Annotated in this window: 59 protein-coding genes, 2 tRNA genes and 1 other RNA gene (1 of these 62 running past the window's edge); 27 read left to right on the top strand and 35 right to left on the bottom strand. The window is 56.6% G+C overall.

The features are described 5' to 3' along the window. Window positions 1-80 carry the start of a hypothetical protein gene (locus A7Q00_RS00545; protein ID WP_081253442.1) on the bottom strand. It extends 223 nt beyond the left edge of the window, so only the first 80 of its 303 coding nucleotides appear in the window; the start codon lies at window positions 78-80; the stop codon falls past the left edge of the window. A gap of 109 nt (window positions 81-189) precedes the next feature. Further along, complete coding sequence (mraY, locus tag A7Q00_RS00540; RefSeq protein WP_064088707.1) at window positions 190-1,272, bottom strand: phospho-N-acetylmuramoyl-pentapeptide-transferase; 1,083 nt, start codon at window positions 1,270-1,272, stop codon at window positions 190-192. A 302-nt stretch (window positions 1,273-1,574) separates the two neighbouring features. On the opposite strand from mraY, the gene A7Q00_RS00535 reads away from it, so the two are divergent. Next, window positions 1,575-2,342: an alpha/beta fold hydrolase gene (locus A7Q00_RS00535; RefSeq protein ID WP_064088706.1), complete on the top strand. Its 768-nt coding sequence runs from the start codon at window positions 1,575-1,577 to the stop codon at window positions 2,340-2,342. A gap of 93 nt (window positions 2,343-2,435) precedes the next feature. Here A7Q00_RS00535 and A7Q00_RS00530 read toward each other — a convergent pair whose 3' ends face one another. The 8 genes from A7Q00_RS00530 to mraZ all read right to left on the bottom strand — a co-directional run bounded on the left by A7Q00_RS00530 (window position 2,436) and on the right by mraZ (window position 10,441). After that, a complete protein-coding gene (locus A7Q00_RS00530; RefSeq protein ID WP_064088705.1) occupies window positions 2,436-3,464 on the bottom strand; it encodes an MBL fold metallo-hydrolase in 1,029 nt (342 codons plus the stop codon). Then, window positions 3,454-4,836, bottom strand: coding sequence for a UDP-N-acetylmuramoyl-tripeptide--D-alanyl-D-alanine ligase (locus A7Q00_RS00525; protein ID WP_064088722.1), 1,383 nt, complete (start codon window positions 4,834-4,836; stop codon window positions 3,454-3,456). Before A7Q00_RS00525 ends, A7Q00_RS00530 begins: the two co-directional genes overlap by 11 nt. A 132-nt stretch (window positions 4,837-4,968) precedes the next feature. Beyond that, window positions 4,969-5,337: a DUF4259 domain-containing protein gene (locus A7Q00_RS00520; RefSeq protein ID WP_064088704.1), complete on the bottom strand. Its 369-nt coding sequence runs from the start codon at window positions 5,335-5,337 to the stop codon at window positions 4,969-4,971. Window positions 5,338-5,446: 109 nt separating this feature from the next. Next, window positions 5,447-6,928 carry a UDP-N-acetylmuramoyl-L-alanyl-D-glutamate--2,6-diaminopimelate ligase gene (locus tag A7Q00_RS00515; protein ID WP_064088703.1) on the bottom strand — a complete coding sequence of 494 codons (1,482 nt, stop codon included), beginning with the start codon at window positions 6,926-6,928 and terminating at the stop codon, window positions 5,447-5,449. Between the two features lie 20 nt (window positions 6,929-6,948). Beyond that, a complete protein-coding gene (locus tag A7Q00_RS00510; RefSeq protein ID WP_064088702.1) occupies window positions 6,949-8,685 on the bottom strand; it encodes a peptidoglycan D,D-transpeptidase FtsI family protein in 1,737 nt (578 codons plus the stop codon). 91 nt (window positions 8,686-8,776) lie between these two features. Beyond that, window positions 8,777-9,040, bottom strand: a complete 264-nt coding sequence (gene ftsL, locus A7Q00_RS00505) for a cell division protein FtsL (protein ID WP_064088701.1) — start codon at window positions 9,038-9,040, stop codon at window positions 8,777-8,779. After that, on the bottom strand, window positions 9,033-9,989 hold the full coding sequence (gene rsmH, locus A7Q00_RS00500) for a 16S rRNA (cytosine(1402)-N(4))-methyltransferase RsmH (protein ID WP_064088700.1): 957 nt from the start codon (window positions 9,987-9,989) through the stop codon (window positions 9,033-9,035). Before rsmH ends, ftsL begins: the two co-directional genes overlap by 8 nt. After that, the gene (gene mraZ / locus A7Q00_RS00495) at window positions 9,986-10,441 is read right to left on the bottom strand and encodes a division/cell wall cluster transcriptional repressor MraZ (protein WP_023887050.1); all 456 of its coding nucleotides are present in this window, start codon (window positions 10,439-10,441) and stop codon (window positions 9,986-9,988) included. The genes rsmH and mraZ overlap by 4 nt, the downstream gene beginning before the upstream one ends. Before the next feature lie 262 nt (window positions 10,442-10,703). Here mraZ and A7Q00_RS00490 point away from each other — a divergent pair, with 262 nt between their 5' ends. Further along, a complete protein-coding gene (locus A7Q00_RS00490; protein WP_064088699.1) occupies window positions 10,704-11,855 on the top strand; it encodes a class I SAM-dependent methyltransferase in 1,152 nt (383 codons plus the stop codon). 428 nt (window positions 11,856-12,283) lie between these two features. Here A7Q00_RS00490 and A7Q00_RS00485 read toward each other — a convergent pair whose 3' ends face one another. Beyond that, complete coding sequence (locus A7Q00_RS00485; protein ID WP_156503669.1) at window positions 12,284-12,724, bottom strand: hypothetical protein; 441 nt, start codon at window positions 12,722-12,724, stop codon at window positions 12,284-12,286. Window positions 12,725-12,915: 191 nt separating this feature from the next. Here A7Q00_RS00485 and A7Q00_RS14120 point away from each other — a divergent pair, with 191 nt between their 5' ends. Beyond that, window positions 12,916-13,038, top strand: coding sequence for a hypothetical protein (locus A7Q00_RS14120; RefSeq protein WP_281178996.1), 123 nt, complete (start codon window positions 12,916-12,918; stop codon window positions 13,036-13,038). Window positions 13,039-13,379: 341 nt separating this feature from the next. Here the strand turns inward: A7Q00_RS14120 and A7Q00_RS00475 are convergent, their stop codons facing one another. From A7Q00_RS00475 to mnmM, 3 genes are all read right to left on the bottom strand, one after another. Further along, a complete protein-coding gene (locus A7Q00_RS00475) occupies window positions 13,380-13,751 on the bottom strand; it encodes a SirB2 family protein (protein ID WP_064088696.1) in 372 nt (123 codons plus the stop codon). Between the two features lie 161 nt (window positions 13,752-13,912). Continuing rightward, entirely contained in the window at window positions 13,913-14,350 is a 438-nt protein-coding gene (locus A7Q00_RS00470) for a hypothetical protein (protein WP_064088695.1), read from the bottom strand. Window positions 14,351-14,355: 5 nt separating this feature from the next. Next, window positions 14,356-14,940, bottom strand: coding sequence for a tRNA 5-(aminomethyl)-2-thiouridylate-methyltransferase MnmM (mnmM, locus tag A7Q00_RS00465; protein WP_064088694.1), 585 nt, complete (start codon window positions 14,938-14,940; stop codon window positions 14,356-14,358). Between the two features lie 107 nt (window positions 14,941-15,047). On the opposite strand from mnmM, the gene gshA reads away from it, so the two are divergent. From gshA to A7Q00_RS00440, 5 genes are all read left to right on the top strand, one after another. Further along, a complete protein-coding gene (gene gshA, locus A7Q00_RS00460) occupies window positions 15,048-16,391 on the top strand; it encodes a glutamate--cysteine ligase (RefSeq protein WP_064088693.1) in 1,344 nt (447 codons plus the stop codon). Between the two features lie 267 nt (window positions 16,392-16,658). Further along, on the top strand, window positions 16,659-17,666 hold the full coding sequence (trpS, locus tag A7Q00_RS00455) for a tryptophan--tRNA ligase (protein WP_064088692.1): 1,008 nt from the start codon (window positions 16,659-16,661) through the stop codon (window positions 17,664-17,666). A 634-nt stretch (window positions 17,667-18,300) separates the two neighbouring features. Beyond that, complete coding sequence (locus tag A7Q00_RS00450; protein WP_064088691.1) at window positions 18,301-18,528, top strand: sulfurtransferase TusA family protein; 228 nt, start codon at window positions 18,301-18,303, stop codon at window positions 18,526-18,528. Between the two features lie 121 nt (window positions 18,529-18,649). Next, window positions 18,650-19,687: a dihydroorotase gene (pyrC, locus tag A7Q00_RS00445; protein ID WP_064088690.1), complete on the top strand. Its 1,038-nt coding sequence runs from the start codon at window positions 18,650-18,652 to the stop codon at window positions 19,685-19,687. 415 nt (window positions 19,688-20,102) lie between these two features. Then, window positions 20,103-20,501 (top strand): hypothetical protein, encoded by a 399-nt coding sequence (locus tag A7Q00_RS00440; RefSeq protein ID WP_064088689.1) that lies wholly within the window; start codon window positions 20,103-20,105, stop codon window positions 20,499-20,501. 175 nt (window positions 20,502-20,676) lie between these two features. Here A7Q00_RS00440 and xth read toward each other — a convergent pair whose 3' ends face one another. The 11 genes from xth to A7Q00_RS13170 all read right to left on the bottom strand — a co-directional run bounded on the left by xth (window position 20,677) and on the right by A7Q00_RS13170 (window position 28,815). Further along, window positions 20,677-21,444: an exodeoxyribonuclease III gene (gene xth, locus A7Q00_RS00435; protein ID WP_064088688.1), complete on the bottom strand. Its 768-nt coding sequence runs from the start codon at window positions 21,442-21,444 to the stop codon at window positions 20,677-20,679. 99 nt (window positions 21,445-21,543) lie between these two features. Beyond that, window positions 21,544-21,738, bottom strand: coding sequence for a Fe-S cluster assembly protein IscX (iscX, locus tag A7Q00_RS00430; RefSeq protein ID WP_003822048.1), 195 nt, complete (start codon window positions 21,736-21,738; stop codon window positions 21,544-21,546). A gap of 54 nt (window positions 21,739-21,792) precedes the next feature. After that, window positions 21,793-22,134, bottom strand: a complete 342-nt coding sequence (gene fdx / locus A7Q00_RS00425) for an ISC system 2Fe-2S type ferredoxin (RefSeq protein WP_064088687.1) — start codon at window positions 22,132-22,134, stop codon at window positions 21,793-21,795. Between the two features lie 103 nt (window positions 22,135-22,237). Then, on the bottom strand, window positions 22,238-23,293 hold the full coding sequence (gene mltB, locus A7Q00_RS00420; protein ID WP_156503668.1) for a lytic murein transglycosylase B: 1,056 nt from the start codon (window positions 23,291-23,293) through the stop codon (window positions 22,238-22,240). 114 nt (window positions 23,294-23,407) lie between these two features. After that, complete coding sequence (locus A7Q00_RS00415) at window positions 23,408-24,685, bottom strand: N-acetylmuramoyl-L-alanine amidase (RefSeq protein WP_064088685.1); 1,278 nt, start codon at window positions 24,683-24,685, stop codon at window positions 23,408-23,410. Beyond that, the gene (gene tsaE, locus A7Q00_RS00410; RefSeq protein ID WP_064088684.1) at window positions 24,655-25,137 is read right to left on the bottom strand and encodes a tRNA (adenosine(37)-N6)-threonylcarbamoyltransferase complex ATPase subunit type 1 TsaE; all 483 of its coding nucleotides are present in this window, start codon (window positions 25,135-25,137) and stop codon (window positions 24,655-24,657) included. Before tsaE ends, A7Q00_RS00415 begins: the two co-directional genes overlap by 31 nt. Window positions 25,138-25,584: 447 nt before the next feature. Continuing rightward, window positions 25,585-26,265, bottom strand: a complete 681-nt coding sequence (gene lolD, locus A7Q00_RS00405; protein ID WP_064088683.1) for a lipoprotein-releasing ABC transporter ATP-binding protein LolD — start codon at window positions 26,263-26,265, stop codon at window positions 25,585-25,587. After that, window positions 26,258-27,508 (bottom strand): lipoprotein-releasing ABC transporter permease subunit, encoded by a 1,251-nt coding sequence (locus A7Q00_RS00400; protein WP_064088682.1) that lies wholly within the window; start codon window positions 27,506-27,508, stop codon window positions 26,258-26,260. The genes lolD and A7Q00_RS00400 overlap by 8 nt, the downstream gene beginning before the upstream one ends. A gap of 368 nt (window positions 27,509-27,876) precedes the next feature. Further along, complete coding sequence (gene rpmG / locus A7Q00_RS00395) at window positions 27,877-28,032, bottom strand: 50S ribosomal protein L33 (RefSeq protein WP_003822324.1); 156 nt, start codon at window positions 28,030-28,032, stop codon at window positions 27,877-27,879. A gap of 25 nt (window positions 28,033-28,057) precedes the next feature. Next, a complete protein-coding gene (rpmB, locus tag A7Q00_RS00390) occupies window positions 28,058-28,291 on the bottom strand; it encodes a 50S ribosomal protein L28 (protein WP_035579964.1) in 234 nt (77 codons plus the stop codon). Window positions 28,292-28,494: 203 nt separating this feature from the next. After that, a complete protein-coding gene (locus A7Q00_RS13170; protein WP_156503667.1) occupies window positions 28,495-28,815 on the bottom strand; it encodes a hypothetical protein in 321 nt (106 codons plus the stop codon). 331 nt (window positions 28,816-29,146) lie between these two features. Here A7Q00_RS13170 and A7Q00_RS00385 point away from each other — a divergent pair, with 331 nt between their 5' ends. From A7Q00_RS00385 to A7Q00_RS00375, 3 genes are all read left to right on the top strand, one after another. Continuing rightward, window positions 29,147-29,692 (top strand): RNA 2'-phosphotransferase, encoded by a 546-nt coding sequence (locus A7Q00_RS00385; protein ID WP_064088681.1) that lies wholly within the window; start codon window positions 29,147-29,149, stop codon window positions 29,690-29,692. 279 nt (window positions 29,693-29,971) lie between these two features. Beyond that, window positions 29,972-30,721 carry a GNAT family N-acetyltransferase gene (locus A7Q00_RS00380; protein ID WP_064088721.1) on the top strand — a complete coding sequence of 250 codons (750 nt, stop codon included), beginning with the start codon at window positions 29,972-29,974 and terminating at the stop codon, window positions 30,719-30,721. A 21-nt stretch (window positions 30,722-30,742) separates the two neighbouring features. Next, a complete protein-coding gene (locus tag A7Q00_RS00375) occupies window positions 30,743-31,543 on the top strand; it encodes a lysophospholipid acyltransferase family protein (RefSeq protein ID WP_064088680.1) in 801 nt (266 codons plus the stop codon). Between the two features lie 265 nt (window positions 31,544-31,808). On the opposite strand, the gene dapE is transcribed toward A7Q00_RS00375, so the two are convergent. Next, window positions 31,809-32,945 (bottom strand): succinyl-diaminopimelate desuccinylase, encoded by a 1,137-nt coding sequence (dapE, locus tag A7Q00_RS00370; protein WP_064088679.1) that lies wholly within the window; start codon window positions 32,943-32,945, stop codon window positions 31,809-31,811. A 265-nt stretch (window positions 32,946-33,210) separates the two neighbouring features. On the opposite strand from dapE, the gene A7Q00_RS00365 reads away from it, so the two are divergent. Further along, window positions 33,211-33,287 (top strand) — tRNA-Arg (locus A7Q00_RS00365). A 10-nt stretch (window positions 33,288-33,297) separates the two neighbouring features. Continuing rightward, window positions 33,298-33,372 (top strand) — tRNA-Glu (locus A7Q00_RS00360). A 549-nt stretch (window positions 33,373-33,921) separates the two neighbouring features. Here A7Q00_RS00360 and dxs read toward each other — a convergent pair. Beyond that, complete coding sequence (gene dxs / locus A7Q00_RS00355) at window positions 33,922-35,802, bottom strand: 1-deoxy-D-xylulose-5-phosphate synthase (RefSeq protein ID WP_064088678.1); 1,881 nt, start codon at window positions 35,800-35,802, stop codon at window positions 33,922-33,924. Between the two features lie 131 nt (window positions 35,803-35,933). Here dxs and rsgA point away from each other — a divergent pair, with 131 nt between their 5' ends. Next, a complete protein-coding gene (gene rsgA, locus A7Q00_RS00350) occupies window positions 35,934-36,809 on the top strand; it encodes a ribosome small subunit-dependent GTPase A (protein ID WP_064088720.1) in 876 nt (291 codons plus the stop codon). Between the two features lie 176 nt (window positions 36,810-36,985). After that, the gene (locus A7Q00_RS00345) at window positions 36,986-37,180 is read left to right on the top strand and encodes a hypothetical protein (protein WP_064088677.1); all 195 of its coding nucleotides are present in this window, start codon (window positions 36,986-36,988) and stop codon (window positions 37,178-37,180) included. 81 nt (window positions 37,181-37,261) lie between these two features. Here the strand turns inward: A7Q00_RS00345 and ffs are convergent. The 4 genes from ffs to metX all read right to left on the bottom strand — a co-directional run bounded on the left by ffs (window position 37,262) and on the right by metX (window position 39,794). Continuing rightward, window positions 37,262-37,359: signal recognition particle sRNA small type (gene ffs / locus A7Q00_RS00340), an RNA gene on the bottom strand. Window positions 37,360-37,603: 244 nt separating this feature from the next. After that, on the bottom strand, window positions 37,604-37,882 hold the full coding sequence (locus A7Q00_RS00335; protein ID WP_003824246.1) for a hypothetical protein: 279 nt from the start codon (window positions 37,880-37,882) through the stop codon (window positions 37,604-37,606). A gap of 195 nt (window positions 37,883-38,077) precedes the next feature. Then, window positions 38,078-38,659 carry a methionine biosynthesis protein MetW gene (gene metW / locus A7Q00_RS00330; RefSeq protein ID WP_064088676.1) on the bottom strand — a complete coding sequence of 194 codons (582 nt, stop codon included), beginning with the start codon at window positions 38,657-38,659 and terminating at the stop codon, window positions 38,078-38,080. Beyond that, on the bottom strand, window positions 38,646-39,794 hold the full coding sequence (metX, locus tag A7Q00_RS00325; RefSeq protein WP_064088675.1) for a homoserine O-succinyltransferase MetX: 1,149 nt from the start codon (window positions 39,792-39,794) through the stop codon (window positions 38,646-38,648). Before metX ends, metW begins: the two co-directional genes overlap by 14 nt. Window positions 39,795-39,819: 25 nt before the next feature. Here metX and A7Q00_RS14115 point away from each other — a divergent pair, with 25 nt between their 5' ends. After that, on the top strand, window positions 39,820-39,948 hold the full coding sequence (locus A7Q00_RS14115; protein WP_281178995.1) for a hypothetical protein: 129 nt from the start codon (window positions 39,820-39,822) through the stop codon (window positions 39,946-39,948). Window positions 39,949-40,091: 143 nt separating this feature from the next. Here the strand turns inward: A7Q00_RS14115 and fba are convergent, their stop codons facing one another. Then, the gene (gene fba, locus A7Q00_RS00320) at window positions 40,092-41,159 is read right to left on the bottom strand and encodes a class II fructose-bisphosphate aldolase (protein WP_064088674.1); all 1,068 of its coding nucleotides are present in this window, start codon (window positions 41,157-41,159) and stop codon (window positions 40,092-40,094) included. Window positions 41,160-41,361: 202 nt separating this feature from the next. Here fba and A7Q00_RS00315 point away from each other — a divergent pair, with 202 nt between their 5' ends. Together A7Q00_RS00315 and A7Q00_RS00310 are read left to right on the top strand one after the other, a co-directional pair. Further along, window positions 41,362-42,012, top strand: a complete 651-nt coding sequence (locus A7Q00_RS00315; protein WP_064088673.1) for a pyrimidine 5'-nucleotidase — start codon at window positions 41,362-41,364, stop codon at window positions 42,010-42,012. Window positions 42,013-42,124: 112 nt separating this feature from the next. After that, on the top strand, window positions 42,125-43,555 hold the full coding sequence (locus tag A7Q00_RS00310; RefSeq protein ID WP_064088672.1) for an MFS transporter: 1,431 nt from the start codon (window positions 42,125-42,127) through the stop codon (window positions 43,553-43,555). A gap of 268 nt (window positions 43,556-43,823) precedes the next feature. Here the strand turns inward: A7Q00_RS00310 and A7Q00_RS00305 are convergent, their stop codons facing one another. From A7Q00_RS00305 to A7Q00_RS00295, 3 genes are all read right to left on the bottom strand, one after another. Continuing rightward, entirely contained in the window at window positions 43,824-44,258 is a 435-nt protein-coding gene (locus tag A7Q00_RS00305; RefSeq protein ID WP_064088719.1) for a hypothetical protein, read from the bottom strand. Window positions 44,259-44,350: 92 nt separating this feature from the next. After that, a complete protein-coding gene (locus tag A7Q00_RS00300; RefSeq protein WP_064088671.1) occupies window positions 44,351-45,028 on the bottom strand; it encodes a response regulator in 678 nt (225 codons plus the stop codon). Continuing rightward, window positions 45,025-46,923 carry a type IV pili methyl-accepting chemotaxis transducer N-terminal domain-containing protein gene (locus A7Q00_RS00295; protein WP_064088670.1) on the bottom strand — a complete coding sequence of 633 codons (1,899 nt, stop codon included), beginning with the start codon at window positions 46,921-46,923 and terminating at the stop codon, window positions 45,025-45,027. Before A7Q00_RS00295 ends, A7Q00_RS00300 begins: the two co-directional genes overlap by 4 nt. A gap of 322 nt (window positions 46,924-47,245) precedes the next feature. Between A7Q00_RS00295 and A7Q00_RS00290 the strand changes: the two genes are divergently transcribed. The 9 genes from A7Q00_RS00290 to A7Q00_RS00250 all read left to right on the top strand — a co-directional run bounded on the left by A7Q00_RS00290 (window position 47,246) and on the right by A7Q00_RS00250 (window position 55,088). Continuing rightward, window positions 47,246-48,496, top strand: coding sequence for an MFS transporter (locus A7Q00_RS00290; RefSeq protein WP_064088669.1), 1,251 nt, complete (start codon window positions 47,246-47,248; stop codon window positions 48,494-48,496). 122 nt (window positions 48,497-48,618) lie between these two features. After that, entirely contained in the window at window positions 48,619-49,998 is a 1,380-nt protein-coding gene (locus A7Q00_RS00285) for a NarK family nitrate/nitrite MFS transporter (protein ID WP_064088668.1), read from the top strand. 97 nt (window positions 49,999-50,095) lie between these two features. After that, on the top strand, window positions 50,096-51,322 hold the full coding sequence (locus A7Q00_RS00280) for a molybdopterin molybdotransferase MoeA (protein ID WP_064088667.1): 1,227 nt from the start codon (window positions 50,096-50,098) through the stop codon (window positions 51,320-51,322). A 159-nt stretch (window positions 51,323-51,481) separates the two neighbouring features. Continuing rightward, a complete protein-coding gene (gene moaA, locus A7Q00_RS00275) occupies window positions 51,482-52,468 on the top strand; it encodes a GTP 3',8-cyclase MoaA (RefSeq protein ID WP_064088666.1) in 987 nt (328 codons plus the stop codon). Next, window positions 52,469-52,990, top strand: a complete 522-nt coding sequence (gene moaB / locus A7Q00_RS00270) for a molybdenum cofactor biosynthesis protein B (protein ID WP_049257894.1) — start codon at window positions 52,469-52,471, stop codon at window positions 52,988-52,990. 14 nt (window positions 52,991-53,004) lie between these two features. Next, window positions 53,005-53,610: a molybdenum cofactor guanylyltransferase gene (gene mobA / locus A7Q00_RS00265; protein ID WP_082887675.1), complete on the top strand. Its 606-nt coding sequence runs from the start codon at window positions 53,005-53,007 to the stop codon at window positions 53,608-53,610. A gap of 318 nt (window positions 53,611-53,928) precedes the next feature. Next, window positions 53,929-54,402 (top strand): cyclic pyranopterin monophosphate synthase MoaC, encoded by a 474-nt coding sequence (gene moaC, locus A7Q00_RS00260; RefSeq protein ID WP_082887674.1) that lies wholly within the window; start codon window positions 53,929-53,931, stop codon window positions 54,400-54,402. Continuing rightward, window positions 54,386-54,640, top strand: a complete 255-nt coding sequence (gene moaD / locus A7Q00_RS00255; protein WP_064088665.1) for a molybdopterin converting factor subunit 1 — start codon at window positions 54,386-54,388, stop codon at window positions 54,638-54,640. Before moaC ends, moaD begins: the two co-directional genes overlap by 17 nt. A 1-nt stretch (window position 54,641) precedes the next feature. After that, complete coding sequence (locus A7Q00_RS00250) at window positions 54,642-55,088, top strand: molybdenum cofactor biosynthesis protein MoaE (protein WP_064088664.1); 447 nt, start codon at window positions 54,642-54,644, stop codon at window positions 55,086-55,088. The last annotated feature ends 267 nt before the right edge of the window (window positions 55,089-55,355 follow it).

Here is a 55,355-nt window from a genome sequence, read left to right as displayed (position 1 = left end):
GCCCATTGCCAAGCATAGGAATCCTCAGCGAAATCCTGCATTTTGGCAAAGGCCAGCAAAATCAACATGTGTAGCAGCATAACCTAGGTTCTTTAAATTGGGTTGCAATAGATTTCGGCTTCACGGAAGCCTACCGTGCCCGCTTTCAGGTAGCCTCTCTTGAGCCGGATGAGGCTACCTGAAAACCGTTTAACGAATTTTCAATGTGCTCAAGCCCACCAGCACCAGCACGATGGTGATGATCCAGAAGCGCACCACCACCTGCGTTTCCTTCCAGCCCTTCTGCTCGAAATGGTGGTGGATCGGCGCCATCAGGAAGATGCGTTTTTTGGTTCTCTTATACCAGCCCACCTGCAGCATCACCGACAAAGCTTCCACCACAAACAGCCCGCCCATAATCACCAGCACAAATTCCTGGCGCACGATTACTGCCACCGTACCCAGCGCCGCGCCCAGCGCCAACGCGCCCACGTCGCCCATAAACACCTGTGCCGGTGCCGCATTGAACCATAAAAAGCCCAAACACGCACCGCACATGGCCGCGCAGAACACCATCACCTCGTTCGCCCCCGGCACGAAGGGCAGCTGCAGATAGCGTGCAAACTGCCAGTGCCCCGTGGCATAGGCAAACACCGCCATCCCGCCGGCCACCAACACCACCGGGAAAGCCGCCAGGCCGTCCAAGCCGTCGGTGAGGTTGACCGCATTGGACGTGCCCACGATGGTGAAATACGACAACACCACAAAACCCACTACGCCCAAAGGCAGCGCCACCTGCTTAAAAAACGGCACGATTAAAATATTGTTCGCCGAATTGCTCGCCACATAAAACAGCAGCACCCCTGCCGCCAGCGCCACGCTGCTCTGCCACACCATCTTGAATTTGGCCGACACGCCGTGCGGGTCTTTATACACCACCTTGCGCCAGTCGTCGTAGAAGCCCAGCGCGCCCGTACCCAGCAGCACGCCGAGCAGAATCCAGATATACGGGTGCGACACATTGCCCCACAACAGCGTGGACACCGTAATCGACACCAAAATCAACACCCCGCCCATGGTGGGCGTGCCCGCCTTGGCCAAATGGGTTTTCGGCCCATCGCTGCGGATGGCCTGCCCGGCTTTCAGCTCGGTGAGTTTGCGAATCGTCCACGGCCCCAGCATCAGGCTGAACGCCAGCGCCGTGAGCGCCGCCATTACCGCGCGGAAAGTGGTGTATTGAAAAATGTTCAGCGCCGAAATCCAGTTGCTGAGTTTGGCCAACCATAAAAGCATAAAACTTCCTTAAATCATTTCTCGTAAGTTCAATTTAAACCGGTACTGCATTGTCTCGCCGTACTGTATTACTTTGCATTATCTGCATTACTTTGCATTATCTGCGGCTCGCTGCCTTGCCCTGATTTAAATTGAATTCGCTTAATTAACCTAGGCAGCCGGAAATAGAAAAGGCTACCTGAAACATCATTATCTGTATTGCACCACTGTAAAATGGGCAAATGTGGCATTATAAACTAAGCCGCTACCCAAGAGAGGCTACCTGAAAACCGAAATTCCCACTGCCATGCGAGGCACAAACTATGCAAACCATGCACTCCCACAGCGCACGCTGCCGCATCCGATTTATGGATCTACCAGCCCATGCGGGCAGAAACAGCACCCCTTGCTTATTTATCCACGGCCTAGGCTGCGCTGCCAGCTACGAGTACCCCCGAGTCGCTGCCAGTCCGGCCTTGGCAGGCCGCCGCACTATCTTGCTTGACTTGGCAGGTCACGGCTACAGCGAACGCCCACAGGATTTCTCCTATTCCACCAGCGCGCAAGCCGCAATCGTATCCGAACTGGCTAACCATCTTAACTTGCCGCACTTCTATCTCTATGGCCACAGCATGGGTGGCAGCATCGCTATTGAAGCCGCCGAGCAGCTCGGCAGCCGCGTGCGCGGACTCATGGTAAGCGAATGCAACCTGATTGCTGGCGGCGGTATATTCAGCCGCAACATTACCGCACAGGATGAAGCGTATTTCATCCACAATGGCTATGCCGAATTACTAAATAACGAACTCTCACCGTGGGCGGGCAGCCTACAAAGTGCTGCCCCGTGGGCATTGTGGCGTAGTGCATATCATTTAGTGAACGGTATATCGCCCGATTGGCTGCACCGCCTCTCCTCCCTGCCCCAACGCAAAATTTATTTAGTTGGCGATCGTTCCCTGCCCAACACAGACTACGACCGTATCCTTCAATACGGTATTCCCTGCGCCGTGATTGCCGATGCCGGGCACTCGATGTCTTGGGAAAATCCGGAAGGCTTGGCTACCGCTTTGGCAGAATTTATGTGCGCTTGAGCTTGGATTACCAACATGGCTGTTTTTGTTTCAGCCCACTTTGAACCAGTAAGGCTACCTGAAAGCAAACGAAGCCGAATTTGTCCAAACCGCTCACACCTCTTCCCACCACAATTCAGTTTCCGTATCCGCCTCAAACACCTGCCCGATTAGCGGCGTGAGCACCGGCAGGCCGCGCTCGATGGCCAGCGGGATGCTGCGGTGCACGGGTTCGTCCCAATCGTGCATGGCCAGGCTGAAGGCGCCCCAGTGAATCGGCATCATGCGGCGCGCGCCCACGTCGATGGCGGCCTGCACGGTTTGCTCGGGAAACATGTGGTTGTCCGGCCAGCGGCGGTCGTATTGGCCGTTTTCCATAAAGGCCAGGTCGAAGCCGCCGAAGTGCCGGCCGATGTCGGCGAAGTGGCTGCCGTAGGACGAATCGCCGCTGAAATAAAGCCGCTGCCCGCCGCCTTCGATAGCCCAGCCCGCCCACAGCATACGGTTGTGGTCGACCAGGTTGCGCGAGCTGTCGTGGCGGGCGGGAGTGGCGGTGAATGTTACGCCGCCGACGGTATGGCTCTGATACCAATCCGCCGCCGAAATGTTTTCCGCCTTCACGCCCCAGCGGCGCAGTAGCACTTCCATGCCCAGCGGCACGAGGAAATGCACCCCGCTGTCTGCCACGCTGCGTACGAAGGATTCCTCCAAATGGTCGTAGTGGTTGTGGCTGTAGAGGATGATGTCTAACGGCGGCAGTTCGTGCGGTGCGGCGGGCGGCGGCTGGAAGCGGCGGAACATTTTGTTGTTCGGCGCGGCGCTCATGCCGAACACGGGGTCGGTGAGGATGTTCAGCCCGGCCACGCGCATCAGCAGGGTGGAATGGCCGAACCAAACAAACCGTGCCTTTTGTTCGTCTTCAGGTAGCCTTTCCTGCCGCACGAAGGCGGCAAAATCAGGCTTGGCAAACGGCAGCGGCTGCGCGGGGAAGCGGCCTTTGCGGCTGAGCATTTTGAACGCCCCGCCGAAATCCAGCGGCTGCAAGCGGCGTTTGGGCTCGGGGTTGAAAAACCGGCGGCGGATCGGGTCGTAGTGGTTGCTGGCCGGATAGAGCGGATAACCGCCGTGCGGCCTACGCTTCATGGCCCTGCAAGGCGGCCACCACCTCTTCCATCTGCATAAAACGCGAACCTTTCACCAACACCGAAGCCTGCTCCGGCAATTCGTGCACCAGCACCTGCTGCAGCGGGTCTTTGGCGGCAAACCACAGCCCGGCCGCGCCGAAAGCCTCGGCAGCCTCCACGCTGAAATCGCCCACAAAATAAGCGGCTTCGATGCCCTTATCTCGCGCATAGCGGCCGATTTCGGCATGCAGGGCGGGGGCTTCGCCGTCGCCCAGTTCGCCCATATCGCCCATCACGAAAATGCGCGGCGCAGGCAGCCCGGCCAACACATCCAGCGCGGCCTTCATGCTGTCGGGGTTGGCGTTGTAGGTGTCGTCGATAATCGTGCTGCCGCGCAGGCCGGCCTTGCGTTGCAAACGTCCCTTGATATTGGCAAACCCGGCCAGCGCGGCGGCGCTTTCAGGTAGCCCCACGCCGGCCTGCAAAGCCAGCGCGGCCGCAGCCACGGCATTGGCCACGTTGTGTTTGCCCGGCACCGGCAGCTCTACCGCCGCACGTTGGTCTTGCCACACCAAATCGAAGCGGCAGCCCAGGGGCAGCAGCCGGACGTTTTCGGCACGCACTTCGCCCTTGTCCACACCGAATTCAATTTGGCGCAAATTCAGGGCGCGGCAGGCGGCGCGGAACACTTCGGCATATTCGTCTTCCGCCGGAATCAGCGCCGTGCCGCTTTCAGGTAGCCCGCGGTAGATTTCGCTTTTGGCACGGGCAATATCGCCCACGCCGTCGAAACCGCAGCCGATATGCGCGCGCAGGGCATTATTAACCAGCGCGGCATCGGGGTGGGCGATGCGGGTGAGCGCATCGAGTTCGCCGAAGTGGTTCATGCCCATTTCGATAACGGCATAGTGCTGCTGCGGCCGCAGGGCAAGCAGGGTGAGCGGCAGGCCGATATGGTTGTTGAAATTACCGACGGTGGCCAACACGGCCGCTTCGCCGAACTGGCGGCGCAGGATGGCGGCCAGCATTTCTTTCACCGTGGTTTTGCCGGAGGAACCGGTGATGCCGAGCACCAGCGGGTTCACCGCTTCGCGCCAAGCGGCAGCCAGGGTTTGCAGCGCCGCCAACGTGTCGGCCACCGGCAGGCTACCTGAAAGCGCGGCGCAGTCTTGGCGCGACACCAGCGCCCAAGTGCCCTGCGCCAACACGGCAGGCACAAAATCGTGGGCGTCGTGTTTATCGCCCACCAAGGCGATAAACAAATCCGCGCCACGCTCGTCGGCAGCGGCGGCTTGGCGGCTGTCGGTGATGACGCGGCGGATGGGGAGGTTGTGCTGCGGCGCGGGCAGGTTCAGGGCGCGGCAGACAAAAGCTAAATCGAGTGTGGGCATGGGGAATTCCATTGAAAATATTACGGGGCGGCAGGCTACCTGAAAAGGTATTAACGCTTTCAGGTAGCCTGTGGCAAGCTCAAAAGGCTACCTGAAAATTAAACGGTAAATGCCGCTTGGCGGCACGGCATCTCATTTTGGCAACAGCTCTTGCAAATCTCGAATTTGTTGCTCCAATTCGCGGACAATGCCCGGATCTTCGCCCCACATATCCAAAAAACTCCAAGTGTCGTTGGGCGGAGTGAGCATATTTTGCAGGATAACCAATGTTGCTTGCATGGTCGGGTACAGCCGATCGATAAAACTAAAGGGGCAGGCATACGGAGAGCCGAAGGCAATCAGCACATGGGCAACGGCTCGGATGGTGTCGTAATTTTCTTCCGAAGGGTCGAATTGCTCCACCTCTTGCGCCAGCAAATCAAAATCCTTGCTCTCCCAAAACGAGGCAAACCAATCGGCCGCCTCATCGTTTTCATAAACCTTGTACCCCCAATCGCCCATCACTTTCTCCTGCAATATCGATACACGTTCTTCACTTAATACAGGCCAATATTTTCAGGTAGCCTGTGGCAAGCTCAAAAGGCTACCTGAAAATCCGATGCGCCTGTTTTCAGGTGGCCTCATCCAGCGCGGCTTCGGCGATTTCAAAATCGGAGAAATGGTGCTTCTCGCCCTGCACGTCTTGATAGGTTTCATGGCCTTTGCCGGCAATCAGCACGATATCCTGCGGCGCGGCGCGGCGGATGGCGGTTTGGATGGCGACGCGGCGGTCGGCCTCCACCAGTTCGGGCTGCGGTACGGCAGGCAGGATGTCGGCGATGATGTCTTGCGGCTCTTCCATGCGCGGATTATCGCTGGTGATCACCACTTTATCCGCGCCCTGCGCGGCGGCGCTGCCCATCAGCGGGCGTTTGCCGCGGTCGCGGTTGCCGCCGCAGCCGAACACGCACCACAGGCTCGCGCCCTGCGGTTTGATTTCGCGCAGGGTGGCCAGCGCTTTTTCCAGCGCGTCGGGGGTGTGGGCATAATCCACCACCACCAGCGGGCGGCCTGCGCGACTGATGCAGTCCATGCGGCCGGTGGCGGGGCGGATTTGTGCGAGTACGCGCAACACGTCGGGCAGCGCATAGCCTTCGGCGCACAACAGGCCGACGCAGGCGGCGAGGTTTTGCGCATTGAACCGCCCTAAGAGCCGGCTGTGGATTTCGCCACTGCCCCAGGGCGTATTGAAGGCAACCTGCATGCCTTGGGCGGAAGCGGCAAAATGGGTGATGCGGATATCGGCTTGTTCATTGAAGCCGTAGCCGTATACGTTCAGGCTTGGGCGGTCGGCACGCAGCCCGGCGGCCAACTCGCGGCCGAATTCGTCGTCCGTATTGATGATGGCGTGTTGAAGGCTCTGCCAATAGAACAGTTTGGCCTTGCTGGCGCCATAGGCGGCCATACTGCCGTGGTAATCGAGGTGGTCGCGGGTGAGGTTGGTGAAGATGGCGGAGGAGAAGGGCGTGCCGACCACGCGGTTTTGGTCGAGGCCGTGGCTGGACACTTCCATCGCCACGGCTTTTGCGCCCTGCTGCTTGAATTGGTGCAGCAGGGTTTGCACGCGCACGGGGTTGGGCGTGGTGTGGGTGGTTTCTTCGAGCCGCCCCCAGAAGCCGTTGCCCACCGTGCCGATGATGGCGCAGGGCGTGCCGAGCAAATCGGCGGCTTGGGCAAGCCATTGCGAAATCGAGGTTTTGCCGTTGGTGCCGGTTACCCCCCAGCAAGAAAGGCTACCTGAAAGATTGCCGTAGAGCTTGGCTGCCAACAGGCCGGCGTTTTGCTTCAGGTGCGGCACGCCGAGATTGGCGATTTGCCACTCCGGCCGCCAGGCGAAACCGTCGCCGCTGTCCCAAAACACCATCGCCGCGCCATTGGCAATCGCGGCAGGAATATAGTTGCGGCCGTCGGCATATTCGCCCTGGCAGGCCACGAATACGTCGCCCGGCTGCACCAGGCGGCTGTCCATACGCAAAATGCACCCCGCCGCCACATCGGGCGGCAGGGTGCAGTTGTCGGGCAAGTCAAACTGTTTGTCCTTCAAGCAATACATGGTCGGCTCCAAGCACCGATTTATTTGGCAGCGACTTGCTGCACGGGTTTGGTGGGCGTCACGCCCAGAATATTCAGCGAACCAGCCATGATGTCTCTAAACACCGGCCCGGCCACGATGCCGCCGTAATAGCCGTTTTGGGTGGGTTCATCGATGTTCACCGCCACAATCACGCGCGGATGCTCGGCGGGGGCGAAACCGATGAAGGTGGCCATGTGTTTGTTGTCGGCATAGCGGCCGCCCACCAGCTTGCGTGCGGTACCGGTTTTCGCGCCCACGTTGAAGCCGGGCACGGCGCCCTGCGTACCGGTGCCGCCGGGCTCGGTAACGGATACCATCATGCGGCGGATGGCGCGCGCGGTTTCAGGCTTGATCACCTGCTCGCCCTGCGGCGCGGTGCTCTGGCGCAGGAAGCTTACCGGCAAAAGTTTGCCGTCGCTGGTGAAAATGGTGTAGCTGTGCGCCAGTTGCAGCAGGCTCATCTGCAAGCCGTAGCCGAACGACATGGTGGCCTGCTCGATGGGCCGCCAGTTGCGCCAGTCGCGTACCAGGCCGGGCGATTCGCCGGGGAAGCCGGAGTGCATACGGCGGCCGAAACCGACTGATTTATAAAAATCGTGCATCTCTTCGGGCTTAAACATGGCCGAAAGCTTGCTCACGCCCACGTTGGAAGATTTCTGCATGATGCCGCGCAGGGTGAGCGAGGGGTAGTTGTGCGTATCGCGCACGGTGGCCGGGCCGATATTATAAGTATTGGTGTTGAACACCATGTTTTCGTTCACTTTGCCCGAATCCAAGGCTTTGGCAATCGGGAAAGGCTTCATAGCCGAGCCGGGCTCGATCATATCGGTTACCGCGCGGTTGCGGCGCAGAGCGATTTCGGCTCCGCCGGGCTGGTTCGGATCGAAATCCGGCAGGTTTACCAAAGCAAGGATTTCGCCGGTTTGCGCATCCAACACCACAGCGGTGCCGGCTTTGGCCTGATGGTAGGCAACAGCCTGCGCCAATTTATCGTGCGCCAGCGATTGAATGCGCTGATCCAGCGAGAGCACCATATTGCGCCCGTCCACCGCATCGCGGTTGCGCGGCGAATCCAATTGATCAACATAATTGCCTTTATTGTCACGCAGCACCACACGTGCGCCGTCTTGGCCGCGCAGGTCGTCTTCGCGGGAAAGCTCCAAACCTTCTTGGCCTTTGCCGTCGATATTGGTGAAGCCGATAACGTGGGAGAACAAATTGCCCATCGGATATTGCCGTTTGGGCTCGGTTTGGAAGGCCAAGCCCTCAATTTTCAGAGCGCGCACTTTGGCAGCGGTTTCCGAGCTCATCTGCCGTTTCAAGAACACGAAATCGCTGTTGGTGCGCGCCAGGCGATCGGCAATGGTTTCCACCGGCACTTCGATGATTTCGGAAAGCTGTTCCAGCTGCTCCTGGCTGGGCATTTTTTCCATGGCAGAAGGAATGGCATACAGCGAATCGGTGGGCGCGCTCAAAGCCAGCACCGCGCCGTTGCGGTCGGTAATCGTGCCGCGGTTGGCCTGCTGCACCAAAGTGCGCACAAAACGCTTATTACCCTCGGTTTGCAGACGGTTCTGCTCCACCGTATGCAAATGTATGCTCCAGCCTGCCGCTGCGGCAAAGGCCGTGGCAAAAACCAGCAAAACAAAGGCAATCCGGCCATTGGTGCTCACCGGCTTCTTCTGTTTAACTGGCTTCTGCCGCATCTGCGGCTTGTAATCGCTTTTAATCAGCATGGTATTTACTCTCTACGCTGCCGCCCGCACGGCAGCAAAACTGCTCTATTTTGATTTTATTCAAAAACGCTTGTTAACTACATTCATCTATTTAATATTGCAAACGAACAACTTTGGTGTTCTGCATGGTAGGCGGCTGCAACTGTTGTTGTTCGGCCGCCGCCTTGATGAAACCGTGGTTGGCCAGCTTGGCCTGCTGCCATTGCAATCGGCGGTATTCTTCTTCCAAGTCCGCCCGCCGCTGGTGCTCTTTTTCCAATGAGATAAACGATTCGCGCGAACTGTCCTGCACCGACACCACCGCCAGCGCGGAGAGCACCGCCAACACAAACAGTACGATATTCAACTTATTCATCTGCAAACTCTCCCGCCGTCCGCTCGGCCACGCGCAATACGGCGGAGCGTGCGCGCGGATTGGCCGCGGTTTCTGCTGCCGAAGCCCGCTGCGCCTTGCCGATTTCCCGCAAGGGCGGCTCGGGGCGCTCGCTTTCGCGCACCATCACCCACTTAGGCAGTGGCGCGGGGCGGCTGTGGCGGCGGATAAACTGTTTCACTATCCGGTCTTCCAACGAATGGAAGGCAATCACGGCCAAACGCCCGCCGGTTTTCAGGTAGCCTGCGGCCTGCGGCAGCACCGCGCTTATTTCTTCAAGCTCACGGTTGATGAAAATCCGAATGGCTTGAAACGTCCGCGTCGCCGGGTCTTGGCCGCGTTCGCGAGTACGGACGGCTTGTGCCGCCAACTGCGCCAGCTGGCCGGTTGTAAGGATGGGGCGCTCTTGCCGCTGCTGCACAATGGCGCGCGCAATCTGGCTGTTAAACCGCTCTTCACCATAATCTCTGATTACCTCGCGAATCTCTTCTTCGCCGGCCTCGGCCAGCCATTGCGCGGCAGTTTGCCCGCGCGTGGTATCCATCCGCATATCCAGCGGCGCATCGTAGCGGAAGCTGAAGCCGCGTTCGGCATCGTCGATCTGCGGCGAAGACACACCCAAATCAAACAGCGCACCGTCCACCGCTTCGATACCCAATCCTTTTAAGGCTACCTGAAAGCCGGAAAACCCGCCGTGCACCACTTGCACGCGCTTGTCCGCCTCCGCCAACTGCCGCGCCACGGCAATCGCCTGCGGGTCTTTATCGAACACCACCAGCCGGCCGTTCGTGCCCAGCTTCGACAAAATCAGGCGGGAATGCCCGCCGCGGCCGAAAGTGCCGTCCACATACACGCCGTCCGGCTTCACTGCCAAAGCGTCCACCGCCTCGTGCAAAAGCACGGTAACGTGCGCCAACTCCTGCGCGCTCATAAGCGGAATCCGGCTTTATCGAGCTGTTCGGCCAATTCGTCCGGATCCATATCCAGCACTGCGTTCATATTGGCTTCCCAACGTTCGCGGTTCCACAGCTCCAGCCGGTCGGCACGGCCCACCAGCGTTACTTCTTTATCAAACTGCACGCGGCGGCGCAGGCTCGGCGGCAGCAAAATTCTGCCCGAAGCGTCCAAATCCAGCGTTTCGGCGTGGTTCAGCATCAAATCACGGAACATTCTGGCAGCCGGATTGCCCGACACATTCATCGCCTGCAAATTTTCCGCCGTTTTCTGCCACTCCGCTTCCGGATACATCACCAGATGCGTGCGCGCCTCCACGGTAACCACCAAAGACGGCGTGTAATGGCGCGCGAGCAAGTCGCGGAACTTGGCCGGAATCGCCAAGCGCCCCTTGCTGTCGATGCTCAATTCATGTACGCCGCCAAACACTTTTTCCCACCTTTGCTGGATTTTTGGGAATTAAGAAGACACCTTGCCCCACAATTTCCCACAAAGCGACACTATACGGCAAAGCTGCAGCATCGGTCAATTGCAAACACCGTAAAAATCCACGATTAACAAACTGTTTTTACATAAGATAGTTAGTTTCAATCACCACGCTTGCCGTTTTCCGCACAGCCCCCGATTTTGCCTCCCGGCAGCAAGCCTTTATAATTGCGCACGTTTTCCAGATTATTCGCATAATTGCTCTATGAACCGCCCTACCCTGCCCGCTCCCGGCCCCGAAGCGCTGGCCGCCTCACAGGCACTGTGTGGCCTGATACAACAACGCATTCAGGCCAACCACGGCTTCCTGCCTTTTGCCGACTTCATGCAGCTCGCGCTCTACCAGCCGCAATACGGCTACTACACCGGCGGCGCGCACAAAATCGGCGCGGCCGGCGACTTCATCACCGCCCCCGCGCTCACCCCGCTGTTCGGGCAAACCCTCGCCATCCAGCTTCAATCCCTGCTGCCGCAAACCGCCGGCAATATCTACGAATTCGGCGCAGGCACCGGCGAGCTGGCCGCCCAGCTGATAGGCAAGCTTTCAGGTAGCCTCCGGCACTACTACATCATTGAAGTCTCCCCCGATTTAGCCGAACGCCAACGCCGCCACCTTGCCGCCGCCCTGCCCCAACACCAGCACCAAATCACGTGGCTCACCGAACTGCCCGCCGAGTTCGACGGCATCGTCATCGGCAACGAAGTGCTCGACGCCATGCCCTGCGACATCGTGCGCCATCAAAGCGGCCAATGGCAGCTGATGGGCGTAGGGCTGGATGCAAACCGACAATTCCAATGGCAAAGCGCCCCCCTGCCGGCCGAGCTGCTGCCCGCCGCCCAAGCGCTGCTGCCCACCATCGACGGCTATACCAGCGAACTGCACCTGCGCCAGCAAGCCTTTATCCGCACCCTCGCCGAGCGCCTCACGCGCGGCGCCCTGCTCTTTATCGACTACGGCTTCGACGCTGCCCAGTATTACCACCCCCAGCGCAGCGGCGGCACCCTCATCGGCCACTACCGCCACCACGCCGTGCACAACCCCTTCGAACACATCGGCCTCACCGACCTCACCTGCCATGTGAACTTCACTGCCATCGCCGAAGCCGCCTGCCAAGCCGGGCTCGACCTCATCGGCTACACCACCCAGGCCGCCTTCCTGCTCAACCTCGGCCTCACCGACCTGCTGGCCGCCCAAGGCGAACCGGAAAGCCAAGCCTACATCCGCGCTGCTACTGCCTGCCAAACCCTCCTCTCCCCGCAAGAAATGGGCGAGCTCTTCAAAGTTATCGCCTTCGGCCGCAATATCGACCCCGACTGGCCAGGCTTCGCCCTCGGTGATTTGTGCCACAAGCTGTAACCGCCAACTGCCGGTTTGCAGCCCACACCTTCAGGTAGCCCCAGCCCGTGCCTTCCAATAACAAAACGCTTGCGAAATCATGCTCCGCAAGCGTTTTGTTTGCTTTGATAGCATTGCTGAAAGCCTAAAGGCTACCTGAAAGCTGCACGGCAGGCATTTATGCCCACTTAGGTTTTCAGGTAGCCTCTGCCTATATTGAGGCTACCTGAAAATCAAAATATCGGCTGCAACAATCCAATCCACAACAACTGCCCCGCCTTCTAAAACAAAAACAGCCCGAAACTGCTTTCAGGCTGCCTCCGCATCTTATCCTTATAGTGAATTAAATTTAAATCAGGACAAGGCGGCGAGCCGCAGACAGTACAGATAGTACGGCAAGGCGAGGCAACGCTGTAATGGTTTAAATTTAATTCACTATAATATTCTGTTCATTGCTCCTGCCTGCCATGTTCCCAATACAACCAAGCCAAACCGAGCGGCGCAATGATTGGTGCGCCAAACCAGCACAGAATCACGGCAAAAATCCGCACAACCGACATGATATGCGAAACAAAATAAGACCCGCGATCGCCCAAAATATAATCTACGATACGGTCATAGACAAAATACGCATACGGATACAGCAACTGGCATACGGTAAACGTCATCATGATCGACCAATAATTCGGATTTTCTTTACTACCGCCGAAATCGAACATGATAAAAATATAGAAAATCAGGCCGATAAGAAAGTGGCGGATATAGTATGCGGCAGACAACCCGCCAAATGTTCTTCCAATAAAAGACATGCTCGCCCTTGGCATGAAACAGATAAAAACCGCCATTTTATCAAAAAGTAGCAAACCGAATGTAGGCAATAATATAGCCATGCTGGCCGCGGATTGGGTGCGTAAACGGCAACCCCTTTTCCCCATACCATCTCAAACTCAGCTGCCGCTAACACTAGGACAAAAAATCGGAGATCATGTTGGACACCAAGCATTGCTTGCCTTATGGTTGGCACGCATAATGATTAAGTACAAGGGCTTTAATTATGCTTACCTCTTAATGGGAGATTAAAATGTGCCGCAATTGTTCGCCATCCAACCCGCTGGCCGACGGCTTGATGCTGGCTTGGACTGTCTTCGGCTTTCTATTGCTAACTGGGCTGGTGGCAATTGCTGCCGTGTTGCTGTTGCAATAAGCCTTGTAGCAAGAGTAGGTTGGGTTAGCCGCAGGCGTAACCCAACCAATTAAATTGTGGAATGTTGTGTTTATCAACCCAGCCTACGTCTATGGATTTTCAGGTAGCCCGAAAGAAAGGCTACCTGAAAAATATTTGCTTGGTTTCAGGTAGCCTACTTAATTGTGCGGGGTGTAGGGTGTGTGCGGAACGCACGCACGCGGCTGAAATAACAGGCAACTTGGCATAACGGGCAACGGCGTGCGTGCCTGCGGCACGCACCCTACACACCGTGCAAACTTTTCTTCAATAAAGGCTACCTGAAATTTTCAGGTAGCCTTTTCAATCAGCCAAACGGCCGGTTAAAACATCGGTTTATACGTGGCCAGCCAATAGATGGTGCAGAGGCAGCCGATAGACAGGGCATAGCCAATCCACCATTTGGCCGAGCGCGGCGGGCTTTTCAGGCAGAACATGCCCACCAGCACATACAGCACCACCAAAATCAGTTTCACGCCCAGCCAATTGGCATTGCCGAAGGGCACGTAGCGGGTGATGGTCATCAGCATCATGCCGGTGAAGAGCAGCAGGGTGTCGTTGATGTGCGGCACGATGCGCAGCACTTTGGGCACGGGGCGGCTCGGCAGAATGGTGCGCATCCAAAAGCGCAGGTTGAACAGAACCACGGTGATCACAACGAATACCAGATGGCTGTGCTTAACGGTAAGGTACATGGGTGCTCCGATGTTTTGATTGTTGTGTGTGATGGGCGGCAGGCTACCTGAAAGTTGCGCGGCCGCCAATAGCCCGTTCGTGGGATATCGTGAATTAAACGGTATTAACCCGCCGCCCTGCTCCATTCTGATTTTAAGCCCCAATGGCTTTCAGGTAGCCTTTACCAATCGTGGTCGATACGGCCGCGTTCGTCGGCCAATTGGTAGGCGGCATCGAGCTGCGCCTGCATGGTGGGCGGCAGGGTGCTCCGTTCGCCGTTGCGGTAGCGTTGCCAGTAGGGTGAAAGGCTGAAACGGCAGGTTTCGGCCAGCTCGCTCTGGATCATGATGAGGTGGCAGACGGTGTAGCCGAAGGCGTCCTGCGCATCGAAGGCGGCCAGTTCGATCACGTCGCCCGGGTAGAAGGTTTGCCCCAAGTCGGCGCTCACGTAGCCGTTTTGTTCGTGCACGATTTGCTTGAGCGCGGCAATGTGGTGTTCGGCCTCCATGCCGTAATCGAAACGGCTGATGCGATGCAGGGTATCGTCGCTGGCCTGTTGGATGTAGGGAAACAAGGCAGGCGGGAAGGCGGAGATGCTGAGTTTGCGCTTTTTAGCCATCGGTTTCAGGTAGCCTTTGGGTTGGCAGAGGCGTTATGTTTTTCAATCGCCAGCAAATAAGGCGGACGGTTACGGCGGTTGGTAAAGCCGTAGTGCAGCACGGCAAACTGTTGTTGCGGCAGGGCAGCCGCCCATTCGGACACAGCCTGGGCTTCGAGCGCACCCGCCTCGTGGCCGGGATAAAGCACCACGGCCAACAGCCCGCCGGGGCGCAAAATGTGCACGGCTTGCGCCAAGGCGGAAAGGGTGCTGCCGGTTTCGGTGGTGATCGCTTTATTGCCGCCGGGCAGGTAGCCGCAGTTGAACACGATGCTGTGCACGGGTTCGTTCACATAGTGTGCCAAATCGGCGTGGCTGGCAGAAATCAGGCGCACTTGCCTTTCCTCTCCGGCCGCCTGCAAACGCGCCTGCGTGGCGGCCAGAGCCTGCGGCTGGATATCGAATGCATACACGCGCCCGCTGCTGCCTACGCATTGCGCCAGAAACAGCGTGTCATGGCCGTTGCCGGCGGTGGCATCCACGGCAATGCCGCCTTCGGGCGTGGCTTGGGCGAGCAGGCGGTGGGCGAAAGGAAGGATGTTGTCGAGCATGGGATAAAATGGGATAGCCTGATAGGATGTGGGGAAATTCGCTGTGGCGGCACGGGCTTGGAGTATAATGCCTACCGTTTGCACACACTGTTTAAAAGGAGATCAGCATGGGTATTCCGGTTATTTCCCCGCAATACGCGCAATATCTGCGGGATTTTGAAACACTCATCCTGCAAAAGCAAGCCGAAATCGAGGCCTGGTTCCGCAGCCAGTGGAAACGGCACAAGCCGCCGTTTTACGGCTCGGTGGACATCCGCAACAGCGGCTACAAAATGGCCAGCATCGACATGAACCTCTTTCCCGGCGGCTTCAACAACCTCAACCCCCAATTCAGCCCGCTGGCCGCCGCCGCCGCCACCGACGCGGTGGAACGCTATTGCGAAGCGGCCAAATCCGTGCTGATCGTGCCGGAAAACCACACGCGCAATACGTTTTACTTGGAAAACGTGTATGCCCTGAGCAATATCCTGCAACAGGCCGGCTTTACCGTGCGACTGGGCAGCCTGAATCCCGAAATCACCGAGCCGTCCGAATTCAAAACCGCGCTGGGGCACACCATTTTGCTCGAGCCCCTGCTGCGCACCCGCGAGCGCGTGCACCTGGCCGACGGCTTCTCGCCCTGCCTCGTGTTGTTGAACAACGACCTCTCCGGCGGCGTGCCCGAAATCCTGCAAGGCATCCGCCACACCGTGCTGCCGCCCCTGCACGGCGGCTGGACCACCCGCCGCAAAACCGCCCACTTCGCCGCCTACAACCAAGTGGCCGCCGAATTTGCCGGGCTCATCGGCATCGACCCATGGCAGATTAACCCTTATTTCGAAAAAGTGTCCGGCCTCAACTTCCACGAACGCGAAGGCGAAGACGCCCTGGCCGAAGCCGTGGAGCGCGTGCTGGCCGAAATCCAGGCCAAATACGACGAAAAAGGCATCACCGACAAACCCTTCGTCATCGTCAAAGCCGACGCCGGCACCTACGGCATGGGCGTGATGAGCGTGAAATCCGCCGACGAAGTGCGCGCGCTCAACCGCAAAAACCGCAACAAAATGGCCACCGTGAAAGAAGGCCTGGCCGTAACCGAAGTGATTGTGCAGGAAGGCATCTACACCTACGAAACCCTCAACGGCGCCGTGGCCGAGCCGGTGGTGTATATGATCGACCGCTTCGTGGTGGGCGGCTTCTTCCGCGTGCACGAAGGGCGCGGCGCCGACGAAAACCTCAACGCCAGCGGCATGCGCTTCGTGCCGCTCAGCCGCAATATGCCGCAAACCGACAGCAGCGGCGACGACCCGGAATTCCTCGCCGGCAGCAAGCGCGTGTTCGAACAATGGCAAACCCTCGGCCTGCCCGACCGCAGCCAAACCTGCGACTGCGCCAGCAACCGCCTGTATGTGTACGGCGTGATGGCCCGCCTCTCGCTTTTGGCGGCTTCGATTGAGTTGGATAATTATTGATATCGCCAACAAAGGCTACCTGAAACTTTCGCTATGCAGCGTTTTAACTGCATTGAAACCCACGTTTTCAGGTAGCCTTTTTTGCAGACATCTAAATGGTACAACTTATTGCCCACACAGAATTTCCATCTTGCAGGTAGCCCTTATACACACATAAAGAGGCTACCTGAAATTTTCCCGCCTCCCCGCCCTTGCACTATAATCTGCCATTTTTCAGGTAGCCCCAGCGCCGCCTCCCTATTCCCGCCAAACCACAGAAAGCCATCCATGAAAAAACGAGTCCTCACCGGCGTAACCACCACCGGCATCCCACATTTGGGCAACTACGTCGGCGCCATCCGCCCCGCCATTGCCGCCGCAGCCGACCCCTCCGCCGAATCCTTCCTCTTTTTGGCCGACTACCACGGCATCATCAAATGTCACGACCCCGAAGTCATCCACACCTCCACCCAGGCCGTGGCCGCCACCTGGCTCGCCTGCGGCCTCGACCCCGAGCGCACCACGTTTTACCGCCAAAGCGACATCCCCGAAGTGCCCGAGCTCAACTGGATACTCACCTGCATCACCGCCAAAGGCCTGATGAACCGCGCCCACGCCTACAAAGCCGCCGTGCAGGCCAACCTCGATGCCGGCCAAACCGACCAAGACCACGGCGTGGAAATGGGCCTCTACAGCTACCCCATCCTCATGAGCGCCGACATCCTCATGTTCAACGCCCACGAAGTGCCGGTAGGCCGCGACCAAATCCAGCACGTGGAAATGACCCGCGACATCGCCCAGCGTTTCAACCACCGCTTCAAAGAACTGTTTGTGCTGCCCGAAGCCAAAGTGGACGACAACGTAGAACTCCTCGTCGGCCTCGACGGGCGCAAAATGAGCAAGAGCTATGGCAACACTATCCCGCTGTTTGAAAGCGAGAAAAAGCTGCAAAAAGCCGTGAACAAAATCATCACCAACCTCAAAGAGCCCGGCGAGCCGAAAACCCCCGACGAGAGCCCGCTGTTCGACATCTACAAAGCCTTCGCCACCCCCGCCGAAACCGCCGAATTCACCCAAATGCTCGCCGACGGCCTGGCCTGGGGCGAAGCCAAAAAACTGCTCGGCGCCAAACTGAACGAAGAGCTTGCCCCCAAACGCGAACGCTTCCACGAGCTCACCGCCCAGCCCGCACAAATCGAAGACATCCTGCAGGCCGGCGCTGCCAAAGCCCGCAAACAAGCCCGCGAACTGCTCGACCAAGTGCGCGACGCCGTAGGCATCCGTCCGCTTCGTTGAACAATACGGCTGTTTGGCAGACACACAAAAGGCTACCTGAAAAACCATCAACCGGGCCAAAGGTAACCACAATAAAGGCTACCTGAAATTTCAGGTAGCCTTCCCCATGGCAGCCGTGTAGGGTGTGTGCGGAACGCACACACGCAGCTTTGGAATAACTGGCAACGGCGCGTGTCCCTGCGGCATAAACCTCATGCTGAAAGGCTACCTGAAACAGAATTCAGGTAGCCTTTGGCGTTACGGCGGGCAAGCATCAAACCCAATATTTCGTTCCGCCTCACGGCAAACGGCAATAAGAGTAGATTGGGTTAGCCGCAGGCGTAACCCAACAAATAAAGTGAACCGTCGGGTTTCCCAACTTAAGCTACGCACTAAGCGGCTGTAGGGTGTGTGCCGCAGGCACGCACGCCGTTGTTTGAGGTTTGAATAACGCGTGCGTGCGTTCCGCACACACCCTACACACCCAGCAAGGGGAAGGCTACCTGAAAACACAGTTTCAACAAAGTTCAAACAGGGTTTCCAAAGAAAGCCGAGTTTCTGCGGTGCTGAAATTTCAAGTAGCCTTTTCTCATTCTCACCCCAAGCCCGGCCCGCGTTATAATCCACCCCTATCAATCACACCGAAACCACCGCCATGACCCCTACCCTAGAGCTCGACCTAACCGGCCTCAAATGCCCCCTGCCCATTCTCCGTGCCAAAAAAGCGCTGGCCACCTTAGAAACCGGGCAGATCCTTTCCGTGCGCGCCACCGACCCCGGCGCTCCCGACGACTTCGCCGCCTTCTGCCGCCAAACCGGCCACCAACTGCTCGCTTCCGACACGGATAACGGCGTGTTCGTTTTGGTGATCCAACACAAATAGCCCGGCTTCACCGCAATATCGTTTTAACCAACCTTGCAACACGGTTTCAGATAGCCTTATCCGCCCGGCATCCAAAGGCTACCTGAAAATATAACGTTCCAAATCACGAAAGCTCCCCACCATGCAAACCCTCACCCTCCTCCGCCCCGATGATATGCACCTGCACCTGCGCGACGGCGACACCCTGCGCCACGTTTTGCCGCACACCGCCCGCCAGATGGGCCGCGCCGTGATCATGCCCAACCTCAAGCCTCCGGTGGTTGGCGTGGCCGATGCCTTGGCCTACCGCGAACGCATCCTCGCCGCCCTGCCCGCCGGCAGCCGCTTCCAACCGCTGATGACACTCTATCTCACCGACCACGCCACCCCCGCCCTGGTGCGGGAAGCCAAAGCCGCCGACATCGCCGCCTTCAAACTCTATCCCGCCGGCGCCACCACCAATTCCGACAGCGGCGTAACCGACCTGTTCAAACTCCTGCCCGTGCTCGAAGAAATCGCCGCCCAGGATATGCGCTTCCTGGTGCACGGCGAAGTAACCGATCCCGCCATCGACATCTTCGACCGCGAAGCCGCATTCATCGAGCGTATCCTCCTGCCCGTGCTGAATAAAGTGCCCGGCCTCAAAACCGTGTTCGAGCACATCACCACCGCCGAAGCCGCCCGCCTCGTGTGCCAAAGCGGCGACAACCTCGCCGCCAGCGTTACCCCGCAGCACCTGCTGCTCAACCGCAACGACCTCTTGGTGGGCGGCGTGCACCCGCACCACTACTGCCTGCCCGTGCTCAAACGCGAAAGCCACCGCCAAGCCCTGCTCGAAGCCGTATCCGGTGCGCAATCGCATAAATTCTTCCTCGGCACCGACTCCGCGCCGCACCCGCAACACGCCAAAGAAAACGCCTGCGGCTGCGCCGGCATGTTCAGCGCCGCCACCGCTATCGAGCTCTACACCGAAGCCTTCGAGCAAATCGGCGCGCTCGGCAAACTCGAAGCATTCGCCTCGAAAAACGGCGCCCGTTTCTACGGCCTGCCCGAAAATACCGACACCATCACCCTGGTGAAACAAGCGCAAACCGTGCCCAACAGCTTCCCCATCGGCAACGGCGGGCAACTCGTCCCCATGCGCGCCGGCGGCAGCGTGGCTTGGACGATGCAACCGTAAGCCCCGCCCGCTCTGATTTTGATGCAAAAAGGCTACCTGAAAATAAGCGGAGCAAATTTCTGCAACGCTCACATTTTCAGGTAGCCTTTTTCATGTATAGCAAGTAACCCAAACTAATGGAAATGGCCTAGATAATGTTGGGTTTCCAACCCAACTTACCTACCTGAAAGTATTAGCAGTTACAATAAGATACTGGTTAAATATTTATTTAATAAAATAAGGTTTTGATATGAAATACTATTTATTATCCATAAACTCCAACAGTGAATTATGGAATGGATATTCAACTATTAGCCTATTCACAGATAAAGATAGCAATGATATATATTCTCCCATAAAAGCATAGGGTAATTTAGATTTATATTATGAAAATCTTAAATTTGATGAAAAATCAAACAATATTCCACCATTTAACATGGCAGATGATATTTTATTAATTCGGAAAGATATTAAAGACATAAGTATTCTTAAAGGCGAATACCTAGATTTGATTCCTGTCTTCAATCTTAATGGCAAGAATGAGTTCTTGGCTTTTGATATAAAAAACTTAATTTTTAATTGTGTGAATTGGGAGAAATCAAGTTTTGAGCCTTGGCCTCCTGAAAGGAAAATAAAAGAATGGGAACATCCTAGAGGCCAGATTTTTTATAAACCCGTTATTTATAAATCCAAAATACCTAATGATGTAGAAATTTTTAGAATAATGGAATGGCCTGATACTAATATAGTAATATCAGAGATTTTTAAAAATAAACTGTTGAAGCTAGATTTTAATCATAACTTTTTGAAATTTTTAAATATTGAGTTAGTGTAGGTAGATTGGGTTAGCCGTTTATGGCGTAACCCAACACAATGAAAATAGCCCAGATGTTTGGTTTCTAACCCAACCTAATCACTACAATTTCGATACAAAAAGCTACCTGAAAGCCCAGCCTCGGTTTCGCCAAGGCATTGCTTTCAGGTAGCCTTTTCATTGCAACAACGATGTGCTATTCAAACTCCGCCCACACCGGTGCGTGATCGCTGGGGCGTTCCAGCGCGCGCGGGGCGGTGTCTACGCCGGCGGCGGTAAGGCGCGGCAGCAGGGCTTGGCTGGCGAGGATGTGGTCGATGCGCAGGCCGAGTTTGCGGCGGAACATATTCATGCGGTAGTCCCACCAGGTGTAGAGCGGTTCGGCGGGGTGCAGGCGGCGCAGGCTGTCGGTGAGGCCGAGGTCGAGCAGGGTTTGAAACCAGGCGCGCTCTTCGGCGGAGCAGAGGATTTTGCCCTGCCATTTTTCAGGGTCGTACACATCCAAATCGGCGGGGGCGATGTTGAAATCGCCGAGCAGCACCAATTCCGAGTGTTGCACCAATTCGTTGCGGATAAATTCGGCCAGCGCGGCAAACCATTGCTGCTTGTAGGCAAATTTCTCGCTGCCCACGGCCTCGCCGTTCACGCAGTATACGTCCACCACACGCACGCCGCCGATGGTGGCGGCAATCACGCGCCGTTGCGGGTCGTTGGGCAGGGCGGGCAGGCCGGTGTGTACGTTTTGCGCTTCTTCTTTGCTGAGGATGGCCACGCCGTTGTAGGTTTTCTGCCCGCTCCACACGGCGCGGTAGCCGAGCATTTCGAAGGCGGAAAGCGGGAACTGGTCTTGATCCAGCTTGAGCTCTTGCAGGCAGAGCACGTCGGGCTGATGCTGAATCAGCCAGTCGCTCACGTGCGGCAGGCGCACTTTGAGGGAGTTTACGTTCCAAGTGGCGATTTTCATGGCGTTTGCTTTCGGAATGAATTTTTCAGGTAGCCTGCATCGATAGTGAGGCTACCTGAAAATATGCGCTTCAACGGAATTGAAACATTGGCTGGCGGTTTACTCGGCTTCGTCTATCCAAGCCTGTTGCACGGCTTCGAGGATGCGCTCGCCGCAACGCTGCGGGTCGTCATCAAACTCGGGCAAATCGAGGATGAGCTGGCGCAGCTGGGTGAAGCGGACGGTTTTCGGGTCGATGTCGGGATGGCGGTCGAAGAGTTCTTCGGCGATGCGTTGGGTGTCGGTCCATTTCATGATGAGGCTACCTGAAACTAGATGTGTACGGCCGGCGGCTGGGGAGCGCCAGGCTTAATGATGCTCGCGGGCGTGGTTGATGGTGTATTTGGGAATCTCCACCACGAGGTCTTCGCCGGCCACTTTGGCCTGGCAGCTCAAGCGCGATTCGGCTTCCAAGCCCCAGGCTTGGTCGAGCAGGTCTTCTTCGATTTCGCTGGGTTCTTCCAGGCTGTCGAAGCCTTGTCGCACGATCACGTGGCAGGTGGTGCAGGCGCAGGATTGCTCGCAGGCATGCTCGATTTCGATGCCGTTGTCGAGCAGCAGGCTGCAAATGCTTTCGCCTTCGGAGGCGTTTTCGATGATTTTGCCTTCGGGGCACAATTCGCTGTGTGGCAAGACGGTTACTTTGGGCATGGTGTGTGCTTTCTTGGCTAAATTTTTGAGTGGCGTATTGTAACGGAAAAGGCTACCTGAAAACAGTTGATTGCTTTTCAGGTAGCCTCTATTGCAACGGGGCTTACAGCTTGCCGCCGCCCACGCCGTTGGCAATTTCGCGCACCGCGCTCACATACAGGCGGCTGTGGTTGTATTGCCAAACGGCGAAGAAATTGTTGAGGCCGATATAATAATCATACTGGCCGGGCGTGGTTTCCAGGCGGAACAGCACGGCTTTTTCGTGGTCGGCCACTTCCTCCAGCGGCGTTACCCCCATCTGCCGCAGCTCGCCCACGGTTTTATTCAGCGCAGTTTTTTCATCAATCAGCGCCAGCAGTTCCGGCGTGGGCACCATCGACACCGGCACCATCACCTTGCCGCCGCGCCGCCAGCCGTGCGCCTTCAGATAGTTGGCCACCGAAGCCGCCACATCCGGCACGCTGCCCCAGATGTTGCGCTGGCCGTCGCCGTCGTAATCCACCGCCCATTTGCGGTAGCTCGACGGCATAAACTGCGGCATCCCCATCGCCCCGGCGTAGCTGCCGGTGAAGCTGAATGGATCGCGTCCTTCTTCTTTGGCCATCAGCAGGAATTCATGCAACTCCTGCTGGAAAAACTCGCCGCGACGCGGGTAGCCGAACGCCAGCGTGGGCAGCGAATCGGCCAGGCGGAAGCTGCCCATATTGCTGCCATAGTTCGTTTCGATGCCCACAATCGCCACCAACACTTCCGCCGGCACGCCGTATTCGCTCGCCACTTGGTCGAGCACTTGGCGGTATTGCTGGTAGAAACGGCGGCCGCCGTTGATTTTGCCCGCGCCGGCATTGCCGCTACGGAACTCATACCACGGACGCGACGTGCCGGGGCGGTTCATGATATTGACAATATTGCCCTTATACACCGACTGCGCGAAAAACTGCTGCAACTGGCCTTCGCCCATCACGCCCAACCCGGCCTGCTGCCGGATAAAACGCTGCACCTCGGCATTTTGGCTGAACCCGGTTTCCGACACCGGCAAGGCCGATGCTTCCGGCACCGCCTTCTGCGCCTCCGGCACAGGCGCAATCGGCTGCTCGCTGCTGCATGCGGCCAACACAAACAAAACGGCTAAAGCGGGGGCAAATTTCAATTTCATCATGGTTTCCAAGCAAACAAACAATGCATAAAGTGTAGCACAGGCAGCCAACCCGACGCGAATGCAAAGGCTACCTGAAAACTTTCAGGTAGCCTTTAATGCTTGCCGGTCAAGCAGCTAACGTCTTGCCACCGCGGCCGTGGCCAGATATTGCTGTGCCCCGGCGGCAATGGCGCGGGCGGCTTTTTGGCGGAACTGGCTGCTGGCCAGCATCCGCTCTTCGGTGGGGTTGGAAATGAAGGCGGTTTCCACCAAGATCGACGGAATATCCGGCGCCTTGAGCACGGCGAAGCCGGCCTGATCCACATGGCCTTTGTGCAAGCGGTTGATTTTGCCCATTTCGTCGAGCACCGATTTGCCCAGGCGCAAGCTATCGTTAATGGTGGCGGTTTGCACCAGATCAAACAGCGTGTGGTCCACCTGCCGGTTGCCGCTCACGCGGATGCCGCCGATTTGGTCGGAGGCATTTTGCGATTGCGCCAGCCAACGGGCGGCGGCGCTAGTGGCTCTGCCCCGGCTTAAGGCATACACGCCGGTGCCGCGCGGTTGCGGCGTGGTGAAGGCATCGGCATGAATCGAAATGAAAATATCGGCTTTGCGGCTGCGCGCCTTGGCCACGCGCACACCCAGCGGGATAAACACGTCTTCATTGCGCGTCATGTACACCTGATAGCCGAGCCGCTCCATTTCGCGTTTGGCTTCGCGCGCAATCGAAAGTACCACGTCTTTTTCGCGCAAGCCGCTGGGGCCGACCGCGCCGGAATCTTCGCCGCCGTGGCCGGGATCGAGCATCACCACCAGCTTGCGGTTGCCGCGCCGATTGCCGCCGGCCTGGTTTTGCACCGGCGGCACGCTGGTGGTTTGCGCCTGCTCGGTGGCGGTGCCGTCTTGGCGGATGCGGCCGTTGGTGTAGTCTTGCAAGAGCGCCATCAGCGGATCGTCGGCTTCTTGCGCCAGCGCGGCGGCCCGGGTGGGATAGAGGTCGATTACCAGACGGTGTTTGAAATTGGCCACCGGCGCGAGCGAGAACACTTGCGGGTTCACGGCGGTTTTCAAATCCATCACCACGCGAATGGTATCGGGGTTGAACTGCCCCACGCGAATGCCGGCCACATAAGGATCGCTGCGGCTGAGCTTCTGCGGCAGGCTCTGCACCACGCTGTCGAGGCTCGCGCCCTGAATGTCCACCACCAGACGGCGCGGGTTGTCCAGCAGGAAATATTTATGTTGCAGAGGGCGGGTAGATTCGAGCGTGGCGCGGGTATAGGAAGAGGCCGGCCAGATGCGCACGGCCACAAACTGCGGCGTGCCGTGCGCTTCGCCCGTGGGCAAAATGCTCAGGAGCAGCAGGCCGGCGCCGCTGCTTAGGAAAGTTCGGCGGGTAAGTTTTGCCATAATTCGATGAGTTGCTTGCCTTTTTCGGAATCGGCGGAAAGGGTGCAGACACGGCCGCTGCCGCTGTTTTGCAGCGCGATACGCAAATCGGCTGCAGGCACGAAGCCTGCAGCGCGTTGCGGCCATTCGATGAAATGGAGGGCGGGCTCGGCAAACAGTTCGCCCAGCCCGGCATCCTCCCACTCTTCCGGCGCGGCGAAGCGGTATAAATCGAAATGGTTTACCGCTAGGCCGTTTGGCCGGTAGCTTTCCACAATGGCATAAGTGGGGCTTTTCACTGCGCCCGCATGCCCCAACCGGCGCAAAATAGCGCGCACCAACGTGGTTTTGCCCGCGCCCAAATCGCCTTCCAGCCACACCGCCAGCGGTGCGGCCAAATCGGGCGCGATGCGGTTGCCGAAGGCTTCGGTGGCGGCTTCACCGTTGAGAAAGAAAGAGAGGGAGTTTTGCATAGGGCGGATTATAACCCGAAATACTGTTGGGAAAGTTTAAGCTGGGCGGCTTTCAACCAGCCTGCTAATGCTGACTTGGCAGCTTTTAATGCATTGAAGCTGCGCTTTCAGGTAGCCTGGATTGAGGCTACCTGAAAACTTATAGTGAATTAACAAAAACCAGTACAGCGTTGGCTCGCCTTGCCGTAACGTGTGTATTGTCTGCGGCTCGCCGCCTTATCCTGATTTTTGTTAATCCACTATAAATTCGCCCTATCGTGAAATGGATGTGCGCTAAAAGCGTGCGACGGCATTGCCCCGCCATTGCAGAAAGCCAAATTGCAGAAAACCAAAAGGCTACCTGAAAACGAAGTTTCCATGCAGTTAAAACCTGCCAAGCCGTTTTCAGGTAGCCTTTATATTCTGCAACCGTTTCGCCCGGCAGCACAGCCGGATTTACGGGTGAAATTAAGCGCGCAGGCTGCCGTCGTCCATGGTGAGCACGCGGTCGAAGCGTTTGGCCAGTTGCTCGTCGTGGGTAACCACGATCAGGGCGGTGCCCAGCTCGTGTTTGAGCTCCAGCATCATTTCCAGCGCGTGGGTGGCGTTTTTGCGGTCGAGGTTGCCGGTGGGCTCGTCGGCCAGCAGGCAGTCGGGCTTGGTTACCAGGGCGCGGGCGATGGCGGCACGTTGGCGTTCGCCGCCGGAGAGTTCGCCTGGGCGGTGGGTTTTGCGGCTGCCCAAGCCGACTTTTTCTAAAATTTCGGCGGCGGCCGCCTGCGCTTCGGCGCGGCTTTTGCGTGCCACCAGCAGCGGCATCATCACGTTTTCCAGCGCGGAAAACTCGGGCAGCAGGTGGTGGAATTGGTAAACAAAGCCCAAATGGCGGTTGCGCAGCCGACCGATGGCCACTTGGGAGAGGCTGTTGAGGCCCTGCCCTTGGATTTTCACTTCGCCGCTGGTGGGCTTATCCAGCCCGCCGAGAATGTGCAGCAGGGTGGATTTGCCGCTGCCGGAAGCGCCGATGATGCCGATGCCTTCGCCTGAGGCTACCTGAAAATCGATATTGCGCAGCACTTCCACTTTGAGGCTGCCGTCGTCGTAGGTTTTGCCTACGTTTTGGCATTGGATAACGGCTTCTTTATTCATAGCGCAAGGCCTCTGCGGGTTGGGTTTTGGATGCGCGCCAGCTGGGCAGCAGGGTGGCCACGAAGGAGAGACCGAGGGAAATGGCAACAATCGCCAGCACGTCGGACAGCTTCACTTGCGAAGGCATGTAGTCGATGAAATAGATGGCGGAAGTAACCAGCTTGCGGCCGGCCATCTGCTCGATGGCGGCAACGATAACGCCCACGTTCAGCGCCACGGTTACGCCCAGCGCCACGCCGATGGCGGTGCCGACCACACCCAAGAGCGTGCCCTGCACCAGGAAAATCTTCATGATGCCGCGCGGGGGCAGGCCGAGAGTGCGCAAGATGGCGATGGCGGCCTGCTTTTCGGTTACGGTCATGATGAGGGTGGAAATCAGGTTGATGGAGGCGACAAGGCTGATGAAGAACATGATGACGAACATCATCTTTTTCTCCACTTCCACGGCTTGGAAGTAGTCGCGGTTTTGGTAGGTCCAGTCGAAGGCGGCGATGCGGTTGCGCTGCTCGGCGGGCACGATGGCGGCGGTTACGTCGGGAGCGGTTTCTGGCTGCGAGAGGCGCAGCTGAATGCCGACATCGCCATCCCCAGCACGATACAGGGTTTTGGCGTCTTCAATATGGATGATGGACAGGCTGTTATCCACGGCGAAAATGCCGGTGGAAACAGTGGCGGCCACGGTAAATTGCTTCATACGCGGCACCATGCCCACCGGTGTAACGTTGCCTTCGGGCGAAATCAGGGTAACTTTCTCACCCGGCTGCACGCCTAAGCGGTCGGCAATATCTTTGCCCAAAATCATTTCAAACTGGCCGGGCTTGAGCTGCTGATACAGTTCGTTGGGCAGCTTTTCGCCGTATTCCGACACTTTCGGCTCTTCAGCCGGGTCGATCCCCTTTACCTGCACACCCTGAACCTCGCCGGAATTGGCCAGCAGTGCCTGCCCGCTCACATAAGGCGCCACGCCCAGCACACGCGGGTTGGCTTGGGCGATTTTGGCCAGACCCTGCCAGGTGTCGCCCGGTTCGGCCTGTAGATAGCTCATCTGCATATGCGGGGTAACCTTCAGCAGCTGGCCGCGGATTTCTTTTTGAAAACCGTTCATGACGGAAAGCACCACAATCAGCGCGGTTACGCCGGTGGCAATGCCGAAAATCGAGATGATGCTGATAACAGACATCAGCCCGTTGCGTTTTTTGGCGCGCATATAGCGCAGGCCGATCCAAGTTTCTAAGGAAAGCATAGTGGAATGGGCTCCGCAGTCTGCCGAAGCAGGCTGCAATCATGGGATTGGCAGGGTTTCAGGTAGCCTTTATCCGGCTAAAAGCCACTTCATGCAACATCAGTTCGCTTCATTTGCACAATATGCTAGCTGTGCATTTGATACGGCGGCAAGGCACATGCGCTCTGCACTTGCCTGGCAATTAGATTGCAAAAGCGGCACACAGTATACAGACTATTTCCCAGGCGGACATTCGGATTACGCGCATTTGCCCTATTTAACGACAGATACGCCCTGAGTGCGGCTACACCCTGAGTACAGCAGATATAGAAAACTGCATTCTCTGCCAAGCAGAAAATGCAGTTTGGGTAGAAAGTATAGCTGAAGGATTATTTCAGCTTGGTTTCTTTGTAAACCACGTGCTTGCGGGCAACCGGATCGAATTTTTTGATTTCGAATTTGCCGGGGGTGGTCCGCTTGTTTTTGGTGGTGGTGTAGAAATGGCCGGTGCCGGCGCTGGATTCCAGCTTGATTTTATCGCGCATGACTCTAATTCCTTAAATAATGTGATTAGGCTTCGCCGCGTGCGCGCAGATCAGCCAGAACGGCATCAATACCAACTTTGTCAATCAAACGCAAAGCCGCATTGGAAACGCGCAAACGCACCCAGCGGTTTTCGCTCTCAACCCAAAAACGGCGCGATTGCAGGTTCGGCAAAAAACGGCGCTTGGTTTTGTTGTTGGCGTGCGATACGTTGTTACCGGACATCGGCCGCTTTCCGGTTACTTTGCAAACTCGTGCCATGGTTATTCTCCAAACTTCAAAAAATATTAGATAGAAACGAAACTTGCTTTATACCATAGAAAGCATTTCCAGTTCAAGTTTTATCGCGATGAACTTGGCGGATGTGCTGCTGGATACAACATTTTGCGGGCACCCCATCCTAAAGAGGCATAGTTAATCCTTCAGTTTCTTGTTTCAAAAAACATTTGCTTTTGCTCGGTACGTTAATTTTCAGGTAGCCTTATTCGTGGGACGCTTATTGATCTTGTGCAGCGGATGGCACTGGGCGCAACCCAGCCGGTATTGACACCAAAATAACGGTTGTAGTGGTTAGGTTTACCACGCCATCTGACCAGCGCCCAGTTTTTACCATGATCATCGGGGCTGCGTTCAAACAAGGTAACATTTAGATTAGCAGGCAGACTGCCCAAAATACGGCCGCCAGGCGTTTCACGTACTGGGGCAGCCGCGGCGATGCGGCAGCTTTCTGCATGGGTGGCAGCGGAAACTAGCGCAAACAGAACGAACAAGCTAAGGTGTTTCATTTTGAGTCTCCCATGGTCAAGGATAATTAGGATACCTGAAAAATAGCCTATCTGGGTAGGTAATTAGTTAGATGCCCTGTTGTAACAAAGCAGAATTGAGGTACCTCTTGTTTTTCGCGGACGCGGCTTTGCAGATGCAGACGCTCGTCTAATATTTCACTTTTCAATCATATAACTATAACGAAATTATAATTGAATTGGCTTGACATAAGGCCGAAAGGTAACCGTACTGAAGTAAAACAAGACAACTCAATGCTGTAGCTGAATCTAAGTTAATTCGCTATAACACATACTTAAGATACAGCCAAACACCAAATTTAAAGGCAACACAATGGACAAATCAAACGCCAGCGTAAGTAAATTCCTCAGTTATATCCTGCGCCACCATCCCGAAGCCATCAGTTTAACGCTGGATGGCGAAGGCTGGGCAGATGTGGATGAGCTATTAACCCAGGCAACCGCACACGGGCGCAATATCAGCCTGCCGCTATTGCATGAGGTGGTGGCCACCAATAATAAAAAACGGTTTACGCTGTCTGCCGATGGCCGCAAAATCCGTGCCGAACAAGGGCATTCCACGGCACAAGTGGATATTGCCTACACCGAAACCGAGCCGCCAGAAATCCTGTATCACGGCACGGCGCAGCGTTTTGCCGAGGCGATTGAACAACAGGGCTTGCTGCCGGGCAGCCGGCATTATGTGCACTTGTCGGGCGATGTGGAAACGGCTGTGTCGGTGGGTAGCCGCCACGGCAAGCCGTTGGTTCTGAAAGTGCAGGCCGGCTTGATGCGGCGGCAGGGTTTTGTGTTTTACTTAACAGCCAATAAAGTGTGGCTGATTAAAGAAGTGCCGCCACAGTTCTTACGACAAATGTAAGAGGCTACCTGAAACTTTTCGATTGCGCAGGCAGACTTTCAGGTAGCCTGTTAGCTATGGATTAACAGGGCCATCTGAAGGTACAAACTTTAACCTAGAGCAAACATTTGGCCTGCAATATTCTTGAATAATCTAGGGCGTGCCATTTCGCTGTTGAGTAAAACCTTTGTTAAAATCCGCCATTTCCGCCGCACGGGCAAACAATCTACTTGCCACTTGCGCCTTGTGGCTTTACAGTTCGGCCTGTGCGAAATGCACGTTTTTCAGGAGAAATCCCCCATGCAACAGACAAAAGACCAAGAATGGCTGCTGGTGGACGGCGGCAATCTTGAGGTGTGTGTGACCCGCGAAGCAGATGCCGTAGAAGAAGCGCAACGTCTGCGTTTCGACATCTTCGGCCGCGAGATGGGCGCCGGAATACATGGCGAAAACGGCCGCGACATCGACCATTACGACGAATTCTGTCGTCACCTTATTGTGCGCGACAAAACCAGCGGCCGCATCATCGGCACCTACCGCCTGATTACCGAAGAGGCGGCCAAAGCTGCCGGCGGCTGGTATTCCGATTCAGAATTCGACCTCTCCCGCATCCGCCATATCCTGCCCAAAACCGTGGAACTGGGGCGCGCCTGCGTACATAAGGACTACCGCACCGGCGGCACGATTTCATTGCTGTGGATGGGCTTGATCAGCTTCATGCAAGCGCACGGCCTGGAATACATGATCGGCTGCGGCAGCGTGCATGTGGACGACGGCGGGCACTACGCCGCCAGCCTGTTTAACCAGCTCAAGCAAACCCATTATTCGCCCGAGGAATACCGCGTGTTCCCGAAAGTACCGCTGCCGCTGAACGAACTACGGCAGGATTTGGAGGTGGAGGCGCCGCCCCTGATGAAGGGCTATCTGCGCGCCGGCGTATGGATTTGCGGCGAGCCGCATTGGGACAAGGATTTCGGCAGTGCCGATATGCTGGTGATGATGCCGATGGCCAATATCCATCCGCGTTATGCCAAACATTTTGTTAAATAAGTCAGGAGATAAGGTTAGCTGATGCGCAAGCTCAGACTGATTGTCAGGCTATTTGGAGTGGCCGCCGTTTTGCTGTGGGGCTGCTTTCAGGTAGCCTTGTTTTTCGGCCGTGAAGATAAGGCCAAACGTCAATGGCGGATTCAACGCTGGTCGCGCCGGTGCATGAAAGTGTTCGGTACCAAGCTGACCGTGCACGGCGCGGAGCGTTTTTTCGCCGAGGGCGGCCAGTTTATGGTGGGCAACCACATCTCCTGGCTGGATATTTTTCTCATCAACTCCGTGCAAGCCGTGCGCTTTGTGGCTAAACAGGAAGTGCGCGACTGGCCGGTAATCGGCTGGCTGGTGGCGCGGGTGGACACGGTATTCATCAAACGCGGCAACCGCCAATCGTCACAGCAGGTGATGGATGTGCTGTTGCAGATTTTGGCGGAAAAAGACTACGCCGTGGTGTTCCCTGAAGGCACGAGCACTGACGGGCACGGCATCAAGCCGTTTAAGAGCGGGCTGTTCGATACCGCCATCATTGCCAAACAGCCGGTGTGGCCGGTATTGGTGTACTACCCGAACGAAGACGGCAGCCCAAACACAAATATGGCCTATTGCGGCGACACCAGCCTGTGGGAGTCGTTTTGCCGCATCCTGCCGCAAAAGCGTAGCGAAGGCGTGCTGTATTTTCTGGAGCCGATTCCGCCGGAAGGCAAAACGCGGCAGGAGCTGTGCGCGGCCGCCCAAGCGCAAATTGCGGCCAAACTGGCCGAACTGCGCGGCCTGCCGCCCGAGAGTGTGGTGGAGGAAAAAGGTGCTGTGTTTGAGCGGACTTAATCCACTGTGATGATTATTGAGCCGTCCCGTTTGTTGGGGCGGCTTTTGTTTGGCTTGGTAACTTTAGGATTTTCAGGTAGCTTCCAATCAAAAATCGGCAGCCATAGCTGAAATCATAATTTCTTCACACCAATACAGCGAAGAGCAGACGGTAAGTAGCACGGCAAAGCAGGCCAACGCAGTAGGAAGCTAAATTTCAGGTAGCCTGTGGGCAGAGCAGGCTACCTGAAATTTTGTGGCATTCAATTTGAAATATCCAACAGGCCTAACCAAGCAGCAAGCGGCGCAGGATATTTTCGTAGATGGAGGAGAGGCGGGGGATGGCGGCAAGCTCGATGTGCTCGTCGATCTGGTGGATGCTTTCATTCACCGGGCCGAGCTCGATGAGTTCGCGGGCAATGGCTTTGATAAAGCGGCCGTCCGATGTGCCGCCGCCGGTGGAAAGAGAGGCTTGGATGCCGCACTCTTCGGCAATGGCGGCTTGGGCAGCTTGGATGAGGCGGCCGGTTTCGGTTAGGAAGGGTTGGCCGGAGAGCTGCCATTGGAGGCTGTAGTGCAAACGGTGTTTCTCCAAGATGGCTTCCACGCGGCGTTGCAGGCTTTCGGCATCGGATTCGGTGGAGAAACGGAAGTTGAACTGGACGGATAGTTCGCCGGGGATGACGTTGGTGGCGCCGGTGCCGGCGTGGATATTGGAAATTTGGAAGCCGGTGGGCGGGAAGTAGGCGTTGCCGTTGTCCCAATGCCCAGCGGTGAGTTCGGCCAGGGCGGGGGCGGCAAGGTGGACGGGGTTGGCGGCAAGGTGGGGATAGGCGATGTGGCCTTGTTTGCCGCGGATGGTGAGGCTACCTGAAAGCGAGCCGCGACGACCGTTTTTGATGGTGTCGCCCAATTCGCGTTCGGCAGTCGGCTCGCCGACGATGCAGTAGTCGATATGCTCGCCGCGTGCGCGCAGGGTTTCCACCACGCGCACGGTGCCGTCTTTGCCGTCGCCCTCTTCGTCTGAAGTAATCAGCAGGGCGAGGCTACCTGAAAATTGCGGATATTGTGCAACGAAGCGTTCGCAGGCGGTGATGAAGCAGGCGATGCCGGTTTTCATGTCGGCCGCACCGCGCCCGTAGAGCTGGCCGTTGCGTTCGGCGGGCTGAAACGGCGGGGATGTCCAGGCTTCGGCCGGGCCGGGCGGGACAACGTCTGTATGCCCGGCAAAGCATGCCAGAGGCGTGCCGTTGCCGCGCCGCGCCCACAGGTTTTGCGTTTGACCGAAGGGCATGGGTTCGACAGTAAAGCCGATGGCGCGCAGGCGCTCGGCGATTATCTCTTGGCAGCTGTGGTCGTCCGGGGTAATGGAGGCCTGTGCGATAAGTTGTTTGGCTAGTTGGAGAGAAGCGGTTTCAGGCATATGGGCAAAGTTGCAATAGATAATAATGAGACTGGGTTATAGCGGGTTTGCTTGAATTTGCCAAGTTTCAAGTAGCCTGCAAACTGGGAAAGGCTACCTGAGGATTAAGCCACAATTTAAAGCTGTTGATAAAACAACTCCCCACACATTTATTTTTACTGATGAATGAAACAACTAGCCAATATTATACATAGACAAAAGAATATTTTCGGCGAAATAGCTTGACTTAAAAAATAAGCCTGACTATAATTCGAAACTTCACAGCGCACCCGTAGCTCAGTTGGATAGAGTATCTGGCTACGAACCAGAGGGTCGGGCGTTCGAATCGCTCCGGGTGCGCCACAATTTATCCGCGCCCATCGTCTAGCGGTTAGGACATCGCCCTTTCACGGCGGTAACGGGGGTTCGATTCCCCCTGGGCGTGCCAGATTTCGAGAGTCCAGTTAATTCTGGGCTTTGGAATAATAAAAATAGCAATTATTTTGGAACTTAACCCTGAAAACAAGGTTAAGTTCTTTTTATTTATGCTTTATATATAACTTAACTGCTGCAATTCCTTGTTCTACTTCATTTGGAATCAATAAATAGCATTAGACTGCTAGCTAAAAGCAGCATCACAAGAGAATAACAAAGAGAGCCAGCGCAAGCATAGTGAATCAAAATAAGAGCAAGACAAAGCAAGCGGTAAGCTGAAAACACTAACGGAAGTACGGCAGGGCGGGTTAATGTTGCAGCGGAAGTGAAGTTAATTTGCTATAAACAAATGAAGCACTACAGCCTTGCCAATACATTGTAGTGAATTAACAAAAATCAGGACAAGGCGACGAGCCGCAGACAGTACAGATAGTACGGCAAGGCAACGCTGTACTGGTTTTTGTTAATTCACTATAACCACTTAGCCCAAACACAATTAAAGGCTACCTGAAAATTTTCAGGTAGCCTTTTCACCAATCCTCTCGCATCACGATAATTGCACTCAACCCACTGATTGTGCAAATGCCTCAATCCGTGCCGCCAGCTTCTCGGCGCTCAATCCCAAGTCATCTAGCAGGATGGCCGGATCGCCGTGGCCGGTAACGATGTCTTTGATACCCAGCAGCAACACAGGCAAGCGGCAGCCCTGTTTGGTCAGCACTTCCAACACCGCGCTGCCGGCTCCGCCTTGCACGGCGTTTTCTTCGATACACACCAGCCGCTGGTGGGTGGCGGACAGTTCGGCAATCAATTCTTCATCCAGCGGTTTCACAAAGCGCATATCGGCCACGGTTAAATCCAGCTGTTCCGCTGCCTGCAACGCGGGCTGCACCATACTGCCGAAAGCCAACACGGCGGTTCCTCTGCCCTGCCGCCGTACCACGCCTTTGCCTACCGGCACGGTATCCAAGCTGCTGCCGATTGCCGTGCTGCCGCTGGCGCCGCGCGGGTAGCGCACGGCTGTCGGGCAATCCAGCGCGTAGCAGGTGGAAAGCAACAAGCGGCACTCTTCGCCGCTGCTGGGGGCAGCCAGTACCATATTCGGGATGCAGCGCAGGAAGCTCAGATCATAGGCACCGGCATGGGTGGGGCCGTCGGCGCCGACGATACCGGCGCGGTCGACGGCGAACAATACCGACAAATTTTGCAATGCCACGTCGTGCACCAACTGGTCGTAGGCGCGCTGCAGGAAGGTGGAGTAAACCGCCACCACAGGCTTAATGCCACAGCAGGCCAGGCCGGCAGCAAAAGTAACGGCGTGCTGCTCGGCAATGCCGACATCGAAATAGCGTTCGGGAAAGCGTCGCTCAAATTCCACCAATCCGCTGCCTTCACGCATGGCGGGGGTAATGGCGACTAATTTGTTATCTACGGCGGCTTGGTCGCATATCCATTGGCCGAAAATTTGGGTGTAGCTCAAAGGGGCAGCGCCGCCGCTAACCGGGCCTTGGTCGGGATTGAATTTGCCCACTGCGTGAAAACCGACCGGGTCGTTTTCGGCCAGTTTGTAGCCCTGCCCTTTTTGCGTGAGCACATGCAAAAGCTGCGGGCCTTTGCGCTGTTTCATCTCTTTGAGCACGGCCACCAGCTGCCGCACGTCGTGGCCGTCCACCGGGCCGGTGTAGGTGAAGCCGAAGTTGTCGAACAGGGAATCGGGGCGGATGCGCGAACCGTCGAGCACGCTTTTCAGCCGCTGCTCCACTTTCTGCGCGATGTGCAGCGCACCGGGCAGTTTGTCGAGCACTTTTTCGGATTTGTGTTTGATGCTGCGCAGGGTGTCGCGCCAGTCTTTGCCCTGGCTGCCGGCAAGATATTTGGGGAAAGCGCCCACGTTGGGGGAAATCGACATTTCGTTGTCGTTGAGGATAACCAGCAAATCGGTATCCATATCGCCGGCATTGTTCAGCGCTTCAAAAGCTTGGCCGGCGGTCATCGCGCCGTCGCCGATAACGGCCACGCTGCGGTTGGGGCTACCTGAAAGCTTGTCGGCCACCGCCATGCCCAATGCCGCACCGATGGAGGTGGAAGAATGGCCGACGCCGAAATCGTCGTATTCCGATTCGCTGCGCTTGGGGAAACCGGCCAAGCCGCTGTATTGGCGCATGGTGTGCATACGATTGCGGCGGCCGGTGAGCACTTTGTGCGGATAGCTTTGGTGGCCTACGTCCCAAATTAAGTGGTCGTTGGGCGTGTCGTACACATAATGCAATGCCACAGCCAGCTCTACCGCGCCCAGATTGCTGGCGAAATGGCCGCCGGTCTGGCTGATGCTCTCCAACAGAAAGGTGCGCAGTTCGGCAGCCAGCTGCGGCAGCTGGTCTTCACGCAAACGGCGCAAATCCTGCGGATAGTCGATGGTATCGAGAAGCGGCGTGGTAGTCATGGTGTGGCGGTTCCCTATTGATTGGGATAAATAAAGGCGGATTATATAGCCATTCCGCCCGGCACGGCAGGCAAATTGGCATCAACACGCCAATCCTTGCTATGATGGCACTTTCCCACCCGGCCACCGACATGACCGACACTGCCCAAATCATCACCAGCTACGGCCGCCGCTTTATCGTACGCACTGCCGATGGACACACCTTCGAGGCCACCACCCGAAAAAAACGGGTGGACTTCGCCTGCGGCGACCAAGTGCACATTACGCCGCTGAATGCCGAGCAGGCAGTGATTGAAGATTTCCTGCCGCGCCGCAGCCTGCTCTATCGGCAAGATGCTTGGAAAACCAAGCTGATTGCCGCCAATGTAAGCCAACTGCTGATTGTACTGGCTGCCGTGCCTACACCCAGCGAGCTGCTATTACAACGCGCCCTGCTGGCGGCAGAAGCAGCCGATATCGGCGCGGTGATTGTGTTGAACAAAACCGATTTGCCGGAAACAGAACAATGGCGCAGCAAACTGGCGTTTTACGAAGGCCTAGGCTATCCCGTGCTGCCTGTCAGCGCCATGCAAGATGCCGCCGCCCTGCTGCCGGTGTTGAATGGGCACACCAGCATCCTGTTGGGCCAAAGCGGCATGGGCAAATCCACTCTGATTAACGCCCTGCTCGGCCAAAGCATTGCCCGCACCAACGAAATCTCCAGCGCCCTCGACTCCGGCAAACACACCACCACCCACGCCCAGCTCTACGACCTAAACGAAACCTCCTGCATCATCGACTCCCCCGGTTTGCAGGAATTCGGCCTGCACCATCTTCAGGTAGCCTCCCTGCCCCAATACTTCCCCGATATGCGCGGCTTCATCGGCCAATGCCGATTCCACAACTGCAGCCACCGCCAAGAGCCCGGCTGCGCGCTCAAAGCCGCCGCCGAAGCCGGCCATATCCGTGCCGACCGCCTGCAGCTTCTGCAACAGCTGACCGATGAACTATCCACGAAGAAATGGTAGCCCTCTGAGGCCGTTTACCGACATTGCTGTATTTACATAGCCCTGCATATCTTTACCCGCCCAAACTTGCACAATCAGAATAGATAATTTACCATTTTTAAAAAGGCAATCTATCAGATAATATTAATGATTTATCTGTTTGCGCTAGAAAATAACAGCTTTAAAGAGAGTAAATTATGCCAAAAAAAACCACCAACTACGTTGTAACCATTGCTGATGCCATCAACAGCAACCAAAACCGTCAAGTTGTGCTACAGCTACCGCGCGAAGAAATACGCTATCTGAACCAGGCCGAATTTAAAAAATTCGTGGCCGACAAATGCCAAGTGAGCGCATTTAAAATTCACTCTATCGAGCGTTTTTACAAATAAGCTCTTACTCAAAAGGCCTCAGCTATTCAGCCATATATAGCAAAACCGCTCCGGCTTAATAACCGGAGCGGTTTTATATGAGGTGGCGAGCCGGAACCCCGGCACTGCTGAATTCAGGGTGGGCTGCTTGCTTCCGCACCTGACCCCTTGCCCCAAACCTGCATGCGGGGGGACCCGCCATAAGAATTGCGGATTATACGGAGCCAAATACATTTTGCCAAGACGGCAAAATTTTCAGGTAGCCTCAACATTGATATAACTGACGGGTGTAAACTCAGCCGCTACAGTGTTTTTCAGGTAGCCTGTATTACCCGCTATCACGAAGATAAAACCCACCTGTTCACCCGACACTCCTAAAAAGGCTACCTGAAAACCTCGTCCGGCTTTCAGGTAGCCTTTATTTTGTATAAGCCAACAGCCCAATTACTGGCGGAAACCTTCCAACACCTTAACACGGAATATCGGAAACTCATCCAGCTCGTCCAACACGAACAGCTGGGCATCATGTTCCTTCTCAAACCCTTTTTCAAATTTTTCCAACAGGGTGGTGCGGGCGTTGCTAACATCGTATTTCTTGGTGATTTTCAAGCGTGCCGCCCATTGGCGGCGTGCCGGATCTTCGATAATCATCATCAGGCAGTGCAGCTCAAAATCGCCCTTATCGTCGTTGCCGGAAAACTTGTCTGAAAAATTGCGCAACATACTGCTCTTTCCCTTTTAATATTAAAAAAAATATAAAAAACTTAACCTGATTATACGTTTTGTCCGCAGGCAGTGTCATTGTTTGCCCGTGTGATATTTTTGATTTAAGTCAAATAAAGGACGAATTGGATATAATTTAAATAATTTCTCGGGAAAGGCAGACAAAAAACTGAATTATCAGGCCAAAAGCATCATTTAGCCCACACGGTAAAATGCCAGGCTGCCCAGCAGGTTCGGCAGGCAGGATACGCGCCGGCCGCCGGCCATCACCGCGCGTTCCAGCACGCGGATGCGGTTTTTCGCGCACAGGCGGTCGAAATCGCTGAGGGTGCACCAATGAATATTCGGCGTATCGTACCAATCGTAGGGCATGCGCTCGCTCACCGGCATATGCCCGCCGAAGGCTACCTGAAAACGGTTGCGCCAATAGCCAAAATTGGGGAAGGTAACAATCGCTTCCTTGGCCACGCGGGTGAGGTCGCGCAGGATGGTTTCCACGTTTTGCATGGCCTGGATGGTTTGGCTGAGCACAATCACATCGAAGCTGCCGTTGCCGAACGCCTGCAAACCCTGCTCCAAATCAGCCTGAATCACGTTCACGCCGCGGGCGATGGCGGCAATCACGCTGCCGGTGTCGATTTCCACGCCGTAGCCTTTGCAGTTTTTGTGTTTCACCAGGGCGTGCAGCAATTCACCGTCGCCGCAGCCCAAATCCAGCACGCGGCTGCCGGCGGGAATCCAGTCGTAAATCAGTTGCAGGTCGTCACGCAGATTCATGCGCCAACTCCTTGTGGATATTATCGATATAGGCTTTCACGGCTTTCAAATACGGTTCGTCTTCCATCAGGAAGGCATCATGGCCGTGGGAAGATTCGATTTCGATGTATTGCACGTCTTTTTCCGCGCTGATCAGGGCTTTCACCAATTCATGCGAACGTTCCGGCGCAAAACGCCAGTCGCTGCTGAAGCTGGCCACGAAGAATTTGGCCTGCACGCCCAAGAGCGCGGTGTGCAGATTGTGGCCGAAATCGGCGGCGGGGTCGAAATAATCCAGCGCCTTGGTCATGAGCAGGTAGGTGTTGGCATCGAAGCGGTCGGCGAATTTGTCACCCTGGTAGCGCAGATAGCTTTCCACTTCGAATTCAATGCCGTAGCCGTATTGATAATTGCCGTTGCGCATTTGGCGGCCGAATTTTTTGCCCAGCCCGTCTTCGGCCAGATAGGTGATGTGCCCCATCATGCGGGCAATTTTCAGGCCGCGCCGGGGCAGGGTTTGGCGGCTGGCGTAGTGGCCTTCGTGGAAGTCGGGATCGGTGAGGATGGCCTGGCGGGCCACGTCGTTAAACGCGATGTTTTGGGTGGACAATTTGGGCGCGGACGCAATCACCAACGCGTGGCGCACGCGTTCGGGGAAGTCGATTGCCCATTGCAGGGCCTGCATGCCGCCTAGGCTGCCGCCCATCACCGCCGCCCATTGTTTGATGCCGAAATGGTCGGCCAGCAGGGCTTGCGAACGCACCCAGTCTTTTACGGTTACCATCGGGAAATCCGAGCCGTAGGGCTTGCCGGTGGCCGGGTTGGTGCTCAAGGGGCCACTGCTGCCGGCGCAGCCGCCCAAGTTGTTGAGCCCGACCACGAAAAAGCGGTTGGTATCCACCGGTTTATTGGGGCCGACCATGTTATCCCACCAGCCCGGGTGTTTGTCGTCCGGATGGTGGCGGCCGGCCACGTGGTGCGTGCCGGAAAGGGCGTGGCAAATCAGGATGGCGTTGGATTTATCGGCGTTGAGTGTGCCGTAGGTTTCGGTAATCAAATCAAAACGCGGCAGCGTGGCGCCATTTTGCAGGGCAAAGGGCTGTTCGAAGGCAATGGTTTGCGGGGTAACGATGCCCACGGAAGCGGGTGGGTTCATAGATAGAAATTGATGTGATTAATTTATGCGGATTATAGCGGATGAGGCGGGGAAATTCATGGTGAGCAACGGAGAAGGCTACCTAAAACCACATTGGGACTGCCCTGCCGATTTTTCAGGTAGCCTCTTGCCCCAAACCAAACAGGCTACCTGAAGCTATTTCAGGTAGCCTGTTACATCATTCAAATCAAGCTAAGCAGATTACATTTAAACCGATACCGAGTTAGCTCGCCTGGCAGTACGCGCGTACTGCCTGCGGATCGCCGCCTTGTCTCGATTTAAATTGCATCCGCTATATTACTTCGCCACCACTTGGTTCAGCTCGCCTTTGGCATAACGGGTGGCCATTTTTTCCAACGAAATCGGTTTGATTTTATCGGCCATGCCTTCGCAGCCGAAGGCCTGATAACGAGCCAGGCAGATGCCTTTCATGGCTTCGATGGTTTTGGCCAGGTATTTGCGCGGGTCGAATTCGGCGGGGTTTTCGGCCAAGAATTTGCGGATTGCCCCCGTGCTGGCCAGGCGCAGGTCGGTGTCGATATTCACTTTGCGTACGCCGTGTTTGATGCCTTCCACGATTTCTTCCACCGGCACGCCGTAGGTTTCGCCGATGCCGCCGCCGTGTTCGTTAATCACTTTCAGCCATTCCTGCGGCACCGAGCTGGAGCCGTGCATCACGATATGCGTGTTCGGCAGGGCGGCGTGGATTTCTTTGATGCGGTCGATGCGCAGCACGTCGCCTGTGGGCGGACGGGTGAATTTGTATGCACCGTGGCTGGTACCTACGGCAATCGCCAGCGCGTCCACGCCGGTGTCGTTCACGAAGCGCACGGCGTCTTCCACGCTGGTGAGCATTTGGTCGTGGCTCAATTTGCCCGCCGCGCCCACGCCGTCTTCTTCGCCTGCTTCGCCGGTTTCCAAGTTGCCCAACACGCCGATTTCGCCTTCCACCGACACGCCGCAGGCATGGGAGAAGTTCACCACGGTGCGGGTAACGTCCACGTTGTATTCGTAGGAAGATGGGGTTTTGCCGTCGGCCAGGAGCGAGCCGTCCATCATCACGGAGGAGAAGCCCAGCTGGATGGAGCGCTGGCACACATCGGGCGAGGCGCCGTGGTCTTGGTGCATCACCACGGGGATGTGCGGAAACTCTTCCACCGCCGCCAAAATCAGGTGACGCAAGAAGGGGGCGCCGGCATATTTGCGCGCGCCGGCGGAAGCCTGCACGATAACGGGCGCGTTCACTTGGTCGGCCGCTTCCATGATGGCGCGCATCTGCTCCAAGTTGTTCACATTAAAAGCGGGCAGGCCGTAGCCGTGTTCGGCGGCGTGGTCTAAAAGCTGGCGCATGGATACCAGAGCCATAGCAATCTCCTGGATGATAATTGGTTGTGAAAATCAGCGGGATTATAGCAGCAAACCGCCCCGATGGCGGGGCACGAGTTGAACCGATTTTAATCGGGTATGGCGGCAGGCCGTAGCGGTAAGCATGGCCAGGCGGGCAAAGCAGTAGAATACTCTTTTGAAGCAGCCATATAATCCGGTTTTTATTTTTTCAGGTAGCCCCATGCCGCCCTCCCAACCCGTTTGGCTGTTCGACCTAGACGACACCCTGCACCGCGCCGATGCGGGCATTTTCCGCCTTATCAACCGCCGCATGACCGAATTCATGGCGCGCGAACTGAACCTGAGCCTGCCCGAAGCCTCCGATTTGCGCGAGCACTATTGGCGGCACTACGGCGCCACGCTCGGCGGTTTGCAGCAGCACCATCCGCAGGTTTGCCCCGCCGAATTCCTGCACCAAAGCCATCATCTGCCCGAACTCATCGCCGCCTTGCAGCCGATACCACACACCGATACCGCGCTCGCCGCCCTACCCGGCCGCAAAGCCGTGTTTTCCAACGGCCCAGCGTTTTATGTGTGCGCCCTGATCGAAGCCATGCGGCTGGGCAGCCGTTTTGAAGCCCTGTTCGGCGTGGACGACCTCGCCCTGCACTACAAGCCGCAGCCGCAGGCCTTCCATATGGTGTGCGCCGCGCTGGCCGTGCCGCCGCAGCAATGCGTGCTGGTGGACGACAGCCCGGCCAATCTGCAAGCAGCCAAAGCTTTGGGCATGCGCACGGTGTGGTTCGGCAGCCGCGCCCGGCCGCAGCCCTTTGCCGACCATATCGCCCGCGATATGTGCGAGCTGCAGGCTCTGGCTGGCGAAATCATGTAAAATCCAGCCCTTGCATTCCAATACCGGATTTCAGGTAGCCTGTGTAGCCTGGCCGAAGCTCACGCTTTCAGGTAGCCTGTTTGCCCTAACCAAATAACAAGAAAGGATACCCATGCAACACACCGATTCCGCCGACACCCAACACGAATACTTCGCCGACCGCCCCGGCTTCCCCGCCAAAACCATCGTCGCCACGCTCTTTATCGGCGCCTTCTTCGGCTACCTGAACGACACCCTGCTCAACGTAGCGCTCACGCCCATCATGCGCGATTTCCACATCGACAAAACCACCGCCCAATGGCTCACCACCGGTTTTCTTCTGGTGATGGGCGCATTCACGCCGATTACCGCCGGCGTCATCCAATGGTTTGAAACCCGCAAAATGGTGCTCATCACCCAAGCCACCTTCCTCGCCGGCTCGCTGATTTGCGCCCTCGCGCCCAATTTCGGCGTGCTGCTGGCCGGGCGCATGGTGCAGGCCGTATCCGCCGCCTTCTTCGTGCCGCTGCTGTTCAACGGCATCCTCAACATCTTCCCGCCCAACCGGCGCGGCACGGCCATGGGCGTGATCACCATGATGTTCACCGCCGCCCCCGCGCTCGGCCCCACCCTCTCCGGCATCATCGTCGACCACACCCACTGGCGCGTGCTCTTCGCCGCCACCGCGCCGTTTATGCTCGCGGCCATGTTCCTCGTGGGCAAATACCTCAGCGTCAACCTCAGCCCCATCACCCGCCCAAAAATCGACATCCCCTCCGCCCTGCTCTCCATCGGCGGCTTCGGCGGCCTGGTGTATGCCTGCAGCAACTTCGCCAGCCTGCCCCTGGCCGAATTCGTGCTGCTTTTGGCCGGCTCGGTGGTACTCATCGGCTGGTTTGTGCGCCGCCAGTTCCACATCGCCACGCCGCTTTTAAACCTGCGCGCCCTGCAATACCGCCAATTCAGCCTCTGCCTCGCCATCCTCGCCTGCGCCGGCTTCCTTTTCCTCGGCCTCGAATTGATGATCCCCATCTACACCCAGCAAGTGCTGCTGCTCTCCGGCACCGCCACCGGCCTCATCCTCATGCCCGCCAGCATCGCCCAGGCCGTGTCCGCCCCGCTGTTTGGCAAACTGCTGGATAAAAAAGGCGGCCGCTTCGTGGTGCTGCCCGCCACCATTATGCTCACCGCCGCCCTGGCCGTATTGTGGGGCTATCTGAAAATCGACACCCAAACCACCGCCCTCTCCGCCATGTTCGCCCTAATGGCCGTATCCGTATCCGCCTGCATCACCGGCGAAACCCACGGCCTCAACGCCCTGCCCAAACACCTCAACCCGCACGGCGCCGCCATCATCACCACCATCAACCCCATCGCCGGCGCCATCGGCGCAGCCTTCTTCGTGGGCACGACCAACATCGGCGAGCGCCTCTCCAGCGGCAGCAGCCCGCAGCAGGCCATGCTCAACGGCATCCACCTGAGCATGAGCCTCGCCTTGGCAGTAGGCATCCTCACCATCGTCTGCGCCTACCGGCTCAAGCCGCAAAGCGAAAACAGCGATTAACATCCATGGCCAACAAAGCAAAAGGCTACCTGAAACTCGCTTGATGAGTTTTCAGGTAGCCTTTTTTATAGTGGATTAACAAAAATCAGGACAAGGCGGCTAGCCGCAGACAGTACACACGTTACGGCAAGGCGAGACAACGCTGTTCTGGTTTTTGTTAATTCACTATCTGCACTTTTTCAGGTAGCCTGAAGGGAGTGCGTAGGCAGTACATACCCACTCTACGTCGGGACTGAAGGTTTTGCCGGGCTACGGCTGCTCAAACATCTTAAGCATTATAATTTAGATAATCTTTAATAAAATATTCAAAGCTATTCCAATGTTTGCTGAATTGTTTATTTTCTATGAACTTTTGAATATTAGGAGCCTCTACAAAAAAAACCTCGTCGGTATTTTTATCATACAAGATATAATCATCTAACTCATTATTTAATAAAGAAAAATAATTATCAGGTAATCTAATATTTTTTCTCAAAATTTCGGTTTGGCTACTTGAAAAATCCTCTAAGTCCATTGCCAAATCAACCAGATATCCAATTTTTCCATAAATTTCATCACTATATATTGACCAAAATTCAACAAAGTCATGATTTATTTTTCCAAACCCTAATCTTTTGAATAATTCACGATATTTATTTTGATTTTCTGGCAATATCCTACCAAATTCATCATCAAGATATTCTTTAAAATTAGTATCTAACATAACAAACCTCTTTGATATAAATATAAGTAAATTGACCTTAACAATCCGACACTGGCAGGCCGCAAAATTCCGCCCGCAATGCTCAATCAGCCTCAATCTTCCGCTTCTTCTTCCTCGTCCGGCAGGGGCAGTTTGTGCTGCACGGCATACACGGCGGCCTGCACGCGGCTACCGAGCTCGAGCTTGCGCAGGATGTTTTGCACGTGCACTTTCACGGTGGATTCGGCCAAATCCATGCGCTTGGCGATGATTTTGTTGCTGTATCCCACGGCTAGGTAGCGCAGCACTTCGAGTTCGCGCGAAGTGAGGGTGTCGAGGGCGCTTTCGGTGGCAGGTTGGGCAGGGCGGATGAGGGATTGCACCATGCAGGCCATCATTTCTGGGGAAAACACGTTGTCGCCGTTGGCGGCTTTGCCAATGGCGTCGATGAGGAAGTTGGCATTGATGTTTTTCAAGAGGAAGCCGCACGCGCCCAGGCGCATGCATTCCACTAGGTTTTCGCCGTCTTCCGATACGGTGAGCATCACCACTTTCTGCTCGGGGCGGCTGCTGAGGATTTGGGCCAGCGCTTCGCGCCCGTTCATCACGGGCATGTCGAGGTCGAGCAGCACCACGTCGGGTTCAAGTTGGCTCACCAGCTTCACGCCGCTGAGGCCGTCGGCGGCTTCGCCCACTACTTCGTAGTTTTCCTGCCGGGCAAGCAGGGCTTTGATGCCGCTGCGGAATAATGTGTGGTCGTCGATGAGTACGATGCGGATTTTTTCAGTCATACCTGTCTTCTTTCTTCGTAAGGCAGATTCAGGGTTACCCGGGTGCTGCCGGGTTTGGAGTGTAGGGAAAGCTGGGCGCGGATGCGTTGGGCGCGTTCGTGCATGATGTTCAGCCCAACATGGTTGCCGGAATGCTGTTCTTTGAGCCGTTCGATATTGAAGCCACGCCCGTTATCTTCAATTTCCATCACAAAATCCTGCCGGTTGTCGAAGCGGATATCCACTTCGGTGGCTTGGGAGTGTTTGCGGATGTTGGAAAGGCTTTCCTGCAATATAAACACTACTTGCAGCTGCTGCTCGCTGTTGAGTTGGGGGCCGTTGCCGTGCCAATGCAGGTGTACGCCGATTTGGGTTTGGCGCTGGAAGCGGTCGGTTAGGGTCTGCACCACTTCGGTGAAGTCTTTGTTATTGATTTTGGTGCGGAAGTTGATGAGCAGTTCGCGCACGTCGTCATAACACTCTTGGATGCCGTCTTTGATGTAGTGCAGGTTTTCGTTGATTTGCTCCTGCTCTTGGTTTTGCAGGGCGCTTTCTAACATCTGCACTTGCAGGTTGAGGAAGGTGAGGGCTTGGGCGATGCTGTCGTGCAGGCCTTGGGCGATGAGGTTGCGCTCCTGCAATACGGCCAGCTGTCGGCTCTCATCAATCAGGCGCAGGTTGCTCACCACCACGCCAAACTGGCTGCACAGGGCTTCCCACAATTCGGTATCGGCCATAGCCACGGGCTCTTTCTGTTTGAAATAGAGCGTAACCATGCCGAAATCTTGCGCTTTATATTGGATTTTGAAAATGCGCAGCTGCCGGAAGCCCATGCGGCTGCATTCGCTGTTGTCGGTATCGAAGGCGTGGCCGTCGGGTTCGCGCACGAAGCGGATGGGCTGCCAGTCGTCGTGCAGCACGGCGTGGCCGCACAAACAGTCGTCGAAGCGCTGGCAGGCTTCGGCGGTTTGCAGGCTGTCGGGCAGGCCGATTTGGCTCACCAAATCCATACGTTGGCGTTTGAAGTCGATTAGGCGGATGCTGCCGGCGTCGGCAGCCACCATTTCCAGCATTTTTTGCAGGAATACTTCGGCGGCTTCGGTGGTGGTTTGGGTTTGGCTGAGGAAGCGCGAGAAGAAATACAGGGTTTCGAGCGTGTGGTGCTTGCTGGCCAAATCGCGCGTTTTTTCCAGCACTTCCTCTTCCAAATGGGAATAGAGCTTATGCAGGCTGCCGCTCATCTGGTTGAAGCCGTTGTCTACCCGGGCGAACTCGGCGGAATGGTCGATGGGGATTTGGATGCCGAACTGCCCGTCGTGAATGGCGGCCACGCCTTGTTGCAGGTGCTGCAAGGGTTTGATAATCCACCAATACAGCAAAAACACCATAAAGGCGGAACTCATCACCACCAACACCAAAAGGCAGCTTTGAAACAGGCGCAGCCAGGAAATATAGCGCGTGTTGGCCTGCTCCACGGCGGAAACCAAACCGTCCAAACGGCTGAGGAAGGGTTGCAACTGTTTATCGGTAACCGGGCGGTTCTGCCGGTAGGCTACCTGAAAAGCCGGGCGGATGTTTTGCCGCCATTGCTGGTCTAATTCGTTGAAACGCTGCCACACCACTTTATCGGGCGGCAAAAAAAGCGGGCGGGAGCGGTCGCCGTGGCGCACGTTGTCGAGGATGCTGTCGTATTGCTGCAGCCGCTGTTCGATTTCTTCCGCTCCGGCATTTTCGCGAATCAAAAGGGCGATGCGGAAACTCCTCAAACGCAAGCTGCCGATATCGTTGATGGCGGCGGCGCTGCCCTCCAGCCGCCAGGAAAGCAGCAGGGTATAGCTGATTGAAGCCACGGCAATCACCAGCCACAGCAGGGTCAGCAGCTTGAGCCGCACAGACAGGCTTTTGAAGAAATTCATGGAGGCAGGCGGGGAAATCAAAAAGTGTAATCGCTCATTATACGCGTTTAATCCATGAAGCTTAACTATCGGCTTAGTGAAAATGGTTACTGCCCTAATACTTTCGGATTAGAAGACCTAGATACAACAGGGCTTATTTAATCCAAACCGTTGTTTTACAATTCTCAACAGTTGAAACCCTTAATTTTTCCAACGTGATTTTTTTATTTTGAAAAATAAACGGTTTGGCTCCGCGTGCTTCAACCGGCGGTTTTCAGGTAGCCTCTTCCTTATCAGGGCGTGCAAACCGCGAAATTTCCCCTTAGTATAGAGAAAACAAAAAATGAAATCAGAAAATTACAAACGCTACTCCGTGCTTATTTTCAGCACGTTTGCCTTCACAGTCTGCTTCATGATTTGGATGATGCTGGCGATTGTTGGCGTGAAAGTGCAGGAGCAGCTCGGCCTGAACGAAACGCAAACCGGTATCCTGATGGCCGTGCCGGTACTCTCTGGCTCGCTCATCCGCGTGCCGCTGGGCATCTGGACCGACAAATTCGGCGGCCGTATTGTAATGTTTGTATTAATGCTGCTTTCCGTGCCCGCCATCTTCCTGATGAGCTACGCCACCCACTACTGGCACTTCATCGCCATCGGCCTGATGATGGGCTTGGCCGGCGGTTCTTTCTCCGTGGGCACCCCCTATGTGGCGCGCTGGTTTCCGAAACACCAGCAGGGCCTGGCCATGGGCATTTTCGGCGCGGGCAATGCCGGTAGCGCCATCAACAAATTCGTTGCCCCCGCGCTGATTAAATATTCGGCTGCGGCCGGTGCCGGTGCGGCTGCCTGGGTCATCGTGCCGAAAGTGTACGCCGCCATTATGGCCGCTACCGCCGTATTGTTCTGGTTCACCACCTACCCCACCCCGCACAACCCCAATACCGCGCCCAAAGCCTCGCTCGCCGACCAGCTGGCCATGCTGAAAGACCCCGGCGTGCTGCGTTACAGCCAGTATTATTCTGTGGTGTTCGGCGGCTATGTGGCATTGGCTCTGTGGATGACCAAATACTACATCAACGAATACGGCCTGAGTATCGCTGCCGCCGGTATGCTGGCTGCCTGCTTCTCCCTGCCCGGTGGCGTATTGCGCGCAATGGGTGGCTGGTTATCAGACAAATACGGCGCCTATAAGGTTACCTGGGGTGTGATGTGGGTGCTGTGGGTGTGCTTCTTTATCCTGTCCTACCCGCAAACCGACCTCGTGATTGCCACCACGCACGGCCCGCAAAGCCTGCACATCGGCCTGAACGTGGTGCTGTTTACCGTTTTGATGTTTACCGCCGGTATCGCCATGGCGGTGGGCAAAGCCTCCGTATTCAAATTCGTGGCCGACGACTACCCGAACGACATCGGCACGGTATCCGGCATCGTCGGCCTGGCCGGCGGCTTGGGCGGCTTCCTCCTGCCGATTATGTTCGGTATGTTACTCGACCTCACCGGCATCCGATCCACCACCTTCATGCTGCTCTACGGCACGGTGTGCGTATCGCTGGTTTGGATGCACTTCTCTTTCAAATCCAAACGTGAGCAATAATCCGTCTGAAGGCTACCTGAAAACCGCAAGCTGGCTTTTCAGGTAGCCTTTTTTCAGGTAGCCTCCGCCCTAAACCGTACCACCCGAAAAACGCTGAATTTTCACAACCCATAGGAAAACGTATGTCCCATTTGATTCAAGACTGGCGGCCGGAAGATCCCGAATTCTGGCAAAACACCGGCCGTAAAATCGCACGGCGCAATTTGTGGATTTCCATCCCCGCGCTGTTTTTGGCTTTTGCCATGTGGCAGGTATGGAGCGTAACCATTCTAAACCTACCCAATATCGGCTTTAATTTCAGTAAAAACCAATTATTCTGGCTGGCTGCTTTGCCCGCTTTATCCGGTTCGACACTTCGGGCGTTTTATTCCTTCATGGTGCCGATTTTCGGCGGCCGAAAATGGACCACGATTACCACCGCCAGCCTGTTGCTGCCCGCACTGGGCATCGGTTTTGCCGTGCAAGACCCGACTACCAGCTACAGCACCATGGTGATTCTTGCCCTGCTGTGTGGTTTCGGCGGCGGCAACTTCTCCTCCAGTATGGCCAACATCAGCTTCTTCTTCCCCAAAGCGGAAAAAGGCAGTGCGCTCGGCTTAAATGCCGGCTTGGGCAACCTCGGCGTATCCGCCGTGCAGTTCGTCGTACCGTTGGCCATTACCGCCAGCCTGTTCGGTGCGTTGGGCGGCGAACCGCAAACCATGATGAAAAACAACGAAACCGTGCAAATTTGGCTGCAAAACGCCGGTTTTGTGTGGGTGCCGTTTATTATCTTGGCTACTTTGGCAGCCTGGTTCGGCATGAACGATTTGGCCAGCGCCAAATCCAGCTTTAAAGAACAGTCTGTTATTTTTTCGCGCAAGCACAACTGGATTATGTGCATCCTTTATTTGGGCACTTTCGGTTCCTTCCTCGGATTCTCTGCTGGTTTCCCGTTCTTGATTAAACTGTTGTTTCCGGCAATCAATCCCGCCAAATATGCTTTCCTAGGCCCCTTAGTGGGCGCACTCACCCGCTCCGCAGGCGGCTGGGTATGCAAAAAACTCGGCGGCGGTGCGCGCACCACGCAGATCGTGTTTGTGGGCATGATTATCGGCGTGCTCGGCGTGATGCTGTTCTTGCCCGCCAACGGCAACGGCAACTTCGTGGGCTTCTTCGTGTGCTTCATGGTGTTGTTCGCTTTGAGCGGCATCGGTAATGCTTCCACCTTCGTGCAAGTGCCGCAGATTTTCCTAGGCTTCCACCAAAAACGTGCCGACTGCGGCGAAATCCCGCAAGAAGATTGTGTGCAGCATGCCAACCGCGAAGCTGCCGCCGTTATCGGCTTCACCGCCGCTTTTGCCGGCTACGGCGGCTTCTTCATCCCCAAAAGTTTCGGCACTTCGCTGGCCCTGCTGGGCAATGTGGACGGCGCGATGATCGGCTTCATCCTGTTCTACATCATCTGCGCCGGGCTCAACTGGTGGTACTACGCCCGTAAAAACGCCGAAGCCAAGTGCTAAAACGGCAGGCTACCTGAAAAGGCCGCAAGGTTTTCAGGTAGCCTTTTAACCGTTTGGCCGCCTACCCCGTTATTTCTACCGATTAAGGATACCCGTCATGGCACTCACCCCCGTTCACGAACTGCAAGCCCTGATTCACGATAAAATCGCCGCCGCGCAAAAGCCCTTGGAAACTGAAACCGTGCCGCTGGTGTCGGCAGTGGGGCGCGTGCTGGCGCAAGATGTGGCCGCGCCGGTGAGCATTCCGCCCGCCGATATTTCCGCCATGGACGGCTACGCCCTGCCCGTGGCCGCGGCGGCGGGCAGCGAATGGAAAATAGCGGGTGAATCGGTGGCCGGGCAGCCGTTTTCAGGTAGCCTGCCTGCCGATAGCTGCGTGCGCATCATGACCGGCGCAGTGGTGCCCGAAGGCTGCACCAGCATCGTGATTCAAGAAAACGTGCAGTTGCAAGACGGCGTGATCCGTTTGGAAAAAGATGCGGCCGGGGGCGGCAATATCCGCCGCCGAGGCGAAGAAATCGCAGCGGGCGATACCGTGTTGCAGGCCGGGCGGATTCTGCGCCAGGCCGACATCATGCTGCTGGCCGCCCTGGGCTTTGCTGAAATTGCAGTGCGCCGCAAATTGCGTGTGGCCGTACTCTCCAGCGGCGACGAACTGCTCGAACCGGGCACGGCCGGCAGCCGCACCGACCGCATCTACGACAGCAACCGCTATATGCTGATGGCGCGGCTCGCGCCCCTGCCGGTGGACGTAATCGACTTCGGCCAAGTGGCCGACCGGCTGGAAGACGTGTTGAAAATGCTGAATAAAGTCATCAACCAGGCCGACGTACTGATTACCACCGGCGGCGTTTCCGTGGGCGATTACGATTTCATGCGCGAGGCCGTGGAGCGCGTGGGCAGCATCCATCACTACAAAGTCGCCCTCAAACCGGGCAAACCCTTCGTGTTCGGCCAAATCATGACCACTTGGTGCTTCGGCCTGCCGGGCAACCCGGTGTCCGGCTTTGTGGGCTTCGATATTTTCCTCAAAGCCGCCCTGTGGCAGCTGTGCGGCGCGGCCGAAATCCCGCAGCCCGTGCGCTTTACGGCCAAACTGGCCGAGCCGGTGAAGAAAAACCACAGCCGCACCGACATCCAGCGTGGTATCATCAGCCGTCAGGAAGACGGCACTTGGCTGGCCGCCCCCTGCGGCAGCCAGGATTCGCACCGTATTTATCAGGTGAGCCGCGCCAATGCCTACTTGGTCATCCCCGCCGAAAGCGGCTCGCTGCCCGCCGGCGCGGAAGTCACCGTGCAGCCTTTCGCCGAAACATTTTTGTAAAGCCGGAGCGGCTGCCTGAAATCGCTTGGCATATTTTCAGGTAGCCCGTATGCCTTTTGGGGCAAATAAGGCTACCTGAAAACCCGGCCGTCCGAGTTTCAGGTAGCCTTTACCCCGCAAATAATATAAATTAAACCAACACACCAAACAGAAACCATCATGACCCAGCCCCACACACTCACCGACCCCTACAACCGCCGCCTGAGCTACCTGCGGCTGTCGGTTACCGACCTGTGCAACTACCGCTGCACCTACTGCCTGCCCGACGGCTACCAAGGCAAAGCCAAGCCCGACGAACTCACCCTGCCCGAAATCGAAACCCTGGTAGGCGTATTTGCTGCCGCAGGCACGCGCAAAATCCGCCTCACCGGCGGCGAGCCTACCTTGCGCCGCGATTTGGCCGACATCATCGCCGTATGCAAAGCCAACCCGCTGATTGAAAACGTGGCGCTCACCACCAACGCCTTCCGCCTGGCCAAACTCTTCCCCGCCTACCGCGCCGCCGGGCTGGACAAAATCAACATCAGCATCGACAGCTTCGACCCGGACGTATTCTTCGAAATCACCGGCAAACGCGAATGCACCAACATCCTGCGCGCGCTCGACAACATCCTGGCCGAAGGCTTCTGCAACGTTAAAGTAAACACCCTGCTGCTGCGCCGCTACGCCGAGCGCACGCTGGCCGACGCGCTCGATTTCGTGCGCGAGCGCCCCGTAACCTTGCGCTTCATCGAATTGATGCAAACCGGCGACAACGGCAGCTTCTTCAACAGCCAGCACCTCTCCGCCGCCGAAATCGAACACGGCCTGCAGGCGCAAGGCTGGCAGCTGTTGCCACGCCAGCCGCACGCCGGCCCCGCGCGCGAATATTTCCACCGCGATTTCGCCGGCAGCATCGGCTTCATCGCCCCCTACAGCGAAGATTTCTGCAAAAGCTGCAACCGCCTGCGCGTTACCGCCCAAGGCAAAATGCACCTGTGCCTGTTCGGCGGTATCGCCTACGACCTGCGCCCCTACCTGCGCGAAGGCGATGCCGAAGGCCTGCGCCGTTATCTGCACCAAACCATTGCCGAAAAACCCGAACACCACTATCTGCACGATAAAAAAGTCGGCCTCATCACCAATCTTTCCATGACCGGAGGCTAAATGCACCGCTCCGCACCCGAATTCCGCCCCTTCCGCATCCACCTGCTCACCGTAACCGACACCCGCAGCCCCGCCGAAGACGGCAGCGGCAACTACCTGGCCGAAGCCCTGCAGGCCGCCGGCCATGTGTTGCATGCGCGTGATTGGTGCCGCGACGAGCGCTACGACATCCGCGCCATCGTTTCCGCCGCCATTGCCGAGCCGCAAACCGACATTGTGTTGATTACCGGCGGCACCGGCATGTTCGAGCGCGACATCACCCCCGATGCGGTGGAAATCCTGTTCGACAAAACCATCCCCGGCTTCGGCGAAGTGTTCCGCGCCGTGTCTTTGCAGGAAATCGGCATGTCCACCATCCAATCGCGCGCCGTGGCCGGCATCGCCAACCGCACGCTCATTTTCTGCCTGCCCGGCTCCACCGGCGCCTGTCGTACCGCTTGGGAAAAAGTCATCGCCCCGCAGCTCGACCCGCGCATCAACAGCTGCGGCTTCACCCGAGTGTTCAATGCTTGGGGCAAGTGAGTAAACCCGGACTCATGGAGATTGCTACCGAGCCGCTGCTGATTTTATGTGGCGGATTCAGCCGGCGGATGGGCCGCCCCAAGCCGCTGTTGCCGTTTCGCGGCGTGCCGCTGATTGAGCGCTTGGCCGCGGCGGCAAACCGGTCGCTGTGGATTGCTTCGGCCGGGCAGCGTTTCCCGAATCTCCCCCCCGCGCTATACTTGCCCGATGCCCTGCCCGAACGGCAGGGTGCTTTGTCCGCCATTCTGCCCGCGCTCGAGCTGGCGGCCGAACAAGGCCATGCCGGCATTTATGTGCTCTCTTGCGACACCCTGCTGCTGCCCGGGCAAGTGGCAGGCTGTTTGCAACAGGCGCGAAACAGCGCGGCTTGGCAGCAGGGCGTGGCTGCGCTGAGCGGCGGCGGGCGGGATTATCCGCTATTGGCGCATTGGTCTGCCGCCCTGGCCGCCCCGCTGCGCCAATACGTGGAAAGCGGGCAGCGCCGCGTAACCGCCTGGCTGCAAACCGTACCGTTTGCCACTGTGCCGCTGCCGGACGAATGGCTGCCGCTGTGCAATTTCAACACGCCGCCGGAGTTTGAGCGGGCGGTGGAGCAGGCGGAGCGGCTGTTGGCGGGCTGAGATGTATAGTGGATTAACAAAAATCAGGACAAGGCGGCGAGCCGCAGACAGTACACACGTTACGGCAAGGCGAGCCAACGCTGTACTGGTTTTTGTTAATTCACTATATTTTCAGGTAGCCTGTTTGCTTGGCGCTTATTCAAAAGGCTACCTGAAAACAAACGAAGCGGGCTTTGGCCAAGCCGAAACCTGGCCGCACCGCTTTCAGGTAGCCCCATTCATCTGCAGCAAGCCAAAAGTAATATAGAAAGGCTACCTGAAAACCGGCGGATAGGTTTCAGGTAGCCTCCAATAGTTTGTTTTTCATGCAAGGATAGAATTTTGCTGACACATTTAGACCAACACAGCCGCAGCAGCATGGTGGACGTGGGCGACAAAGCCGTCACCCGCCGTGTGGCCGTGGCTGCCGGGCGGGTGGTGTTCCCGCCGGAAGTGTATGCCCAAATCCAGGCGGCCAACGGGCAAACCGCCAAGGGTGCGATTACCGAAGTGGCGCGCTTGGCCGGCATCATGGCGGCGAAAAATACTGCCAACCTGATTCCGCTGTGCCATCCGATGATGCTGGAGCGCTGCAAGCTGGAGCTGGAATACGATGATGCCGTGCACGGCCTGAACATCCGCGCCGAAGTGGCCGTGAGCCATAAAACCGGCGTGGAAATGGAAGCGCTTACCGCCGTATCCGTGGCCGCGCTCACGGTGTACGACATGACCAAAGCCCTGAGCCACGACATCCAAATCCAAGACATCCGCCTAATACACAAATCCGGAGGCAAACATGAGTTCAACCGTTGAAATCACCGTGCTGTATTTCGCCGCCCTGCGCGAACAGGCGGGCAAAGAACAGGAAAAAATCCACATTGCCGAGGGCTGCACCGCAGCGGCCTTATACGAGCAACTCTCGCAGCAATACCGCTTCACCCTGCCGCAAGAGCGCGTGCGGGCGGCGGTAAACCATGCGTTTGCCGACTGGCTGCGGCCGCTTGCCGCCAACGACATCGTGGCCTTTATCCCGCCGGTGGCAGGAGGTTGAAATGTTTGACTTAACCGAACAAGCGATAGACAGCCAAGCCCTGCGCCAACAGCTTTTAAACAACGAGCAATGCGGCGCCTTCCTCAGCTTTGAAGGCTGGGTGCGCCGCCAAAACGACGGGCAGCGCGTGGATTATTTGGTGTACAGCGTGTATGAAGAGCTGGCGCGCCGGCAGGGGCAGGCCGTGATTGAGGAGGCCAAACGCCGCTTCGGCCTGGAAGCCGCCGTGTGCGTGCACCGCTATGGTCGCTTGGAAGTGGGCGACATGGCGGTGTGGGTGGGCGTAACCGCCGGCCACCGCGACATGGCCTTCGCCGGCTGCCGCTATATCATCGATACGGTGAAAGCCGAAGTGCCGATTTGGAAACAGGAATTCTACAGCGGCCAGCTGGTTGCCGCCTGGCCGGACAATCAAACGGCCGATGCCAAACGCCAACTGCTCAAATAACGCTTGGCAATTATTGAAGAGGCTACCTGAAGTTTCAGGTAGCCTTTTATAGTGAATTAACAAAAATCAGGACAAGGCGGCGAGCCGCAGACAGTACAGATAGTACGGCAAGGCGAGCTAACGCTGTACTGGTTTAAATTTATAGTAAATTAAAAACAAAATAGTACAATATTCAACTTTGAAGGTCTAACCATGGCATACTCTGCGGACTTAAGGAACAAAGCTTTAAACTATTACGAACAATGCAAAAACATCAGCCAAACCGCA

The organism is Eikenella halliae (assembly GCF_001648475.1).
In the GTDB taxonomy this organism is placed as follows: Bacteria; Pseudomonadota; Gammaproteobacteria; order Burkholderiales; family Neisseriaceae; genus Eikenella; species Eikenella halliae.
The sequence above is the reverse complement of the archived record's forward strand: the minus strand, read 5'-3'. Positions and strand labels throughout refer to the sequence as shown.

Coding starts and splice junctions, on each gene's coding strand:
- dxs (WP_064088678.1), bottom strand. CDS start 35,802: ATGACTACCACGCCGCTTCTCGATACCATCGACTATCCGCAGGATTTG.
- gshA (WP_064088693.1), top strand. CDS start 15,048: ATGGGTATTCCGGTTATTTCCCCGCAATACGCGCAATATCTGCGGGAT.
- mltB (WP_156503668.1), bottom strand. CDS start 23,293: ATGATGAAATTGAAATTTGCCCCCGCTTTAGCCGTTTTGTTTGTGTTG.
- metX (WP_064088675.1), bottom strand. CDS start 39,794: ATGAACCCACCCGCTTCCGTGGGCATCGTTACCCCGCAAACCATTGCC.
- pyrC (WP_064088690.1), top strand. CDS start 18,650: ATGCAAACCCTCACCCTCCTCCGCCCCGATGATATGCACCTGCACCTG.
- A7Q00_RS00305 (WP_064088719.1), bottom strand. CDS start 44,258: ATGTTAGATACTAATTTTAAAGAATATCTTGATGATGAATTTGGTAGG.
- xth (WP_064088688.1), bottom strand. CDS start 21,444: ATGAAAATCGCCACTTGGAACGTAAACTCCCTCAAAGTGCGCCTGCCG.
- moaB (WP_049257894.1), top strand. CDS start 52,469: ATGCACCGCTCCGCACCCGAATTCCGCCCCTTCCGCATCCACCTGCTC.
- mraY (WP_064088707.1), bottom strand. CDS start 1,272: ATGCTTTTATGGTTGGCCAAACTCAGCAACTGGATTTCGGCGCTGAAC.
- rpmB (WP_035579964.1), bottom strand. CDS start 28,291: ATGGCACGAGTTTGCAAAGTAACCGGAAAGCGGCCGATGTCCGGTAAC.
- A7Q00_RS00345 (WP_064088677.1), top strand. CDS start 36,986: ATGCCAAAAAAAACCACCAACTACGTTGTAACCATTGCTGATGCCATC.
- A7Q00_RS00335 (WP_003824246.1), bottom strand. CDS start 37,882: ATGTTGCGCAATTTTTCAGACAAGTTTTCCGGCAACGACGATAAGGGC.
- A7Q00_RS00515 (WP_064088703.1), bottom strand. CDS start 6,928: ATGTATTGCTTGAAGGACAAACAGTTTGACTTGCCCGACAACTGCACC.
- A7Q00_RS00525 (WP_064088722.1), bottom strand. CDS start 4,836: ATGCCCACACTCGATTTAGCTTTTGTCTGCCGCGCCCTGAACCTGCCC.
- A7Q00_RS00375 (WP_064088680.1), top strand. CDS start 30,743: ATGCGCAAGCTCAGACTGATTGTCAGGCTATTTGGAGTGGCCGCCGTT.
- fba (WP_064088674.1), bottom strand. CDS start 41,159: ATGGCTCTGGTATCCATGCGCCAGCTTTTAGACCACGCCGCCGAACAC.
- A7Q00_RS00315 (WP_064088673.1), top strand. CDS start 41,362: ATGCCGCCCTCCCAACCCGTTTGGCTGTTCGACCTAGACGACACCCTG.
- A7Q00_RS13170 (WP_156503667.1), bottom strand. CDS start 28,815: ATGAAACACCTTAGCTTGTTCGTTCTGTTTGCGCTAGTTTCCGCTGCC.
- A7Q00_RS00290 (WP_064088669.1), top strand. CDS start 47,246: ATGAAATCAGAAAATTACAAACGCTACTCCGTGCTTATTTTCAGCACG.
- A7Q00_RS00510 (WP_064088702.1), bottom strand. CDS start 8,685: ATGCTGATTAAAAGCGATTACAAGCCGCAGATGCGGCAGAAGCCAGTT.
- trpS (WP_064088692.1), top strand. CDS start 16,659: ATGAAAAAACGAGTCCTCACCGGCGTAACCACCACCGGCATCCCACAT.
- A7Q00_RS00250 (WP_064088664.1), top strand. CDS start 54,642: ATGTTTGACTTAACCGAACAAGCGATAGACAGCCAAGCCCTGCGCCAA.
- moaD (WP_064088665.1), top strand. CDS start 54,386: ATGAGTTCAACCGTTGAAATCACCGTGCTGTATTTCGCCGCCCTGCGC.
- A7Q00_RS00400 (WP_064088682.1), bottom strand. CDS start 27,508: ATGCTTTCCTTAGAAACTTGGATCGGCCTGCGCTATATGCGCGCCAAA.
- moaA (WP_064088666.1), top strand. CDS start 51,482: ATGACCCAGCCCCACACACTCACCGACCCCTACAACCGCCGCCTGAGC.
- A7Q00_RS00470 (WP_064088695.1), bottom strand. CDS start 14,350: ATGGCTAAAAAGCGCAAACTCAGCATCTCCGCCTTCCCGCCTGCCTTG.
- dapE (WP_064088679.1), bottom strand. CDS start 32,945: ATGCCTGAAACCGCTTCTCTCCAACTAGCCAAACAACTTATCGCACAG.
- A7Q00_RS00415 (WP_064088685.1), bottom strand. CDS start 24,685: ATGGCAAAACTTACCCGCCGAACTTTCCTAAGCAGCGGCGCCGGCCTG.
- A7Q00_RS00485 (WP_156503669.1), bottom strand. CDS start 12,724: ATGGCTATATTATTGCCTACATTCGGTTTGCTACTTTTTGATAAAATG.
- A7Q00_RS00380 (WP_064088721.1), top strand. CDS start 29,972: ATGCAACAGACAAAAGACCAAGAATGGCTGCTGGTGGACGGCGGCAAT.
- mnmM (WP_064088694.1), bottom strand. CDS start 14,940: ATGCTCGACAACATCCTTCCTTTCGCCCACCGCCTGCTCGCCCAAGCC.
- A7Q00_RS00385 (WP_064088681.1), top strand. CDS start 29,147: ATGGACAAATCAAACGCCAGCGTAAGTAAATTCCTCAGTTATATCCTG.
- A7Q00_RS00475 (WP_064088696.1), bottom strand. CDS start 13,751: ATGTACCTTACCGTTAAGCACAGCCATCTGGTATTCGTTGTGATCACC.
- A7Q00_RS00520 (WP_064088704.1), bottom strand. CDS start 5,337: ATGGGCGATTGGGGGTACAAGGTTTATGAAAACGATGAGGCGGCCGAT.
- A7Q00_RS14115 (WP_281178995.1), top strand. CDS start 39,820: ATGCGGATTATAGCGGATGAGGCGGGGAAATTCATGGTGAGCAACGGA.
- metW (WP_064088676.1), bottom strand. CDS start 38,659: ATGAATCTGCGTGACGACCTGCAACTGATTTACGACTGGATTCCCGCC.
- ftsL (WP_064088701.1), bottom strand. CDS start 9,040: ATGAATAAGTTGAATATCGTACTGTTTGTGTTGGCGGTGCTCTCCGCG.
- A7Q00_RS00450 (WP_064088691.1), top strand. CDS start 18,301: ATGACCCCTACCCTAGAGCTCGACCTAACCGGCCTCAAATGCCCCCTG.
- A7Q00_RS00490 (WP_064088699.1), top strand. CDS start 10,704: ATGAACCGCCCTACCCTGCCCGCTCCCGGCCCCGAAGCGCTGGCCGCC.
- A7Q00_RS00295 (WP_064088670.1), bottom strand. CDS start 46,923: ATGAATTTCTTCAAAAGCCTGTCTGTGCGGCTCAAGCTGCTGACCCTG.
- A7Q00_RS00535 (WP_064088706.1), top strand. CDS start 1,575: ATGCAAACCATGCACTCCCACAGCGCACGCTGCCGCATCCGATTTATG.
- A7Q00_RS00440 (WP_064088689.1), top strand. CDS start 20,103: ATGGCAGATGATATTTTATTAATTCGGAAAGATATTAAAGACATAAGT.
- rpmG (WP_003822324.1), bottom strand. CDS start 28,032: ATGCGCGATAAAATCAAGCTGGAATCCAGCGCCGGCACCGGCCATTTC.
- A7Q00_RS00310 (WP_064088672.1), top strand. CDS start 42,125: ATGCAACACACCGATTCCGCCGACACCCAACACGAATACTTCGCCGAC.
- mobA (WP_082887675.1), top strand. CDS start 53,005: ATGGAGATTGCTACCGAGCCGCTGCTGATTTTATGTGGCGGATTCAGC.
- A7Q00_RS14120 (WP_281178996.1), top strand. CDS start 12,916: ATGTGCCGCAATTGTTCGCCATCCAACCCGCTGGCCGACGGCTTGATG.
- rsmH (WP_064088700.1), bottom strand. CDS start 9,989: ATGAGCGCGCAGGAGTTGGCGCACGTTACCGTGCTTTTGCACGAGGCG.
- A7Q00_RS00530 (WP_064088705.1), bottom strand. CDS start 3,464: ATGAAGCGTAGGCCGCACGGCGGTTATCCGCTCTATCCGGCCAGCAAC.
- rsgA (WP_064088720.1), top strand. CDS start 35,934: ATGACCGACACTGCCCAAATCATCACCAGCTACGGCCGCCGCTTTATC.
- fdx (WP_064088687.1), bottom strand. CDS start 22,134: ATGCCCAAAGTAACCGTCTTGCCACACAGCGAATTGTGCCCCGAAGGC.
- A7Q00_RS00285 (WP_064088668.1), top strand. CDS start 48,619: ATGTCCCATTTGATTCAAGACTGGCGGCCGGAAGATCCCGAATTCTGG.
- tsaE (WP_064088684.1), bottom strand. CDS start 25,137: ATGCAAAACTCCCTCTCTTTCTTTCTCAACGGTGAAGCCGCCACCGAA.
- iscX (WP_003822048.1), bottom strand. CDS start 21,738: ATGAAATGGACCGACACCCAACGCATCGCCGAAGAACTCTTCGACCGC.
- A7Q00_RS00280 (WP_064088667.1), top strand. CDS start 50,096: ATGGCACTCACCCCCGTTCACGAACTGCAAGCCCTGATTCACGATAAA.
- A7Q00_RS00300 (WP_064088671.1), bottom strand. CDS start 45,028: ATGACTGAAAAAATCCGCATCGTACTCATCGACGACCACACATTATTC.
- lolD (WP_064088683.1), bottom strand. CDS start 26,265: ATGAATAAAGAAGCCGTTATCCAATGCCAAAACGTAGGCAAAACCTAC.